This window comes from Companilactobacillus keshanensis, assembly GCF_003946205.1.
Lineage (GTDB): Bacteria > Bacillota > Bacilli > Lactobacillales > Lactobacillaceae > Companilactobacillus > Companilactobacillus keshanensis.
Map to the genome: position 1 here is coordinate 1 of NZ_RHOS01000014.1, position 57,671 is coordinate 57,671.

The following is a 57,671-nucleotide window of genomic DNA, read 5'->3' on the forward strand; positions in this document are numbered from 1 at the left end:
ACGCAGATTCAGTAAGTGGTAAGACAATCAAACCTATCTTGGTAATTGATAAAGATTACAAACCAGGTGAATAATTTTATCTGGATCAAAAGACTGTGATGTAAATATACAGTTAAATACAACTTTTTCCTTTTAAATACAAAGATCCTCGCATTTACATAGTAAATGCGAGGATCTTTTATTTTATATTCATGATTTAAACATGTTTCTTCACGTTTTCTATTTAATCCTGCTTTGTAAATACAGAATCAATCTCAGAGACCCACTCGGAATTAGAAATTTGATGATAAGTTATACCTTTCAATTCACGATGGTTAGTTGAAATCCAATTTGTACCACTAGCAGCGTTACGTGAAGCTTTTTCAATATGGCCATAATAATCTAATTTATACAATGTTACATTTCCCATACCAGTTAATTGAACATTACCCTTATAGGAAGTTTCTGGAACTATTTTAGTAACATCTGAAGATTTAACATAATTACTTGTTCCGACACGATACCAAGTATTACCGTCATTATCGACAGCTACACGATCAACTAACCAAGCTGTTTGATAACTAATATTGATATCGGTATTTTTGTTCTCATCGACGGTACTAAATACCGCCGTATTGTTTGGATCATTGGCATAAACTTCATCAGCAATAGGTTTAAATGCCCACATATCCTCTGCCTTGACCCATTCACTAGTCGAAACTTGATAGAAAGTTCCTTCACTATTCTGAACAGCCAATCCAACCATCCAATCACTATCGTGAACCAATTGACGATTTGCCACTGGATCAGAAGTAGATGGCGAACTATAAATTTGTGTATAATTATCAGCTTTTACTAGATATGGTGCATTTATTAGCCATTCTTTATCAGTTGAAGGGGTTCCTGGATCAGTTGTTGAATTTGCTAAAACTACTATTGTAGCATCTTTAGATAAATCATTTACCGTATAAGTTGCTTTATAAATACCTGCTTTGGTTGTATCAACATTATCCGTTTCGGTTACCTTATCTAAACCAACTGAATTACCATCTGAATCTGTAGCATTATCGAAATTATCCGCAGGGCTCCATTTATCACCAACATGAATTGTTGAATCATGGACATTAAGAACGGTCGAAGCAGTTACCGTAACTTGTGTTGTTCTAGTAATATCACCATAAGTAAATGTAACATCATAAGTTCCAGGTGTATCAAGTTTTAATGCTGAAGAATTGACAGTTATATCAGGCAATGCCACATCTTTACCGTTTTCATCAGTTGCACTAACAAAACTATCAGCCGGATCCCATGTTAACCCAACATGTACTGAAGAAGGTTGAACAACTAATGTCGGTGCCTGAGTTACAGTTACTTTAGCAGCTTCGACTGTATCTTTGTATTTGAAAATTACGTTATAGACGCCTGCCTTATCAGCCTGGATATTCGAAGAATCAACGGTTATTTTAGATAAATCTAAGTTATCGCCATATTCATCAGTTGCACTAACAAAATTGTCATCAGCTTTCCAATCATTACCTGGAGATAGGGTTGAGTCCTTTACATTAATTACAGGTGCAACAATAGCTCTATTGACGTTAACTGTGACTGTTTTAGTAACATCAGTTGTTCTAGTCGTTACACCATCAGCTTCATATCCTGACAAGTAACTATATTTATAAGTAATATCGTGTGTTCCTGCAGTAGCTGTATCTAATACTGAATCCTTATCTACAACTGTGCCATCAACAGAGACTGTTAAATCGACATTATCGTAATTTAAAATATTTCCATATTCATCTGTACTTGTTGATCCATAAAGGTCAGAAATATTGACGGCATCACCTACTGTATATTCAGTATTTCCCTGTGAATTAATAACCGGATCTTGATATCCAATAATTGAAATTTCTGAGGAAGTTTCCATTGGTGATCCATTTATATAGTAAGTATATTTAACACTAGCATTATTGTTGCCTAACTTTAAAACAGTGTAGATGCCATCATACTGATAGTCAATTCCATCAACTATGTATGTTAAATTAGTATTACTTGCGGAAAAAGGAACATTATTTTCATCAAGTGCTACATTATTATTAATGAAACTAAATAAATTAACTTTACTGCCTAATTTGAATAGATTACCTGATACAGCTAATGTTGGAGCTTGTTTTACATGAAGAATTGTTGAAGAATCAACAGTCTGATTATCGCCATATGCATATGAATACACAACTGGATGGATTCCAACTACGGATGGTTTGAAGTCATTAGTAATGACTCCATCAACTGATACTGTTACTTTATTAAATGTCAAAGGATTACCATTCTCATCAGTTCCACCATTAAATGCTTCACTTGCATCCCATGGTTTGGTAGAAGTTGAATTCATAACATCATATGATGGAACAGAATTTATAGTTGGAGTCTGAGTTACGGTTACCTTAGCAGTTTCGACTGTATCTTTGTATTTGAAGATTACGTTATAGACGCCCGCCTTATCAGCTTGGATATTCGAAGAATCAACGGTTATTTTAGATAAATATAAGTTATCGCCATATTCATCAGTTGCACTGATAAAGTTGTCATCCGTTTTCCAATCATTACCTAAAACCAGAGTTGAGTCCTTTACATTAATTACAGGTTCAACAATAGCTCTATTAACGTTAACTATGACTGTTTTAGTAACATCAGTTGTTACGGGCGTTACACCATCAGCTTCATATCCTGACATGTAACTATATTTATAAGTAACATCATGTGTTCCTGCAGTAGTTGTATCTAATTCTGAATCTTTCGCAATATCTTTACCATCAACAGAGACCGTTAAATTGACATTATCGTAATTTAAAATATTTCCATATTCATCTGTACTTGTACCTAACCATTTAGAGACAGCGGCTTGATCATTGACAGTGACATCATCAGTATCTTTAGTAACAGTTAGAGTTGGCGTCTGTCTGACATTAACAGCTGTTGTAGATGAATATTCACCATATGCATAAGTAATTGTATATTGACCTGGCTTGGACTGATCAATTGTTGTCCCAGTTTCTGGAATTGCACTATCAACTTTTTGAATTGTAACTGTCAGATTAGCATATGGAATGGGAGCATTATTTTCGTCTGTACTATTAGTTGCATCGTAAGCAGATTCAGGATCCCATACCGTTCCATCGGCCACACTTAAGTTTACCGTCTTATCAGAAATAACTACTGGAGCCTTTACAACTTCTAAATCATGAATAGAAGGATCAATATCCGTTATTCCAAGCGTTGAATAATATGCCAAATACATTGGGCTGGCCGCACCAATAGTAATATTTTTAGTTGTAGTCCCATCACTAAATGTATATCCCGTTGGGGCGGTTACTTCAGCTGTGTCACCTAATTTAGTTGAATCAGTTTTATATGTACTTAAAGTATCGTTTCCCAATTTAAAGTTAACGGTATTAGTCATTAATGTTTTATTATCTTTGAATACTTCTATTGAAGTGGTGTTACTATGCATACCAGAATAATGAAAGCTATTTGTCAAAATGGTAGGATTCTTCGTTAAAAAACCTATCGGTGTGAACGCAATTGCCGAAGTACTAGTTAGATTCTGCTCTATATATTCCAAATATAAAGCTGGGAACGAAGTATTTCCATAAACAAAGCTGTAGACTGCTGGTAAAATGTCATCAGTGCTTCCTTCTGCTCTAACAATGTTAATTGTTTTAGTAATACTGTTTATATAAGTCTTAGCATCTGTTCCATCATACCCTGCACCTATTACTTGATCCTTATCTGAAGCATTTACAAAAGTATATCCCTGTGGAAGCGAGCTTGTTAAATCAACAGTATCATCAGTATTACCTACTATGAATGCCTGACCTTTTTGATCTTGAAAATCTCCAACTTCACTACTATCTGGAGTTTCAACCTTGTAATTAATAATAATTCCACTATTAGCACTAGGATCATAATTAGATGTATTATTCCAGTCAATCGTGCCTTTCTGTGAATTAGCGACTGGAACTTGTGCAGTAGCAGTGGCTACTGGAGTTGCAATATATGCATTAATATTACTTGATAAACTATTACCTGAAGTTATCCCTGAACCTGTAGTTTTAGATCCTGTATCGTCTGAACCAGTAACCCCTGTGCTACTGTTGGATCCGGATGCCGCATTCCCTGTGCCAGCATTCTGATCATTTTGTCCAGTATTTGAACCAGTTCCTGACCCTGTATCAGGTGCTGATTCTTCTTCTTTTGTCCCTGAGCTTGTGGTTCCGTTATTTATCTGATCATTGTTTTGCCCGACTACTTGATCGGTAGCTGGTTGTTCTGTTGCAGCACTTACGTTAGTGGTACTTAACCCACCTAAAATTAGTGCTGAAAAAAGTGTTACCCCTGCAATTGTCACTTTTTGTGACTTAGATAGCTTGATATTAGCCATGTCATTTCTCCCTGAAAAAAACATTTATAACTACTTAAGTATAATTCAATAAATCACAATGTTAGATTCACTTATCATAAAAAGTATTTACCGATTTTGGGAATAAATATTTTTGGCATAAAAAAATTCTGAGCGAGGATCTTACCCTCTACTCAGAACTTTTTCTGTCTAAATTGCCTGTTCTATTTTATCTTTAGTTTCCAAAACTAATTTGATGATTCGCTTTTCACGATCCTCATCCATCCTATAATAAGGGGTACTTACGCTGAAAGCACCATATACTTGATCATGCTTCATCAACACGGTTCCGATACAGAATACTTCTAACTCATTTTCACGATCGTCTACTGAATAACCGTTAGATCTAACAATATCAATTTGTTTGTTCAATGCTTTACGGTTCACAACAGTAAATTTAGTCAATGGATTTAATGGATTCCTGTCAAAATAGTCTTCCAATTCTTCAGAAGTCTTAGTGGCCAAAATGGCCTTCCCCATAGCTGAACAATAGAGATTCAAACGACCACCAATTTTTGATTTCAAATTGACACTTCTAGGACTTTCCAACTTCTCCAAAAACTCAACATGCTCTGCGATCTCCACTCCTAAGTGAACTGTTTCTTCAGTCGCATTACGTAATTCTTTCAAATATGGTAAAGCAATTTGATGAATATTAAAATCGGCCAGTGCTTTTTGGCCTAGTCCAATTAATTCGGCACCTAAATGATATTTTTTGTCTTCTTCATTTCTCCATAGAAGATCTAATTCACACATTGTCGTTAAAATCTTTAAAGTAGTAGACTTAGACATTTCCATGCCTTCATGAATTTCTTTTAGGGTTAATCCCGAATCATGTTCCATTAAATAATCTAAAATAGCTTTAGCCTTAATTAAAACTGTTCCGTAACTTTTTGATTCTACCAATTATATATCCTCCGCTTGATAGATTTAAAGAAAGCGCTATAATGATTATATAGTTTCTGTAAGGAAAAGTAAATTTATTATAAGGAAATGGTGAACTTTTATGCAAAAAGTTGAAACTTTGAAGAAAATGGAAAAAACTGGTGTTGTTGCAGTTGTTCGTGGAGCTTCTAGAGAAGAAGCTTACAAAGCTGCTAAAGCCTGTATCGACGGTGGAGTTAAAGGTATCGAATTAACTTTCACGGCCCCAGAAGCTGATAAGATCATTGCTGATCTAAAGGCTGATTACAAGGATGATCCTGATGCATGTATCGGTGCGGGTACTGTTCTTGATCCCACTACTGCACGTATTGCTATCATGGCCGGTGCTGACTTTATCGTTAGTCCCTCATTTAACAAAGAAGTTGCCAAATTATGTAATCTTTACGAGATTCCATATACACCTGGTTGCATGTCAATCACTGAAATTCAAACTGCTATGACATACGGATCAGATATCGTTAAGGTCTTCCCTGGTAGCGTTGTTGGACAAGGGTTCATTTCAGCTGTTAAAGCTCCATTCCCACAGGTAAGCATCATGCCTACTGGTGGCGTAAGTCTCGACAACATGGAAGAATGGTTTGATAAAGGTGTTACTCTTGTTGGTGCCGGTGGCAATTTAGTTGGCCCTGCTACTAAAGGCGACTTCGAACAAGTTAAGAAAAATGCTCAAGCTTATCACGCTAAATTAGAAGAAATCAGAAATAAATAATTAAAAACTCCCTATTATGGGAGTTTTTTTGTAATCTTGAGGTTTGTTTGTTGACCCTTTTAAAATAGTATGCTAAATTAGCACTGTACTATTAAGAGTGCTAATTAAAACTAGGAGGCATTTTATGTTAGTTCCTACAGTTATTGAACAAAACTCACGTGGCGAACGTGCCTATGACATTTATTCAAGATTATTAAAAGACAGAATCATCATGTTGTCAGGTGAGGTTAACGATCAATTAGCTAATACAGTAATTGCTGAATTACTTTTCCTTGATGCTCAAGACTCTGACAAGGATATTTCTATCTACATTAACTCACCCGGTGGTTCTGTTACGGCCGGATTAGCTATTATGGATACAATGAACTTTGTAAAATCTGATATTCAAACTATTGCAACAGGTTTAGCTGCTTCAATGGCCAGTGTTCTATTATCAGCCGGAACAAAGGGAAAACGTTTTGCACTTCCAAACTCAACTGTTCTTATTCACCAACCATCTGGTGGTGCCCAAGGACAACAAACTGAGATTGAAATTGTCGCTAAGGAAATCGGTAAAACAAGAGAGAGATTAAATCGTATCTTGGCCGAAAATTCTGGACAAGCATTTGAAAAACTTCAAAAGGATACAGAACGTGATAACTACATGACTTCTCAAGAAGCTAAGGATTATGGCTTGATCGATGAAGTTATGATAAATAAAGATAAAGCTAAGAAATAGCTTATCTTCGGCGCAGAATATTTGTATTCTGCGCTTTTTTGTTGCCATTAGACAGTTTCAGTTAATTAGGCTATCCTTAATTTATAATTAGGAGAACAAAAGGAGGATTAATATGGAGACTACTATAAAGGATTCTTTAAGTCGTAAATTATTTATCATTACACTATTGTCTGGTACATTTACAATGTCTATCAGCCAGTCATCCCTATCCACGGCTTATCCAACTCTCATGAAATTCTTCGGTGTCACTGCACCAACGATCCAGTGGTTAACAACTGGATTTATGTTAATAATGTGTATCATGATGCCGATCAGTCCCTGGTTCTTGAATAATATTTCATTCAAGAAAATATTTTTAGGAGTTGTTGCAATTTTTGCAATCGGCACTTTGATCATCATAACTGCCACTAATTTCCCTATGGCGATGCTTGGTAGAGCTCTGGAAGCGATTGGTGTGGGACTTTTATTTCCATCATTTCAATCAGTTCTATTAGCCATAACACCACAGGACAACCGTGGAACCACTATGGGCTTTGCGGGATTAGTCATGGGGTCAGCTTTAGCATCCGGACCTATTATTTCTGGTATTGTTTTAAACTTTTTAAAATGGCAAGGATTATTCGTGATCTTCTTGATTATCATGATCGTCATTTTTATTATAGGATCGTTTTATATTAAAGATGTCATGCCGCGTCACAAAGTAAAACTTGATGCTATTTCTATCTTCTACTTGCTTGGATTGATTGGATTATTATATGTTGTCAATCAAGCCGGCAGCACACACAGTTTAAACACTGATCTCATAATTCTTTTAACTGCCAGTATAGTTATGACCGGATTATTTATCCACCGTCAACTGACTCAAAAAGAACCACTGTTAGATTTAAAAGTCATGAGTAATTTCAACTTCGATCTGGCAGTATTACTGACAGGTTTTTCTTATATATCATTGATCGTTGTAACAATTATTTATCCATTATATTATCAAAATATTTTGCATACTTCCGTTTTAATTTCAGGGCTGGCACTTGTACCACCAGCTATTTTGTTGAGTATCTTAAATCCACTGACCGGAAAATTGGCTGATAAGATCGGATTCAAATCAACTTTGATATCTGGAATGTCTATGATTGTCATCGGCTGGTTTTTACTATTCATCCTCAACCAAAAATTGGGCTTAGTATCAATGATCCTGATCGCCATGCTTATTGAAGGTGGGAACGCTTTTGTCATGATGCCAGCAACAACGCTTGGTGGTAATTCCCTATCAGAGGAACTTATTCCACATGGTACGGCTATCATTACCACTGTTCGTCAATTATTGGGTTCTCTGGGCGTTAGTCTAGCTACACTGATACTTGTAACCTCCAATCAGAACCATGGTCTGGCCTCTAATACAGGTCTAATAGGCTATCACTATGTCTTCACTTTCTTCTGTATTATGGCGATCATAGGCTTTGTTTTCGCCATTATGGTTAAAGATAAGAAGAAAACTAATTAATTGGAACTAATGGAGAACAATAATGTATGGAATTCACAGAAAAACTACTGGTGCCAAAATATTTATATTAGTAACTCAAATAATTTACTTACTAGTAATTTTATTATTTATCTTTCCACATTTTGATGATTTTATGATGGAAAATATCAATCTCATGATCTGGATCACTTTTTTAAGATTAAACGCAATGATGTTTTTCTGGCTTCCTCGCGGAATTGGCTGGAAAGAGTCCATTGGCAATAGTTTGGCATTTGGATTGTATTATATTGGATTTCCACTTTTAGCAATTTTTGGAAATATCGCTCCTGGCATGATTATTGGTGGTTGGACCTTGTTCATTGCGGGATCATTGATCAATACTACTTCCGAATTATTACGCAAACCATTTAAAGATAATCCGCGAAATAAAAATAAATTATACACTGGCGGACTATTCAAATACGCCATTCATATTAACTATTTTGGAGATATCTTGTGGGTTCTTGGACTTGCACTAACAACTTGTAACTGGTGGGGATTGATCATTCCTTTGCTCCTACTCTGCATGTTTGTTTTCATTTATATACCTAATGCCGATAAATATTTACAAAAACACTACGGTCAAGCATTTGTTAATTATCATAGAAATACTAAAGAATTGATTCCATTTATCTGGTAAACAAAAATCGTACTTGCAAATTTTGCAGGTACGATTTTTTATTCAAATAATTTATCACTATCTTCATTAACATTTCCACCAACAACCAACACTTGAAAGGTTATCAACACCATTTGTAACGCTGGAATATAAATCAAAATCAATACCCAGATGATTATTTCAGCTCCCACAAACTGCCAACTGGTCAATGCACGATAGATCTTCATATGACGAATACTTATGGCAATTTCTTTATGTCCAGCATTCTCATTGGCTTTGGCAATAGCATATGTCAAAATTACATATGCAAATGACCAGAAGAAATAAACAATAGCATAAAAGATTTCCGGACCTTGAGCATTCAAATCACGGCCTACCCAGGCAGTCGCTACGGGAATAAAAGATGTCGTAAACATCCAAATATTGTTGATCCAAAATATCTTTCTCGTAACTAATTTTGTTTTTGTAAACATGTAGTGGTGATTGTACCAAGCAATTCCAATAAATAACCAGCCCACAGCATACGATATCATGTAAGGTACTTGCGATAAGATTGCCGATAACTTGGCTGATTCCGGAGTCTTAAACTCCAAAATCATAATGGTTAAAATAATTGCTATAACGGCATCTGTAAAAGCCTCAACTCTTGATTTATTCAAAAAAATCCCTCCCTGAAAAGTCAACTTATTATAGCAATATTGATTAAAACAAAAAAAGAAATTGTTTAAGATAAACAATTTCTTTAAACACTAGTACTTTCAGCTATTTGATTGATCTTTCTCAATCGATGATTAATACCAGATTTAGAAATAGAACCACTAGGCACCATTTCACCTAATTCTTTTAATGATACTTCTGGATTATCCAGTCTCAAAACTGCAATTTCCTGCAATTTTTGTGGAAGTGAATCTAATCCGATGGTCGTTTGCAGATATTTAATATTGTTTATCTGTCTCTCTGCTGCCTCAACCGTTTTATTAATATTAGCATTCTCACAGTTAACTAAACGATTTACTGAGTTACGCATATCGCGAACAATTCTAATATCCTCAAACTTCAGCATCGCATTTGTTGCACCAATAACTTGTAAGAAGTCAGCAATTTTTTCTGCTTCCTTTAAGTAAACAATATAACCATTGCGGCGTTTAGTTATTCTTGCATTCAAGCCAAAATGATTCATCATCTTGGCAACACTCTCATTATGGGATTCATATAATGAATAAATTTCCAAATGATAACGTGATGTTTCTGGATTATTAACACTGCCTGTTGCTAAAAAAGCTCCACGTAAATAAGATCTCATTCTCTGATCTTCGTTTAAGATATCCTTTGGTACATCGGTATTGATCGATAATCCACTTTCATCTAAGATTCCTAAATCAGTCAACACTTTATTCGTATCATATTTGAGACGAACTAAGTATTGATTGTTTTTTTTCAATTTCATTTTTTTACGGACCAAAAGTTCTGATTCCATCCCGTATTTTTGCTTGATCAAAGAAAAGATTCTTCTAGCAATTGCCGGATTTTCTGTTTGTGCAGTCAAAACAAAATGATGATTCTGTATACTAAGCGAACCATTCATTCTCAAAAGTGCTGATAATTCAACACGGGCATGTTCGGGATGAACTTCCAAACTAGTGAGTTCCTTCTTTACTTCACTTGCGTAAGAAGCCACTAGTGTCTCACCTCATTTTTTCTGTTTCCTGATTGAAAGGCTAGATTTAAAATTTCACGAGCAATTCTAGCACCATCATGAAAAGCACCTTTATCGTGAAGAGATAGAAAGTCATCTTGAATAACCCGACATCCCATATCACGCAAGCCCTTAAAATCAGGTGTAACTTGTTTAACGTACTCATCATATTTCTTGTGATCCATATAATTTTCTGGAATCTCACGAGTATTGACCAATACGGTATCAATATAATTTCCACCCAAATGTTCATTCAAAACATTCACATGGTCTGCATCTGTAAAGCCTTCTGTTTCACCGATCTGAGTCATAATATTACAAATATAAACGACTTCGGCCGGAGTTTGTCGCACTGCCTCACCTAAATCACTGATCATCAGGTTAGGCAAAATACTAGTAAATAAACTTCCTGGTCCTAAAACAACCACATCAGCCTGCATGATCGATGCAACGACGGGCAATAACGATTTAGGTACTTGATCTGGTTCATCTGAATCAGTGACCCAAACACGCTTAACATGCTTACCGGAATGAGTTATCTCATGCTCCCCAGCAAGAGTGGTTCCATCGGTAAATTCAGCATTCAATGTCAACTTGGTATTGCTGGCCGGATACACATGACCATCAATTTTCATCATTTTGGATAGTTCTTGTACAGCATCAAAAATGTTAGGTGACATCTCGGAAAGTGCCGCAATTATCAAATTACCGATCGCATGACCAGAGAAGAAGTCATCATTAGTATTGAAACGATATTGAAATACATCGAGATCAACTTTTGGCAAATCTGATAAAGCGGCTAAAACATTTCGAATGTCCCCTGGTGGCACAACGTTAATATAGTTTCTGATAATCCCAGAAGATCCTCCATCATCCGCTACAGTAACGATTGCAGTAATATCTGCATCTTTATTTCTCAAACTATTTAAAACAACTGGTAATCCAGTTCCCCCACCTATAACAACAACTTTTGGACGACGCCCCTTAACAACACGAACTATCCTATTTGTTGGCATCTTCAATTACCTTCTTTTGAGATTTATCCATATCACGGTGTGTAATATCGACATAGTAGTTTTCTTTCAGATCGGTTCCTAAACGCTGTGCAATGGCCACTGACCGATGTTGTCCACCAGTACAACCAATAGCAATCGTTAGACTAGTTTTACCTTCCTTTTTATAACCAGGCACAATATATTTAAATAAATCATATAGTTTTTTATAAAATGTTTCAGTCTGTTCATCGTTCATTACATAGTCATAAACCGGCTTGTCCAGTCCGGTTTTTGTTTTCAATTCATCAATATAATATGGATTCTTCAAAAATCTAACATCCATAACTATATCTGCATCGATTGGTAATCCATATTTAAACCCAAATGACATTACTTCAATATGGAACGTTGGTACAGCTGAACTTTCATGGAAGTTATCAAAAATTTCTTCACGAAGTTGGCGTGGAGTCAGATCAGATGTATCAATTTCAACTTGAGCACGACTCTTGATCTCAGACAATAACTCACGTTCTTTTTGAATACCGTCTAATAGACGACCTTCCATTGCTAACGGATGACTACGTCTGGTTTCTTTATATCTGGAAACAAGTTCTTCATCAGAGGCATTCAAGAATAGAATTTTCATATTAACTTTTTGCTGTTTTTCTTGTTCGTCCTCATCCATTTGTGAAACCATTGAAAAAATTTCATCATAGAAAGCACGAGAACGAATATCAACCACCAAGGCTACCTTGTTGATCGTTCCAGATTCATGAACTAACTCCCAGAACTTGGGCAAAAGATTTGGTGGCATATTATCAATACAGAAATACCCCAGATCTTCAAAAGACTGCATAGCAACAGTTTTACCTGCGCCACTCATACCAGTCACAATAACTAAATTAAGCACGTCTTTTGACATAAGTACACCTCACATTCGGATATAATCATACCACAGCAGCCCTGGTGTGTCATTTTAAAGATCATTAAACAATCCTACATGAACAATTTTTTTAATTATATTCTCTAATAGACTTTCTTCATTACCTAAAAATTTGATAATATATCGAAAAAAAACAACCCATTTAGGTTGTTTTTTTGTACTTCAAATTAATCCTGATATTTTCTTGATGTAGAGTTAAATACTATTTCTTGGCTATTTTCTCTTCCGCATCAATTGTACGTTTAGTATCACGTTCCAAGATAGGTTTCAAATACTGGCCAGTGTAACTTTCTTTGACGTCACAAATTTCTTCAGGTGTTCCGATAGCAACGACTTGTCCACCGTCTTCTCCACCTTCTGGTCCAAGGTCAATTACCCAATCAGATGACTTGATGACATCCAAATTATGTTCGATAACCAAAACAGTATTACCTTCATCAACTAACCGTTGCAAGACCCCAAGTAATCGCTTGATATCGTCAGTATGCAATCCAGTTGTTGGCTCATCAAGAATGTAGAAATTTTGACCACTAGACTTCTTGTATAATTCAGAAGCTAACTTCATTCGTTGAGCTTCACCACCAGATAATTGTGTAGCTGATTGCCCCATTGAAACATAGCCTAAGCCTACATCAACGATCGTCTGCAGTTTTCTTCTGATCTTAGGAATATTACTAAAGAAGTCTAAAGCATCTTCAACCTTCATATCCAATACTTCAGCAATATTTTTCCCCTTATATGTAACTTCAAGAGTTTCTGAATTATAACGTGTTCCATGACAAACCTCACATGGCACATAAACATCAGGTAAGAAGTTCATTTCAATTTTAATAATTCCATCACCGTGACAATTCTCACAGCGTCCGCCTTTGACATTAAATGAAAATCTACCTTTTTTGTATCCACGTAATTTCGCCTCATTTGTTTGAGCAAACAAATCACGGATATCGTCAAATACTCCAGTATACGTAGCTGGATTACTTCTTGGTGTGCGTCCAATTGGACTTTGATCAATTGCAATCATCTTTTCCAATTTGTCGTAACCGGTAATTTTCTTATACTTACCCGGTTTATTAGAGTTACGATTCATCTTTTGCGCCAGAGCACGTTTCAAAATTGTATTAACTAACGTAGATTTACCTGAACCGGAGACGCCAGTAACAGAAATGAATTTACCTAGTGGAAAACTAACGTCAATATTCTTAAGATTGTTTTCTGCTGCACCAAACACTTCAACAAAGTCGCCACTGCCAGATTTTCTCTCTAAAGGAACGGGAATAAATTTTTTACCTGAAAGATACTTACCAGTTAATGATTTAGTACTACGCATAACTTGTTTAGGTGTTCCAGCAGCCACGATTTGACCACCTTTTTCACCCGCGCCAGGTCCAACGTCAATCAAATAATCAGCAGCCATCATAGTATCCTCATCGTGCTCAACGACAATCAAAGTATTACCAAGATCACGCATCTTCTTTAAAGAACTGATCAAACGGTTATTATCACGTTGATGCAATCCAATTGATGGTTCATCTAAAATATACATAACACCTGATAAGTTTGAACCAATTTGAGTAGCCAAACGAATTCGTTGTGCTTCACCACCAGACAGAGTTCCAGCTGAACGAGATAATGTTAAATAATCCAAACCAACATTGATCAAGAAAGTAAGTCTATCTTTTACCTCTTTGAGGATCGGCTTAGCAATAACTGTACTCTGCTCACCTAAGGTGATCTCTTTGAAGAATGGTAGCTCATCTTTAATCGACATGTTGGACACATCGGCAATATCTTGCCCTGAAACTTTAACAGCTAAAGCTTTTTCATTCAATCTCTTACCATGACAAACTGGACAAGTAAGTTCAGTCATATACTTACGCATAACTTCACGAGTGAAATCACTGTTTGTTTCATGATAACGACGATTAATATTATTGATTACACCCTCAAAAGGAACATCAACATCACGAACATTCCCAAAATCATTTTCGTAGTGGAAGTGGAATGTTTTACCATTAGAACCATACAAAATAGTGTTCTTCGCATCTTCTGGCAATTTTTCAAATGGTACATCCATATCAATCTTGAACTCTTTACAGGCTTGAGCCAACATCTGTGGATAGTACTGTGAACTGATCGGATTCCAAGGAATAATAGCACCTTGAGCTAGAGTAACACTTTGGTCAGGCACTACTAAGTCGATATCTACTTCTAGCTTAATTCCCAACCCATCACAATTCTCACAGGCCCCGAAAGGTGCATTGAACGAGAATAATCTAGGTTCAAGTTCACCGACCGTAAAACCACAGATAGGACAGGCGTTATTTTCGGAGAAAACCATCATATCTTGACCGATCACATCAACGTTCATGTATCCATCAGATAAGCGTAAGGCTGCTTCAACTGAATCAAATAAACGTGACTTGATATGGTCATTGATCACAATTCTATCGACAATAACATCAATATCATGTTTTTTATTCTTGTCCAAATCTAGTTCTTCGCCTACATCATGAGTTTCACCATCAACTCTGATTCTGACATAACCTTGCTTCTGAATTTGTGCCAAAGCCTTTTTATGTTGACCACGTTTAGATCTAATAACCGGTGATAATACTTGTAGTTTCGTACCATCATCCAATTTCAAAATAGCATCAACCATCTGTTGAGCTGATTGGCTCGTGATAACTGTCCCATCATTAGGACAAATGGGTGTACCTACACGTGCCCACAATAAACGTAAATAATCATTAATTTCCGTAACAGTACCAACAGTTGAACGAGGATTTTTAGAAGTCGTCTTCTGGTCGATCGAAATAGCTGGACTTAGCCCATCAATAGAATCAACATCTGGTTTATCCATCTGTCCTAAAAATTGTCTAGCATAAGACGACAAACTTTCAACGTAACGACGCTGTCCTTCAGCATACAAAGTATCAAATGCCAGAGAACTCTTACCAGAACCTGATAACCCCGTCATTACAACTAATTTATCTCTAGGGATAGTAACATCAATGTTCTTTAGATTATGAGCTCTTGCCCCATGGATCACAATTTTGTCATTTAACATATTTACTTCATTTCCGCCTTTAATTCTAGAATCGTGTCACGTAAATTAGCTGCTGCCTCAAAATCAAGTTTCTTAGCTGCTGCCTCCATTTGTTCTTGTAAGTTAGATAATAGTTCTTTTTGTTCCTTTTTAGACATATCCTTAAAGTCCAGATCGTCATTAATTTTTTCGGTTTCAGATGCCTTATTATCAACCTTTTGGAACATTGAAATAGCATCCCTGATTGGCTTAACAATCGTAGTGGGTGTAACGCCATGTTCCTTATTGAAGGCCATCTGCAATTCGCGACGATGTGCCGTTTTATCAATGGCTCCCTTCATTGAATCAGTCTTTGAATCAGCGTACATAATAACGCGTCCATTTTCATTACGCGAGGCACGTCCAATGATCTGTACAAGTGATCTTTCAGAGCGCAAAAATCCTTCCTTATCCGCATCTAAAATGGCTATCAAAGAGACTTCTGGTACATCAATACCTTCACGTAATAAGTTAATACCGATCAAAACATCAAATTTACCTAATCGCAGATCACGAATGATCTTAGTACGTTCCAAGGTTTTGATATCACTGTGTAAATATCTAACTTTAATACCGAGATCTTTAAAATAATCCGTCAGATCCTCGGCCATTTTCTTAGTCAGAGTCGTCACAAATACACGTTCATGTTTAGCTACACGGTCGTTTATTTCACCAACTAAATCATCAATTTGTCCCATGATCGGACGTACTTCAATTACTGGATCTAGTAACCCAGTTGGACGAATGATCTGTTGTGCGACATGATCTGTTCGATCCATTTCGTAAGGCCCCGGAGTAGCTGAAACATATAATATCCTATTAACATGTGTTTCAAACTCTTCAAGTTTTAGTGGTCTATTATCCAAAGCACTAGGCAAACGGAAACCATAATTTACTAGCATTTGTTTTCTGGCACGATCCCCGTTATACATACCTCGAATCTGTGGCATGGTAACATGTGACTCATCAATCATAATATTGAAATCTTTAGGGAAGAAATCGATCAATGTAAATGGAGGCTCACCTTCAGCCCGACCTTCCATGTGACGTGAATAATTCTCGATACCAGATGTATAACCCATCTCACGCATCATTTCAATATCATATTCAGTCCGTTGCTTGATTCTTTGAGCTTCAAGTAATTTACCTTCTTTTGTAAATTGAGCAACTTGAATGTCCATTTCTTTTTGGATTCTATCCAGAGCCTCTTCCATCTTAGAATCAGAGATCATAAAGTGAGTAGCTGGGAAAATTCCGATATGATCCATTTGACCCTTTACTTCACCAGTTAAGGCATCCATTTCAATAATTCGATCAATTTCATCACCAAAAAACTCAACTCGAATAGCATTGTCATCACGAGAAGCTGGGAAAATATCGACGACATCACCACGCACACGAAAGCGTCCACGTTGGAAATCAATGTCATTTCTCTCAAATTGGTTATCGACCAATTCTTCCAATAGTTTATTACGAGCTAATCCCTGACCAACGCGTAAAGAAATAATACTATCAGAGTATTCTTTAGGATCACCTAAACCAAAGATACAAGAAACAGAAGCCACGACAATAACATCGTTTCGTTCTAAAAGTGAACTAGTCGCGGAGTGTCGTAACTTATCGATTTCATCATTGATACTAGAATCCTTTTCGATATAAGTATCACTTGAAGGCACATAGGCCTCTGGCTGATAGTAATCATAGTAACTAACAAAGTATTCCACGGCATTATTAGGGAAAAATTCCTTAAACTCTCCGTATAATTGACCGGCTAAAGTCTTGTTATGTGAAATTATCAATGTTGGCTTGTTAAGATTTTTGATGACATTAGCCATGGTAAATGTTTTACCCGTACCAGTAGCACCCTCAAGAATAACTTCCTTATCACCATCTTTAAAATCCTTAGTAATTTTGTCAATTGCTTGAGCCTGATCTCCAGCAGGTGCATACTTGGAAACCAAATCAAATTTATTATCGTCTACTCGATCTATCACAGACATACCCTCCCAAAAAGGCTAAAAAAGACACCTAACTCAAATATGAATTAGATGTCATTTGCGTTAGGCACAATTATATTGGTTCTATATTACCATAGCGAACATATTTTCGCCACTATCTTACTCGTGGGCTGTTAACCTTGGTAAATAGGCAAATATTACCAGACCAATCAAGAATAAAATACTCAATGATGCCGCACCAATTGTTGATTTACCAGTAATTTGGGTAACGATTCCGACCAATACAGGTCCCATGACCGCTGAAAATTTACCTAAAATATTATAGAATCCAAAAAACTCACTACCAGATTTTTTAGGAATTAAACGTCCAAAATATGAACGACTAAGTGCTTGAATACCGCCTTGACTTGTTCCTACTAAGACAGCCAATATCCAAAAATCAATTGTTGTCTTTAATCTCAAGGCATACAAACAAATACAGAAATATAAAATAATACCAATAAAAATCCCTGTTCTAGTTGATGTTTTATTAGCTAACCAACCATATAGGATTGAAAACGGAAAAGCTATTAACTGAACAACTAATAGCACGATCATCAGAGTAGTCGTGGTAATCCCCATATCCATGCCAATCGATGTTGCCATCGTAAAAATAGTATCTACACCGTCAATATAAAAGAAATAAGCAACCAAGAACCATGCGGCGGCCTTATATTTTTTGATATGTTTTAAAGTCTCATAAACACGTTTAAAACTCGATGAAATAGGCTTAGTACTAGCTTTCAATGAATATACCTGATGAACATTTTTAATCAATGGAATATAAAAAATTATCCACCAGGCGGCGGCCAATACAAAACTCCAGCGAGCCACTCCATAACTGCCTAGCATACCAAATCCACTAGTTAACTGCAGTATCAAGAAGAGGATAAAAGCTAAAACACCGCCTAAATATCCAAATCCATAACCGTACGAAGATAAAATATCCATATCTTTATCATCCGATACATCAGTCAAAAAACTGTCGTAGAATAAATTACCACCAGAATAACCAATAATCGATAGAATATAAACTCCCAGTAACCAAGCCCACTGTGTTGATGGAACAACACTCAAGCCAAAAGTCATGACAACCCCCAAGATGGCAAAGATATTCAACATTTTTTTCTTAGCTTTAGGATAATCTGCTAAAGCTCCTAATACTGGTGCCAATATGGAGACAAGTAAAGTCCCAAAGCTATTAGCATATCCCCAATAAGCCGTCGCATTAGCTGGAGTGACACCACCATTTTGAGCAACAGATTTGAAATAAACTGGTAAGACCGCAGTTGTAACAATAATTCCATACCCCGAGTTGGCCCAGTCATAGAAGATCCAGCTCCACTGTTGTTTGTTAAATCGCATAAAATCCCCCTAATTTTTCAAAACTTCATTAATACAATGGCCGGCTATCTTTTCTTTAAATTCTAAACCTAATAATTTTGCAAAAGTTGGCGCTTCGTCTACTAGGTTTGCTTTCTCAACTGTCTTACCTTCGTTTACAGCTGGACCATTAAAGACAATCGTTGTCTGATATCCAGCTTTATCAGGATCGTAGCCATGAACACCATTATAACGATCAGGCTGACCTAACGTATCGGGATCTACTTCTTCAACAATTGTTGGGCGATCACTTTCATCAGTAAAGTAATATCCGGCCTTTGCCTCAACCATAAAAGTACACTCCGGATCAGCGCCTCTCTTGACTGCTTCCTCTTGAGAATAAATATGTTCAATGCCTTCAACTCTTGAAATTCGTTCTTTTAATTCATCCAAATATTTAAAATTACGTGTATAAATATAAGTTGCCCCATCACAACTTTTTGCCAAAACTGACCAGTTATATTCAATAGTCTGATTATTTTTGGATGATGACCATCCCTTTCTAGCAAACAAGGTATTCAAATGAATCATTTTGTTAACATTTATTTGATAATGATCACCCAAAATAACAAAGTTAGTATCTTCAAATATTTCTGCCTTTTTAGTTGCCTCAATAAGTTGTGCAACATGCTTATCCAACCGATGCAAAGCTTCCATAGCTTCTTTAGAACGAACGCCATAACGATGACGCATGCTATCCATATCAACCAAATGGATCATAGTTAAGTTGGGTTTTCTATTTTCAATAGTATCAACTGCGCAAGCCGTAATGAAGTCATCCAGTTGTGGCTGTTTGATACCGTTACGCAATTTCCCATACTTATGATTCATTTCCAATAAGAACAGTGGTGAACTAGCCTTTAATGATACCCAGACCTGATTAGTCCAAATTCGATTAGGAAAAATCTCAGCCAAATTGTAATTTATCTTGCTACCCGCAGTAACAGGCCACAAAAAAGCCGCCGTGGTTAATTTCTTTTGACGTGCTAAATCATATAAAGTAGTCGATTTCACATCACTTTGATACCAATACCAATCAGGCGAACGACGTTCTGGCTGAATTTTGGTATTATTGACGATTCCGTGTGTACTAGGATATTGACCTGTAATGATTGTCGTATGTGATGGATACGTTAAAGTGGGATAAATTCCCGTGACAGATTTTACCCAAGTTCCCCCATTAACAAGTTTATTTAAAGTTGGCAATTCTTTTTGATGTTCATTAATATCTCTAAATCCCATTGAATCTAAAGAAATTATTACCATATGTTGATTCGTCGACAAAATAAAAATCTCCCTCAAAATTAATATATAGTTTATTGTAACTCACGTAAATGACCACTCACCACAAAAAAATAAATTGTTTTATCTTTGGAAGGAGCATGCCAGATAAGTATTAAACTTATTATGCGTAATTTAAAATTGAAAATTCATAATATAATAATTTCTTCAACAAAAAAGTCTTCCGATCCCAAGGGAATACGGAAGATTTTTAAAGTACATATATCATATTTATTTATTGGAATATAAACGAACTTTTGAAGTAATTATACCTTTAAACGGTTAATTGCGATTAAATTTAATTCCAACGCCAACCAAAATAGCAACAAGAACAAAATCAATTAAATTGAATAACAAGGCAAAGGTTGCCTTTGGTGCTCCAAAATTGATCAAAGCCCATGAAATAAGAATTACCAATGCTATTGATAAAATAAATACCACATCTGCTGATTTATGTTCTAATACTTGTTCCATAGTAGTACCTCCCCTTAATAATATTTCTTATATCGCATTATAAACCATTAATGAAGAAAAGTGTATAAGAAAAAGCATCATCTGTTTATTCAGACGATACTTTTTTTAATTTCTACGATAATCTGTGAATATTTCCAAGGCAACTAGCAAAAGTAGTAAAAAGCCGGTTACAGTTGCAAACGTTGTCCTAATTGAACTTGTTTGTGGTAATTTTGCCTGATTAATATTATCAGAATTGTTTTTAACATTTGAATTTGTTGCAGGTTGTTTCAATACTGGTGCGCCTGGATTCAATGTGTTGCCTGTTCCTGGCTTAGTTGTTAAATCAGGTGTTCCAGGGATTTCAGGATTAGTTGGAGTCTCTGGGTTCACTGGATCCGTCGGATCAGGGTTATCAGTTGGATTATTAGGATCACTCGGATCAACTGGAATCGTTACATCGTCTTCTTTATTATTGACTGCTGAAACATTTGTCACATCATTGGCTTTTACAACAAAATTAATCGGATCTTTATTCAAAACGTAATTTTTAGGAGCAGTTGTCTCTACGAATTGATATTTACCAGTTTTGAGATTATCAACAGTGATTTTACCATTGGAATCTGTTGTTAAACCAGACTTCTTAACATCTCCATTAGCATCTACCAAATCAAATATTGCACCTTGAAGACTACCATTAGTTTTAGCATCAGTTTTTGTCAAAACTACTGTTCCAGTATCAGTTTTGTCTGGAACGCTTGTACTAGTGGTCTTATTATCGATCATTGATACATTTTCGTTAGTCTTAGTTTCTGAAATAGTAAATCCTAACTTAGTTTTATTTACATCATATCCAGCAGGAGCTGATGTTTCTACAAATTGATAATCTCCGGCTGGTAAGTCATTGTAATTTATTTGTCCATCATCATTAGTTGTTAATCCTTGAGCAATTTCAGTACCATCAGATTTCTGCAAATCAAACACTGCACCTGTTAAGGATTTACCTGTATCAGAAGCCGTTTTATTCAAAGTTACATTTCCCTTTATTGTTGAGGGATCTCTAACATTGGAGAAATTGAATTCTACTGGTAATTGCTGATTATCAGTAATATTGAATTCTTTTTCGTTCTTTGTCTCATCTGAATTTAATAAATAATTATCCGGAGCACGCGTTTCTATAAACTTATACTTACCAGATGGTAAATTAGATATATCAATTTGACCATTACTGTCAGTAGTTAAATTTTGATACATAGGATTGCCATCAGGATCTTCGATAGTTGAGTCATTCCCATCATCATTAACTAAGTTAAATATTGCTCCAGACAAATCATTACCAGTAACAGAATCTACTTTAGTCAAAACTACGGACCCATTGTGACCGGACTCACTACCGCTGGCACCCCAAGATTTGGCACCGTTTGCTGGACTTATGACAGGATCACCTGTAGGAACCGCAACACCTCCGGGTTCTGTACTGATTCCCGTATAACTACTTTCCGAATGATTAGTCCACGTATATATATCTTGTTCATCAGGATTAATAGTTGTAGTTATTGTTGATGTATAAACAATATTTACTTTCTGATTGAAGGTTTGGGGGAAGTTTATTACAAAGCCATTATCAGTATAGTCCACAGTTGTACCCTCAATAGCGTTACCAGAATCATCCTTAAGACTTAAACTGTCCTGATCCATTTTTTGCCCAGCACCAAGCACATCAGTAACTTTTAAATCAGTAACCGTTTTTTTATCCTGATTAAGCACTATATTCCAGGCCATTTGATCAGGCTCACTGCCCTCTCCAGATGCAAACCCTGAAAACCAACCAGTTTTAACGATAAACTCTTTATCACCACCTGGATCTGGATCAGTTCCTGGATCACCTCCTGATGATGGGTTTAAACCAACACCAGAGAAAGATAAATTAATTGTTCTATTGGTATTATGCGATGGCAAAGTAAAGTAATCACTCAATGTAAAAGTACCCGTTCTAGTTCCATAAGGAATAACGGCTGTACCTGAACCTATTTTAACTACTTTATCTTCCCCTTCTTTATCAAAATTAATTTGTACGTTATCAGGAATTGTGAAGGTTAACTTTTCACCATCCGTAACTGTTGCCTCATCAGGTATTCTCCACTGATAATTAGCCGTTAGTGACGTATAATTTGCTAAATTTGAAATATTCGTTATATCAGATCCATCACCGGCAATTAGCTTCATAGTTGGTTTCTCCCAGCTATCACTAACAGCATCCGCACGTGTGTTATTAGCATTAAAAAAATTACCTATCAACGAAATTCCAAATATAAACAGCATAAATATAGCTGTCACCCTGTTTTTTGTAATTCGATTCATAATGCTCCCTCATTTCATATTGAACATTATATAACAATATTTATCAAAATATCATTAAATAACAGCATAAAAAGAGAGTATCATCCAAAAATGACACTCTCTTTTCGTTTATTCCCAGCTATCAATCACTTTAGCAAATTTCTCAAGTTTTTGTGCAGCGTGATCATCACTATCACTATTAATACCTACATAAAACTTCATCTTAGGTTCTGTACCAGAAGGACGAATGGCAATCCATGTGTTATCCTCCAAGATGAATTTCATAGCATCAGCTTTAGGTAATCCCGTTTTTTGAGTTCCTTGATCAGTTGTATCAGTGTCCTTAAAGTAATCGATTGATTCAACTACTTTGACGCCGTTAACTTCTTTAATGCCTTCTTCATGGAATTTTTCCATAATTTGCTTCATTTGTTCTTTACCGGAAATTCCAGCAAAAGTCTTAGAAATTGTTTTTTCACGATAATATCCGAATTCTTTGTATAGATCTTCCAAAGCATCATAAATCGTCTTACCTTTTGATTCATAGTAGGCAGCGGCTTCGGCTAATAGAATAGTTGATTGCATAGCATCTTTGTCACGAACAAACGATTTAACTAAATAACCATAACTCTCCTCAAAGCCAAACAAGAATTCATGACTACCAGTTTCTTCAAATTCTTCAATTTTCTCGGCAATGTATTTGAAACCAGTTAGAACATCAAACATCTTTACATTGTATTTTTCAGCAATCTTAGTTGCCAATTCAGATGAGACAATTGACTTAGCAACCGCACCATTTGTTGGCAAGGTTCCAAGTTCCTTTTTGGCACTCAACAGATAGTTAAGTAAAACGGAAGCAATTTGATTACCAGTCATCAATTTATACGATCCATCAGGTTGACGAACAGCGGCACCTAAACGATCAGCATCTGGATCAGTTGCAATCAGAATATTAGCACCGATTTTTTTACCCTTTTCAATTGCCAAATCAAATGTTTGGGCAAATTCAGGATTAGGGGCTGGTGTTGTTGGAAATTCAGGATCAAGAATGGCCTGCTCAGTCACCATAGTGAAGTTCTTGAAACCTAATTTTTGGAAAATTCTTGGAGCAATCATCTTACCTGTTCCATGAAGTGGTGTATAGACAAATTTCATCTTATTACCGACATCTTCAATCAGCTTGTGATTAACAACGACCGTATCCAATTTATCCAAGTAGTCTAAATCGACATCTTCACCAATCAAACTCATCAGTTTTTCATCGCGCAATTCAAAAATTGTCTTTGTTTCGATAGCAAATAAGTCACTAGCCTTACGAACAAATTTAGTAATGTTATCTGATTCAACTGGAGGCATTTGACCACCATCTGGACCGTAAATTTTGAATCCATTATATTCCTTAGGATTATGACTAGCAGTGATCATGATACCTGCATAAGTATGCAAAGTTCTAACTGCAAATGACAATTCAGGTGTAGGACGCAATGAGTCAAAAACGTAACTGTGAATTCCATGTGCTCCTAGGACCTTAGCTGATTCAAAAGCAAATTCTTGTGAATAATAGCGTGAATCATAGCTGATAGCAACTCCACGATTCTTAGTTTTCTCATCTAAAGTATCCATGAAAGCAGCTAAACCTTCAGCCGCCTGTCTAACTGTATAAATATTCATGCGATTGATCCCTGGTCCGATCAATCCACGCATTCCGGCAGTACCAAATTCCATAGGTGCATAAAATGCTTCCTGTGCAGAATCTGTATTTTCTTTTAATTTCAATAATTGTTGTTTTAGTTCAGGATCAAGCTCTTTATAATCAAGCCAATTTTGCATTGTTTCTTGCCAAGACATTAATTCGTCCTCCTAATTTGTAAGACCTTACATTTTCCTATTATAGCAATCTCATAGGACTATTAAAAACTGATTTACTAAAGTTTAACAATAAAAAATTAAATATTACTTAAAATAAGAGCATGTCAATAAGCGCTCTTTTCTTGAGCATTACCTAGATTATGGACTGGATCAACGAAGATGATACATTCCTTAATCGTAGTAAGCGCAGAGATTTGCTTATTTGTAAGTGCATTTCAATAAAGCACGTCAATAAGTGTTCTTTCCTTGAGCATTACCTAGATTATGGATTGGATCAACGAAGATGATACATTCCTTAATCGTAGTAAGCGCAGAGATTTGCTTATTGTAAGTGCATTTCAATAAAACACGTCAATAAGCGCTCTTTTCCTGAGCATTGCCTAGACAAAAAAATCGCATTGCAATTAAGCAAAGCGACTTTAATTTATTAGCTATTTAGCAGAAACTTTGTCACCTAATGTTTGGATGTAGTTGAAAGCTTCTTGTCCAGCAATCCCACCTTCACCAACAGCAATGGCTACTTGACGAAGGCTCTTTTTGCGAACATCGCCAACTGCATATACACCGGCAATATTTGTTTCCATATTTTCATTTGTATCGATCCAACCTTCACTATCCAAAACGCCTAAGCTTTCGAATGGCTCTGTCATTGGTTGAATTCCAACATAGATAAAGGCACCTTTAGCTGGAACAATATGTTCTTCACCAGTCTCTTTATCCACATACTTAACACCTGAAACTTTATCGTTTTCGCTGGTAATTTCTTTAACATCAGCATTCCAAACGAACTTGATTTTATCATTCTTGAAGGCACGATCTTGAAGAACTTTTTGAGCACGCAATTGATCACGACGGTGAATAATTGTTACTGATTTAGCCATTTGAGTTAGGTAAACGCCCTCCTCAACGGCCGAATCTCCACCACCGATAACTGCTACATCTTGATCCTTGAAGAAAGCACCATCACATACGGCACAGTAAGAAACTCCACGTCCTGATAATTCATTTTCACCAGGAACACCAATTTTCTTATATTGTGAACCAGTTGCAATAATAACAACTTTAGTTTCGTAATCACCATCATCAGTATGGATAACTTTAACATTACCCTTATCTTCAACCGATTCAACTGTTCCATAGCCAAAATCGGCCCCAAAACGAGTTGACGAGTTATACATCTTTTCACTCAAATCTGGTCCCAAGATTGAATCAAAACCAGGATAGTTTTCGATCTCCGCAGTATTATTCATCTGTCCGCCATAAATACCACGATCTAAAATCATTACTGACAAGTTTGCACGTGAAGCATAAAGTGCGGCAGTTAATCCACCAGGACCTGCTCCAATTACAACAACATCATATGTTTTCATCAGTTTACCTCCTCATAAATACTTATCAAATATTACCATTTTAATTTTAAATAGCTATTATCTTGCTCAAATATCTTGATACCAAGGTTCTTGATACTTCTTACGTCGATAAATGATTAAGATAACCGCAACAGCTAATAAAATCAAAGATAATGCTTGCGAAACTCTGATTCCTGGCAAAATATACAAACTATCTGTTCTCATACCCTCAACAAAGAATCTAACTAGAGGGTACCAAACTAGATAAGCTAAAAATACCTCACCACGTTTAAAGAATTGTTTACGATGACGTAATACCAAGATAATAATCAATCCAATCAAATTAAAACTGGATTCATACAAAAATGTAGGTTGACGATAAGCGCCATTAATATACATTTGTTGAATGATAAAGTCTGGTAAATGTAATGATTGTAGGAAACTTAAAGTAGTTTTACCACCAAAAGCTTCTTGATTCATAAAATTACCCCAACGACCGACGATCTGTCCTAGCAAAACTGAAGGCGCAGCAATATCTAACATCGTCCAAATTGAAATATTACGTTTTTTACATAATACTATCAAAACAATGAATGCAGCTATCAATCCACCATAAATGGCGATACCACCATGCCAAATTTTAATAATTTCACCTGGATTAGCCATATAAAACGGTAATTCAAAGATAACATAGTAAATTCTAGCACCAATCAAACCAATCGGTACGCCGTACAAAACCAAATCTAAAATATTTTCTGGATCAACATCACGTTTTTTAGCTTCAGATATTGCCATAATGACACCTATCAAAGCTCCCATAGCAATTATCAATCCATACCAGTGAATCTGTAATCCGCCGAGATTAAAAGCAATCGGATTCAAAGCTAGAAAATTAAGCATTATTTTTCTTCCTTATTTGTATTATCTTGAATCAAAGCTCCTAAATTCTCTTCAAACTTTTTAGTTGCATCGTATCCCATCTTTTTAGCACGATAATTCATAGCCGCAACTTCAATAATAATTGAAATATTACGACCAACCTTTACAGGTACTGTGATCTGTGGAACTTTAACATCAAAAATCTCACGTTTATCTTCCATCGAACCGATTCGATCATAGTTCTTATCAGGTGACCAATTTTCCAAATTAATTATCAGTTGAATATCACTAGATGAACGAACTGCCCCGGCACCAAAGAGATTCATAACATCAATAATACCAATTCCACGAATTTCTAGTAAATGATTCAAAATCTTAGGTGCTTCACCAACAATAGTTTTCTCATCTTGTTGATAAACATCAACACGATCATCAGCAATCAAACGGTGTCCACGCTTAACTAATTCCAAAGCAGTTTCACTTTTACCAATGCCAGAATGTCCAGTTAGCAAAATACCAATTCCGTATACATCGACGAAAACACCGTGAATTGATTCTCTAGGTGCCAAACGGCGATCCAAATATTCAGTGATCATACTTGAAAGTCTAGTTGTTGGTAATTCTGATCCAATGACTGGCACTTTGTGCTCTTCGGCAGCTTTCAATAATTCATCACTTGGTTGTATGGCACGTGATATCAATAAAACCGGTGTATCTTCACGACAAATTTCCAACATTACCTTATAACGATTATTGGCCGTCATTGAAACTGAATATGCTGACTCGGTTTGTCCAATCAGTTGAATTCTCTCACTTGGGTAATAATCAAAATAACCCGTTAACTCGATCCCGGGACGAGAAATATCACTAGTTGTGATCTTCTTTTTATCTAAAAGTTCCTCACCACTATAAACTTTTAACTCATTATCCTTAACTAAATCAGCTACTGTAACAAAATTTGACATAATCAACCCTCACAAATCGTCTTTTTTTCATTCTATCATTTTATTGATATTAAAAAAACGCGTCTTAGACGCGTCTTTTAAAATTGTTCATGGTATAGCTATTTATAATTGAATTACAAATGGCCAAAATTACGGCTACCAACAAGGCAGCTCCGAAACTACTAAAGTAAAAGCTATTCGAACCCAAGATAGCTGAAGTCAACTCCAAAGTGATCGCACTGATCACGAAAGAGAATAACCCAAACGTTATAAACGTTATTGGGAATGAAATAACATGTAGGATTGGCTTAACAGTCCAGTTTAACAAAACTAAAACAAAACTAGCCAAAATTGCCGTTGCTAAACTGTCAACTCTGAACATGTTTGGTAATAGACGCGCTATTGCTAGAAATAACAGCGTATGAATGGCCACTTTAATTAATAATTTCATTTTTTGCTTTTGTTCAACTCCTTAGTCGAATCTCTTCTATGGTGACGTTTATGGTAGCTTGTTTCTTGCACATTGCGTTTCTCAGGCATCAAGAAGACACAGGTTATGTAAACAAGTATTGATAAGAAATAACTGAATGGTGTTATAAAAATAAATCCCAATCTAATCCAAGTGGAATCAATTCCAAAATGCTCACCAATACCACCGCATACACCAGCAAGAAAACGATCATCACTTGATCTAGTAATTCTTTCCTTCAATAAATTTCACCTCAACTTGTTTCCAAAATATACAACATAGTTGTGTAAAATTCAAACTACATCTTTTTATTGGATCTCTTATTATTAAGTTCCACTACGTGACCACTATTTAAGTAAACGACCCACTCACAGATATTAGTTGCATAATCACCGACACGTTCAAGATAACTGGCAACTAACATGTAAGACGTACCGCTCAATACATTGTCGGACTTCTTTTGCATATCTTCAATACACAATTTACTGATTGCATGGCTCTTTTGGTCAATTTTAATATCACGATGTGAAACTTCACGAGCCAGATCTTCATCCTTTTTTAGGTAGGCCTCTAGTGAGTCTTCGACGATACTTGTACTTAATTCACCCATTTCAGCAATCAATTTTTCAATTTCTGGAATTCTGTGCTCACCTTTAACACGGATAGTCTCTTGCGCAATACTTACCGCATGATCGCCAATTCTTTCCAAATCTGAACTGGCCTTTAAAACAGTCACGATCATTCTTAAGTCAGATGTAACTGGTTGTTGTAGAGCAATCATTTCAAAAGAATCTTTTTCAAGATCCATCTCTCTGACATTGATGAAATGATCTTTTAAAAGTACATCCTTTGCCAATTCTTTATCGTGATCAATGTATCCTTTAACGGATTTCATAATAGCCTCACTGGCCATCATTCCCATCTCTGAGAATCTTAAATGTAAATTACTGAGTTCTTCCTCGAACGTACTACGCATGAATTCTGCCCCCTATCCGAATTTTCCGGAAATATAATCTTCTGTTTGTTTTTGTTGTGGATTCAAGAAAATGTTTTTTGTTTTATCAAATTCAATTAATTCTCCATTCAAGAAGAATGCCGTTTGATCAGAAATTCTTGAAGCCTGTTGCATGTTATGAGTTACGGTAATAATTGTATAATCATCACGTAATTCAAGTAAAGTATTTTCGACTTTTGCGGAAGAAATTGGATCTAGGGCTGAAGTTGGCTCATCTAACAAAATAATATCAGGCTTAACTGCTAAAACTCTAGCAATACAAACTCTCTGTTGTTGTCCACCTGATAATGACAAGGCACTCTGATGTAACTTATCTTTTACATCATCCCAGACAGCTGCTTTTTGTAAGCTTGTTTCTACGGCTTCATCAAGAACTGACTTGTCCTTGACTCCGGCCAATCTCAAACCATAAATCACATTATCATATACGGAAAATGGAAATGGATTAGGTTGTTGAAAAACCATTCCCACCTGTTTCCTTAATTCTACCGTATCAACGTTTGGTGCGTAAATATTTTTGCCATTTAAACAAATTGTTCCTGTGATAGTTACACTTGGGATCAGATCGTTCATTCGGTTTAAGCAACGTAAATATGTTGACTTACCACAACCTGATGGTCCAATTAAGGCCGTGATCTCATGTTCATTGAAATCAAGGTTGATCCCTTTTAGGGCTTCTTTTTTTCCATAAAATAAATGAACATCTGATGATGTCAAAATTTTTTTCTTTTCAGCCAAAGTTTTTCTCCTATCCAAAATGTCCAGAAACATAATCTTCAGTGGTCTTAATTTTTGGACGTGTAAAGATTTTTCTTGTTTCATTAAATTCTACCGCATGTCCCATGTGGAAGAAGGCTGTATAATCACTAATTCTGGCAGCTTGCTGCATATTATGAGTAACAATAATAATAGTAAAACTGTCTTTTAAACTTAGCATAGTTTCCTCCACGTTAGAAGTAGAAATAGGGTCCAGTGCACTAGCCGGTTCGTCCATTAACAAAATATCCGGTTTCATTGCGATAGCACGAGCGATACAGAGACGTTGTTGTTGACCACCCGATAATGCCAAAGCACTTTTATGCAAATCATCCTTGACTTGTTCCCACAATGATGCTTGTTTGAGTGTCGTTTCAACAATTTCATCTAATTTATCTTTGTCGTGCAGGCCATGACGTTTCAGTGCAAAAGTTATGTTGTCATAGATCGACTTTGAGAACGGGTTAGGACGTTGGAAAACCATTCCAATATGCTTTCTAGTTTCATAAATATCAACATCATTCTTGTTGATATCCAATCCACGATACATAATTTTACCTTTAACACTGGCCCCAGGAACATTGTCGTTCATTCGATTTAGTGAACGCAAGAAAGTTGACTTGCCAGATCCAGATGCGCCGATGAGAGAAGTAATTTTGTAGCGTTCAAACTGTAATGAGGCTTTATGCATAGCTTCTTTTTCGCCATAGAAAACTTGTAGATCTTTAGTTTCCATAGCAATTTCATGTTCTTTTTCATCTAAATGATAGATGTATTGATCTTGTTCATCAGCCATAAATTACTATTCTCCTGTCATTTTCTTATAAACTAAATTACCAATGTATCTTGATAGTAAATTAAAAATCAAAACAGCAATGATCAAAACAGCTGACGCTCCAGCAGAAACTTGAACTGCATCGGGGATCAAACCTTCTGAGTTAACTTTCCAAATATGTACTGCCAATGTTTCAGCAGGACGCATCAGATTCAATGGACTTGTAATACTAAAGATATTCCAATTTGTAAAATCTAGTGGTGGAGCACTTTGACCGGCCGTATATATCAAAGCAGCGGCTTCACCGAAGACTCTACCAGCACCAATGATCATCCCGGTAATAATACCAGGCAAACCATCTGGAATAATAACGTGGATAACTGTTTCCCATTTCGACAATCCTAAAGCCAATCCGGCCTCACGTTGTGATTGAGATACAGATTTCAAAGAGTCCTCAACATTTCTAGTTAAAATTGGCAAATTAAAGACAGTCAATGTCAAAGCACCGGAAATAATTGAAAATCCAAATTTGAAACTAATAACGAAGATCAAGAATCCAAACAAACCAACAACGATTGATGGCAATGAACTTAAAACTTCGATTGAAATTCTAATAAGTTCAACTAATTTATTTTTGCCAGCATATTCTGACAAGAAAATACCTGCTGATATAGCGATAGGAATCGAAATAATCATTGAAAGGATCAATAAGAAAAACGAATTGAAAAGTTGGATACCAATTCCACTTCCAGCTTGAAATGCCTTCGACCCTGATGTTAGAAAGTGCCAGTTAACGTAACGAAGACCGCTTCCCAAAATATAAATTAATAGTCCAGCTAGGATCAAAACAATTATCCCAGACATTATATAAATAACACCTGTAGCAATTTTATCTTTAACTTTTTCATTAAACACTAGAACTCACCTCGCTTAGCAATCAATCTTATTACGAAGTTGAATAACAGTGACATGAGCAACAATAGTAATGCCAATGACCAAAGTGCATCGTTTGGCGTTGAACCCATGATCGTATTACCCATATTCATCGTCAATACAGAAGTTAAAGTCGACGATGGTGATACTAAGTTTTGTGGTAAGAGCATCGCGTTACCAATAACCATTTGTACGGCCAAGGCTTCACCAAAAGCACGTGACATCCCAAAAACAACTGCTGTTAATAATCCTGGTGAAGCAGCTCTTAAAATAACCTTATGAATCGTTTGCCAACGTGTTGCCCCTAAAGCTAATGAAGCCTCACGATAGTATTCTGGGACGGCTTTTAATGCGTCAACTGACATAGAAGTGATTGTTGGCAAGATCATAACAAATAGAACAAATGATCCAGCTAAAATACCAAAACCACTACCACCAGCAATACTTCTGACAAATGGCACGACAATTGTTAACCCGATAAATCCATAAACAACTGAAGGAATACCAACTAATAATTCAATTACCGGTTGCAAGATCTTACGACCTAATTTAGGTGATATTTCAGTCATAAAGATTGCTGCGGCAATTGCAAATGGTGTTCCGATCAACGCCGCAATCAAAGTAACTGCAAATGATCCGACAATCATAGGAGCTGCACCAACAATAGGATGACCAGCACTATCTAATTTATCAGGTGCCCAAACTGAATGTGTCAAGAAGTCGATTGGATTGACACCATCCTTAAAGAAGATAACTAGACCTCTCGATGCCACGAAGCCAATAATTGTAACCACCAAAATAACGATTACGGCTGTAAAACTAAATGAAATAATTTTACCTTTAGTTTCACGTTTTGCAGAGACAGACTTTTTGGTTAAACTTTCTCTAATTGGATCTTTCAATTTAATCTCCCTCCTTTGAAATTGGGGTTACGTCACCCTTATAATCTTTTTGATACTGCATGTTCCTAATTGGTACATATCCCAAAGCCTTAACGACTTTATTTTGTACATGGTCGGTCATAATGTAGTCCAAGAAACGTTTTGTCATACCTTTAGGTTGTCCTTTGGTATAAAGATGTTCATATGACCAAATTTTCCAAGTATTATTTTCAATATTTTTCATAGTTGGTTTAACTCCACCAACTTCTAGTGATTTAACTGTGTCATTTAAATAGGGCATAGCCAAATAACTAATAGAACCTTGAGTATTGTATACGATTTGACGAACCATACCGCTGGAATCCTGCTCTTGAGAACTTGCTGAAGGTGTTCCGTTCATAACATCATCTTCAAATGCTGAGCGAGTACCACTACCATTGGCACGATTAATGATTGTTATGGGCATGTCTTGTCCACCAACTTGTTTCCAGTTAGTAACTTCACCAGAGAAAATTTGTCTTAACTGTTTGATTGTTAAAGAATTTATTTTTACTCCCTTGTTGACAATGGGAACCATCCCTACCGCTGCTATACGATGGTCTACTAAATTCTTAGCATCAATATTCTTCTTTTGTTCAGCATATAAGTCAGAGTTCCCAATATCTACTGCACCTTGCTGAATTTGACTTAATCCAGTACCGGTACCTCCACCTTGTACGTTGATATATTCGTTAGGATTATTTTTCGTAAATTCTTCTCCCGCTAACTCCACTAACGGTTGTGCAGCAGAAGAACCTACGGCCGTAATTGTTTGTTGGCCATTACTCCCCTTGCAACCCGTCAATACTAGAATTGCCGAAAAAAATAATGTAAAAATAGCCACCAGTCTTTTTTTCAATATACTCACCTCTGTCTTTTACAATATTAATATAGGAATGTATATTTTTTGTATAAAAAGCATAATGAAGAATATAAAAAAAGCCATTCAATTAAATGAATGACTTAATTTTTATAATGGAATATTGACGATAAATTTAGTCCCTAATCCCTTATGAGATTCAACTCTGATATCACCGTCAAGTGTATTCAATGTCTCTTTGACAATTGCTAATCCTAAACCAGTTCCACCAGTTTCAAGGCTGCGTGAACGGTCGATTCGATAAAATCTTTCAAAGATCCTATCCTGTTCAGATTCAGCAATTCCAATACCAGAATCTTCAACACTAAATTGAATACGATTCTCAATTTCATCATGACTGAAGCTTATTTTAATATCACCATTCTCTTTATTATAGGAAACAGCATTTTTAACCAGGTTGCCAACTATCAAATTGAATTTATCTTTATTGATAGTTATCTCGGAATTGCCAGCAAATTCAGTTTTAACATTTAGATGATGTCTAGAAATTCTTTGTGACAGATGTTCAATGATTTTTTCGATATCATTTTTGGCATCAATCGCCTCAGCTTGATCATCATCTTTTTGAACTTTAGATAACGAAAGAATATCTTGGATCAATTCAGTTAAACGTGTACTTTCTTCATTGATAATATTTAAAAAGTGATCTAGTTTTTCTGGATCATCTTTAGCGCCATTTAATAGTGTCTCTGAGAAACCGGAAATAGAAGTAATAGGCGTCTTCAATTCATGACTGACATTATTAACAAAGTCCACTTGCATACGATCCATCTTGCGACTTTCGGTCAGGTCATATAATAACACTAAGATCTGTTGGTCAAAGTCTTCTCGTGAATGAACTAAACGAATTACATTAGCTTCGACGTACTTTTGCGAGTTACCGATCAACTCTAATTCCTTATGATGATTTTTATTCTTACGCAAAGTGTGTTCGATCATTCGACTCAATCCGTAAGTTTTAACATCTTCAATAAAGGGATGAATATCATTTGAAATATTCACGTCCAATAAAGCGGACATAGCCTGGTTATGCATCAAAACTTCTCCTTGAGAATTCAATAACATAACACCAATTGGCAAATGTCCAACCAAACTCTTGAAGCGGCGTTCACGTAAACGCGCATTATCACGTAATTCGTTGATATCCATACTGATTTCATTGGTCTGTTCAACCAAATCATATAATTCATCATCTGGTGAAAGAATAATTGATGCCATATCTTTATTCTTTCTTACACGACGAAGATTCTCAGTAACATTTTTGATATCTGTACTTAGCTTTTGCTTACGTTTGTAGTAGAACAAAACAATTGAATTAATAAAAATAAAGTAAACTAAGGCAACTAAGATATAAGTCGATGTATTTTGACTCCATAAACGGTTATATTCTTTTACTACAACGTTTTTATTGGAGTCGCTGATATAATACATCGTTCTGGTACCAAAGGTCTTATCCGTTAAATAATTTTGACTAGGAGAAAGACCACCTTTATGGATCAAATCATAAACTCTTTTCTCCATTGCCGTATTTCTCTTATCCGCATCAACATGAGTTAAACCAGATACCTTGGCCGCCTGTGCAGCAGTATGGTTCTTCTTTAATTCCTTATATGAAACAGTTTCATCATAAAAGGTATTATGTTGTGAACTCCCCAGAGTGCTGTCCGCAAATGCAGACAAGATAATAAATATCACTATGGAAACAATTACCGCAATGATAGGCCCTAATTTTTTCCTCATACATCACACCTCTAAAATATAACCGAAACCGTGCACGGTTTTTATTATTTGTGGATCTTTCGTATCTTTTTCAATTTTATCACGAAGATGACTGATTTGGATATCCACCATTCGCAATTGCGAATCAGAGTTGACACCCCAGACATTATCAAAAATCTGTTCTCGAGATACGACTATCCCGGTATTCTTTAATAAGAAGTCCATTAATTCATACTCTTTACGGGTCAATGAAATTTCCGTATCGTCAATAATAATACTTTTCATTGCACGATTAAGATGAAAATTTATTTTCTTATCACCGTCCACCTTAGATGTTCGTCTGATAACAACTTCAACTCGAGCCAATAATTCTTTAATACTAAATGGTTTTGTAATGTAGTCATCGGCTCCACTGATCAAACCATCGACCTTACTATCCTCGTTATCAACAGCCGTTAGAAAGATAACCGGTGTCAAATTACCGGTCGCACGCATTTTTTTTAAAACTCGAATACCGCTTAATTTAGGTAACATTTGATCCAGTAAAATAAGGTCAAAATATTCAGAATTGGCCATTTCTAGCGCCATCTTTCCATTTATGGCTCTTTTAACTTCATATCCTTGACCCTGCAAATTGTATTCTATCAACTCTAAAATAGACGGTTCATCATCAACAATTAAAATTCTCTTTGTCATTTTAATCTGAGCCTTCCCCTTGTAACTTCCACTGAAGATAGGCAAAAATAAATTGGTCTAAATCTCCATCCATTACTGCTTGCCCGTTACCAGTTTCATAATTGGAACGATGATCTTTAACCATTGTATACGGATGGAACACATAAGAGCGAATCTGTGAACCCCATCCAATATCCATCTGTTCACCTTTAATTTTGGCATTACGTTCAGCTTGCTCTTCTTGTTCTTTTTGGAATAATTTAGCCTTCAACATATTCATAGCTGTTTGACGATTTTGCAACTGCGATCTCTGAGCCTGAGAACTAACCACGATACCAGTTGGTATATGCGTGATTCTAACTGCGGAGGACGTTTTATTAATATGTTGACCACCAGCTCCAGATGACCTAAAAACGTCTACTCTTAAATCATCGTCATTTATTTCTAAATTAATACTTTCATCCAATTCCGGCATAACATCAACTGATGCAAATGATGTATGCCTCCTACCGGCTGAATCAAATGGAGAAATTCTAACTAAACGATGTACGCCACGTTCAGAACGCAATAATCCATAAACGTTTCGACCCTTGATCATCATCGAAACACTTTTGATTCCTGCGTCATCACCTGGCTGATAATCTTCTATTTCAACTGAAAAATCATGTTGTTCGGCCCATCTTTGATACATTCTTAAGAGCATTGTGCCCCAATCTTGGGACTCCTTGCCACCAGCACCTGGATGGATCTCCAAAATAGCGTTATGGGAATCATAAGGTTCAGATAACAGCATAGTCAATTCATATGATTGCAACTGTTTCTCTAAAGAATCAGTATCTTCTTCCAACTGATTCAAAAGTTCATTTTCAGTATCCACCTGATAAAGTTGTTCCAAAATTTTAATATCTTCTAAATTTTCAGACATAGACTTGAAACTATCAAATTTATCCTTTAAATCATTAGTTTCATCAATTAACAATTGTGCTTTATCATGATCATCCCAAAAACCAGGTGCTGTCATTCTGGATTCATTTTCAGCAATACTTTCTTCAAGATTATCTAGGTCAAAGAGACCCCCTGAACTGGGATACTTTCTCTTCAATATCGTTTATTTTGGATTTTATTTCTCCAAATTCCATCTTGTCACCTTTACAAAAAATGCAGGCACTAGGCCTGCATTTTATCTTTCCATATTTTGTCTAATTTCGGCCTTCATAAATAGTCTAGTTACATCGTATTCAATATCTGAAACCATTTCTTCAAACATACGGTAACCTTCTTCTTGGTACTCAACTAAAGGATTCAACTGACCATAACCACGTAGACCTATCGATTGACGTAATTGATCCATTGCGTCGATATGATCTGTCCAGTGTTCATCAACAACTCTTAAAATAACAACCTTTTCAAATTCTAGCATTTGAGCAGGATCGCCAAGTTGCTCCTTTTTATCCTCATAATTCTTGTTAACAAAATCCATCAAGAATTTACTAATCTCTTCAGGGGTCTTCAATTGAAGGTCAACGACACTCATTTGTTCATCACTAACTAATGTTGATTTAGCGAAATCAGCAATAGCATCTAATTCCCAATTTTCTTCTTTGCCTTGAGTATGAACATCAACCTGAGCCTTGATAGTACGTTCGATCATTGGTAGTAATACCTTATCGAGGTCCTTATCTTCTGTGATAACGTCCATTCTTTCTTTATAGATAACTTCACGTTGTTCACGCATAACATCATCATATTGCAAAGTATTCTTACGTGTATCGTAGTTGTTACCTTCAACACGTTTTTGAGCTGATTCAACCTGCTTCGTCATCATACGACTTTTGATAACAACATCGTCATCCTCCATCCTCAATGCTTTAAGGACACGCTTGATTCTTTCAGAACCAAAACGTTTCATCAAATCATCTTCAAGTGACATGTAAAACTGTGTAACACCAGGATCACCTTGACGACCGGATCTACCACGAAGTTGATTATCAATACGACGAGACTCATGACGTTCTGTACCAAGAACAGCCAATCCGCCGACTTCTTTAACACCAGGTCCTAATTTAATATCGGTACCACGACCAGCCATATTAGTAGCAATTGTTACGGCACCACGTTGACCGGCATTCATAACGATTTCAGCTTCTTTAGCATGGTTCTTAGCATTTAAGACAGCATGGGGAATACCCTCTTTGTTAAGCAACTCTGAAAGGTATTCTGAAGATTCAACCGCAACAGTACCAACTAGCATTGGTTGACCCTTTTCGTGACGTGCCTTGATATCTTTAACAACGGCTGCAAACTTACTCTTCAATGTTGGGTAAAGAACATCATCTTTATCATCACGAATAACTGGTTTGTTTGTTGGAATTGAAATAACTTCCATGTTATAGATTTCTCTAAATTCTTCAGCTTCTGTCTTAGCGGTACCTGTCATACCTGATAATTTATCATACATACGGAAAAAGTTTTGATAAGTGATGTTAGCCATTGTCTTAGTTTCATCTTGAATTTCAACACCCTCTTTGGCTTCAATAGCCTGGTGCAATCCATCTGAATAACGACGACCATCCATAACACGACCAGTAAATTGGTCAACGATCTTAACTTCACCTTCTTGATCCACATAATCAATATCCAAACTCATAATAAAGTTGGCACGTAAAGCTTGATCTAAATGGTGATTCAAGACGGTATTCTCAATATCGTAAAGGTTATCAAGGCCAAAATAATCTTCGGCTTTTCTAATACCAGTTTCAGTTAAACTAATTGACTTTGTAGGCCAGTCGATCTTGTAATCGTCCTCGGCCAAAGTTTTAGCAAAACGGTCTGCCCGAACATACATAGCAGTTGACTTTTCAGCAGCTCCAGAAATGATCAAAGGTGTTCTAGCCTCATCGATCAAAATGGAGTCAACTTCATCGACAATTGCATAATGGAGTGGACGTTGAACCATTTGTTCTTTGTAAACAACCATGTTGTCACGCAAATAATCGAATCCTAATTCACTGTTAGTTGAATAAGTAATATCACAATTATAAGCTTCACGTTTTTCTTCAGAATCCATACTGTTAAGGTTCAAACCAACAGTTAGACCCATCCATTTATATAATTCACCCATCTCTTTAGCATCACGAGATGAAAGGTATTCATTAACTGTAACGACGTGAACACCTTGGCCCTCTAGGGCATTTAAGTATACTGGCAATGTAGCTGTTAAGGTTTTACCTTCACCAGTTTTCATTTCAGCAATATTACCTTGATGTAAAGTAATACCACCAATAATTTGTACTCTAAATGGGTAAAGGCCTAATACTCTCTTAGCACCTTCACGAACGGCGGCAAAGGCTTCTGGCAAAATGTCATCCAATGTTTCGCCCTTTGTCAGTCTTTCTTTCAATTCAGGAGTCTTAGCTTGAAGTTGTTCGTCAGTAAGTTCACTAAATGCATCAGCAAAACTTTCGACTTTATCGGCAATCTTGCCCATTTTTTTAACTTCTCTTTTATCGCTTTCGACCCATTTTCTTAATGGATTTGCCATACTTATATATCTCTCCTAAAAGTTATAAACATATTCTTTATAGTAGCATTTTTTTTTATAGTTTTAAACTTAATCTTAATTCAAATGATAACACAGCTTTCCAGATTAATAATGATACACCATTTAGAAAACATTTGCTAAATTTTACTTTGACATCAGTACACAAAAAAAGTCCCTCAATCATGAGGGACTAATTAAAAATTATTCGTTTGTTTCAATCAAACCATATTTACCGTCATTACGTTTATAAACGATACTTGCGCCATTTGTTTCTGCATCTTCAAAGATGAAGAATTCATGTCCAAGCATTTCCATTTGTAGAACAGCTTCTTCGGCATCCATTGGCTTCAATGATAGACGCTTTGTTCTAACAATTTCTGATTCGTCTTCTTTTGTGTCCTCAGGTGAAACATCATCTAAAGGAATATCCTTGATGCTACCTGATTCACGTCCCTTACGATTTACACGTGTCTTGAACTTCTTGATTTGTCTCTCAAGTTTGTCAGTTACCAAATCAATACCAGCATACATATCATCATTGATTTCCTCGGCTCTCAATGTGATATATGGTAGCGGAATTGTTACCTCAACCTTTGTTCCCTTTGAAGGGTATGTCTTCAAGTTAACATGAGCAATAGGTGTGCTCCCATCACTGAAATACTTTTCCATCTTGGATAATCTTTTTTCAACATATTCACGCATTGCTGAAGTTACTTCAATATTTTCGCCACGTACATTAATTGTTAACATAAAAATCTCTCCTTCCGATGAGTAGGAAATATTAGAGTCTTGATCAACTCTTCTATTCAATTATATAATTCTATCGGCAAAGTGACAACGTTTTCACTATCTAGATAATGAAAAAGTATAAATATCATCCAAACCGATTGTCTTTAAAGCCGTTTTAGCATGTAAAATCGTCCGTCCGGTCGTATAAATATCATCAACGATCAAAACCTTGGTCTGACTTGGATAAACCTGATCATTAATACAACTGAAAGTTTGCGGAGTTTTCAGCCGCTCGTCTCGATTTTTTTGAGCCTGTGGTTTGTCTGCATCGATTTTCAATAACAAAGGTGTAAGATCAAAAACTTTATGATACATTTCCCAAACTGGATCAAATCCACGTGCATTTTGATGACCTTTACTTGCAGGAATATATGTAATTAAATCGAATTTATGACTTTGACTCCAAATTAGTAAGTCTTTTAAAAACAGATCTGCTAATAAAATATCACCATACCGTTTATACTGTTTAAAATAATTGTGTATGAACTGATTATACCCAAACAATGCCTGATGACAATTAATAATGTTATATTTCTCCTCCCAAAAACGACAATCCACACAAATTGTCCTAATTTCAGGCTTAAAGCATCGTGAACATCCCTTATCCGCACTCAGATTTAGCAACTGACCACGACAAAATGAACAGATATTATCTTGCTGTATTGGCGCTAAACTGAATATTTCTTTAATGGTCAAATTATACGAAAAATAATTTCCGCAATATAAACAGCAATTAGACATTTTTTGCGCACCAATTTAAATATTTTATTTCGGCACAGGCCATTTTAATTTGAATATTATAGTTTTGATAATAAAAATGTACTTCATCATCATACGTATCGGCAGCCCTACCTGCTCGTCCAGCAATTTGAATCAAAGATGTTTTAGAAAATTCTTGTGAATCGGCATCAATGACAATGACTGTTACATTTTTGAAGGTAACCCCACGCTCCAAAATAGTCGTAGTCAAAATGGCCTGCACTTGATTTTTACGAAATAATTGGACTTTTTTCAAACGATCGGGATCTTTTGAACTAACACTGATAAGCTTCAATTTTGGAAATCGTTGTTGGAGCTTCTTTTCAAAATCTTTCATTTGTGGAATATTGGGAAAAAATAACATAAACCGTTGATTATCGTTCAACAATTTTTTTATTGTGAATTTAACCCTTGGATTTATTTTCAAAAAATTCGTTGCCTTATATAATAGATGACACTTTGGCTCTGGTAGAGGGTGTCCATGAAATCTTTGATATAATTTAGATATACCTAATTGTCCAGCAGTGACTTTTTCAAGTAATTCTTTTGGTGGCGTCGCTGAAAGATAGTATGTATTGCCAATTTCTTTGACTGATTTGTCGATAGCACGTTCTAACATTATGTTACCAGCCAAAGGATATGAATCTACTTCGTCAACAATCAAAACATCGAAAGCTTTTTCAAAGCGGACCAACTGATGTGTGGTAGCTATCACTATTTGAGTTGCCATGTAGGGTTGTTCACTTTTACCATGAAACAATCCGATAGTTGTTTTAGGAAAGGCATCACTAATTCTGGGAAATAGTTCGATACAAACATCCACTCTAGGTGAACAAAAGGCGACTCTTTTACCTGAACTAATTATTTCTGACAGTAAGGGAAAAGTCATTTCAGTTTTTCCAGCTCCGGTAACTGCCCAAATTAAATGATCTATTTGATTATAAAATGCCTCAATAAGCTCCTTAGAGACCTTTTGCTGTGATTGAGTTAATGTACCATTCCATGTCATTGGCCTTTTCTGAAAGCCAAAATTCAACCTTGTAGAGCTTATTAACAGCTGATCAGTGGTATTGATCTTGCCCATATTTAGACAACTGCGACAATATGACCCATTATTATTATTGATCCTCATCAAACAACGGCTACAAAATAACTGTTGTTGCTTTTCAAAAGTAGCCGGAACAATCGTCGATCCTAACTCTAACAATTGCCCAACAATTTCTGGGTTCAAAGTTTTCAAATCTAAAATACGTCCGCCTAAAAATTCATTTAAATTATTCATAAATAAAATTACGTAAAGGAAATGATGGTTTTGCAAAATTATCGTACGATCGCCACAAGTGGCAGTTTTGAAAAAGATATCAAAAAATCACGTTTTATAGCTCACTTAGCTCAAACAAATTCCGAAGACGAAGCAAAAGAATTTATTCATAAAATACGTGAACAAGAAAATAGTGCAACTCATAACTGTACGGCCTTTATAGTTTTAGAAAACGTGCAAATCGAACGCATGTCAGATGACGGTGAACCTAGTGGGACAGCTGGATCACCAATTCTAAATGTCCTCCAGCAAAATGATCTGCAAAATGTTACTGCCGTGGTAACTAGATACTTCGGCGGAATCAAATTGGGTGCTGGCGGACTGATAAGAGCTTACTCGTCAACGACCGCTGACGCTATCAAAGAAATCGGACTAGTGGAAAATAGGATTCAACAAGGTTATCTGCTCTCCATTCCCTATAATCTCTACGACAAATTTGAAAATTATTCAAAAAATGAAAAAATCACGTTGGAAGATAAGAACTTTTCTACCGACGTGAAATGTAATGTTTTCTTAGATTTAACTGAACAAGATACTTTGATTCAAGATATAAAGGATCAATTTCAAAATCAAATTACATTTGAAAAGACAGATACTGAATTCAAACAGGTACCAATAAAGGACTAAGCCTAGGCTTAGTCCTTTTTTTCTAATCGTTTAACAAACTTTTGAATGGCATGTAACAGAGGTTGTCGATTATCTCCAATAAGTCCGATCGATTCAACAAATAGTTCCAATCCTATCAGAACACCTATCGTCAGCAAAACACTTCCCCATAAGGTTGATAGAGGATATAGCAATGAAATAAAGGCAAATACCAATGCTAAACCATAGATAACTAGAACTGTCTGACGATGCGACAAACCTAATTGCATCAATCTATGATGCAAATGATGTTTATCAGCCTGTGTGATCGGCTTCTTATTCAAGAATCTTCTCAACATTGCGTAAACTGTATCTGTAATCGGAACCCCTAGGATAACAACTGGAATAAGCATTGTAATGAAAGTTACATTCTTCAGACCTTTGAGTGAGAAAACTGCGATCATAAATCCAATAAACAGCGCTCCGGTATCTCCTAAAAAGATACTTGCCGGATGGAAATTATGCGGCAGAAATCCTAATAGTGATGCTACCATGGCAAAAACCCAAATTGAAACATAGACATTAGTCATGTTCAAGAAGAAATAGCCCACGATTCCCATCGTAAACAAAGCAATTATTGAAACTCCGGTTGCCAAACCGTCAAGCCCATCAATCAAATTAACAGCATTAGTAATGGCTAAAATCCAAATGATGGTAATCGGGAAACTCCACCAACCTAATTTAAAGGCTCCAAAAATTGGTAGAACGACCTCATTCATCTTGATTCCTGCTAAGAAATAGATAACTAATGAAGCTACAAAGATCCCACCCATTTTAGCCTTGGGAGAAAGCTCTCTAATATCGTCAATGATCCCTGTCAAAATAATAATACATTCAGCCAAAAAAACACTGAATAGCTCATGACTAGGAAACTGATTTCGTAACAATACAAACGTGGAGAACGTAAAGGCTATAAAAATAGCCAACCCGCCCATCGTTGGCATTGGCTTTTTGTTTACTCGACGTGCATTAGGGTTGTCAACAGCCCCTAAAATATAAGCAAGTTTAACAACAAAGGGTGTTATTGCAGCAGACAATATCATCGTCAAAAATAATTTTACTATTACACTAAACATACTTGGTATACCCTGAAACTCACTTTCTAATTAATATTTCAATTATACAATACCCATTTATGGTATTTAAATACCCAACTGCCATTGTAACAAAAAAAGGACTGTAACAAACGTTACAGACCCCCTAATTATTTCGCTAACTCAACTTTTCTAACCTCTCGAACAACCGTGACCTTAATATGGCCAGGATATTCAAGGTTATCCTCAATTTCATTTTTTATATCTCGAGATAAAATTGCCGCTTGATCATCTGAAATTTCTTCAGGTTTAACCATGATTCTAATTTCATGACCGGCTTGAATAGCATAACTGTGATCAACACCATCATGCTTGTCGGCAATATTCTCAAGTTTTTCAAGACGATGGATATAGTTTTCCATAGATTCTGATCTTGCCCCTGGACGTGCAGCCGAAATAGCATCAGCTGCAGCCACAATCGTTGCAATAAGAGAAGTTGGCTCTACATCCCCGTGATGAGAAGCAATCGTATTAATGACTACTTCTGGTTCTTTATATTTAGTTGCGATATCAACACCTATTTCTACGTGTGATCCATCAACTTCACGATCAATAGCTTTACCTATATCGTGTAATAAACCTGCTCGTTTTGCTAACATAACATCTTCACCCAATTCGGCAGCCATTACGGCGGATAATTTTGCTACCTCAATTGAATGACTCAAAACATTTTGACCATAACTCGTTCTGTACTTCATACGTCCGATTATCTTGATTAAATCAGGATTGATCGAATTGATACCCAAACTATAAATAGTTTGCTCACCAACTTCTCGAATATGATCGTCCATCTCACGACGAGATTTATCAACGATTTCTTCAATTCGAGCTGGATGAATACGACCATCTTCGATTAATTTTTCAAGTGCCATACGTGCAATTTCACGTCTAATTGGATCAAATCCACTCAAAGCCACAGCCTCAGGTGTATCATCAATAATCAAATCTACCCCGGTAAGAGCTTCGATCGTTCTGATATTTCTACCTTCACGACCAATAATTCTTCCCTTCATATCCTCATTAGGCAGAGTTACAGTCGTAACGGTCGACTCTGAAACTGTATCTGCAGCACTTCTTTGGATGGCGGCAACGATCAACGCTTTGGCATCCTTGTCAGCGTGTTGTCGTGCCTGAACGTCACTTTCTTTGATCTTTTCAGCACGTTCATGTGATAATTCTTGATTCAAATTATCTAAGATAATCTTTCGAGCTTGTTCACGAGTTAAATTACTTACTCTTGTTAATTCCGCCTTTTGTTCATCAAGAGTATCAGTCAATTGTTTATTCTTTTCATCAAGTTTGTGTTGTCGAGCTGTAATATTGTTTTCGTTACTTTCAATATTCTCTTCTCTTTTTTCAAGAGATTGATCTTTACGATCTAAAATATCTTGTCTTTCAAGAGCACGATTTTCTTGTTTTTGAATGTCTTGACGACGTTCTTTCAACTCGTCTTCTTGTTGTTCTCGATACTTATGAATATCGTCTTTTGCTTCAAGTAAAGTCTCTTTTTTCAAAGATTTAGCGGCTTTATGAGCATCGGAAACAATATCTTCAGCAGTTTTTCTAGCTTGTGAAAGTTTTTTTTCATAGGAGTCCTTACAAAAAGCATATCCGAAGAATACCCCTACAATTAATGTTATCAATGCGAAAGAGAAGGTTATGATAGCACCATGCATGCCATCACCTCCAATTTTAATAGTACATAATTGTTTGTAAACAAAGAACTGTTACATTATTTTTACATACAACACTATATTATAGAATAAATAATTCCTGTCAATCAAATAAAATTAAAAAAGAGACCTATTTGGTCTCTTTTTCTTCTGGTTTAGTTACTTTATCGCTATCAACATCCAATTTTAAATCTGTTGTATCGGCCTTCTTATCAGCTGTTTTGACAGTTGACTTATCGTCAGATTTTTCGTCTTTTTTATCAGATTTTTTATCTTCATCAGACTTTCCATCCATATTGTAGGCGTCACGAACTCTTTTACGGATCTCTGCCATCTTCTCAGGATTATCAGCAAGAAACTTCTTAGCATTCTCACGTCCTTGACCAATTCGTTCGTCTTTATATGAGTACCAAGAGCCACTCTTATTAACGATATCCTTTTCAACGGCCATATCAACTAATTCACCTGTTTGTGAAATACCATGTCCGTACATAATATCAACAAGCGCAACCTTGAATGGAGGTGCAACCTTATTCTTTACGACCTTAATTTTGGTACGGTTACCAATTACATCGGAACCGTCTTTAATTTGCTCAGAGCGTCTTACTTCGAGTCTGACAGTCGAATAGAACTTCAATGCACGACCACCAGGAGTTGTTTCAGGATTACCAAACATAACTCCGACTTTTTCACGGATCTGATTAATAAATAATGCGATAGTTTTAGTCTTATTAATTGTTCCAGATAACTTACGCAAAGCTTGTGACATCAAACGGGCTTGCAAACCAACGTGAGCATCACCCATATCACCATCAATTTCAGCACGAGGTACTAAAGCAGCAACGGAGTCGACTACAACGATATCAACTGCACCACTGGATACCAAGGCATCAGCAATTTCCAAGCCTTGTTCACCAGTATCTGGTTGTGACAATAGTAAATCATCAATATTAACACCCAAAGCAGTGGCATATGTTGGGTCCATCGCATTTTCAGCATCAATATAAGCAGCAGTCCCACCTTGCTTTTGTACTTCAGCAACAGCGTGTAACGCTACAGTAGTTTTACCAGAACTTTCAGGTCCATATATTTCTACGATTCTACCACGTGGAAATCCACCAACACCTAGAGCGTTGTCTAGGGCTAGAGAACCTGAGGAAATGGTTTGGATCTGCATATCCAAATCATCACCCATGCGCATGATTGCACCCTTACCAAAATCCTTTTCGATTTTCTTTAGGGCTTTATCAAGCGCCTTTTGTCTTTCATCATTAGCCAAATTGTTTTCCTCCTAATGCATTCATCACTAGATATATTATTAGTAATTTAAATAAAAAGCAAGAAAAAAGCGAACAAATGTTTGTTCGGTTAAATAATTTCTTCGACGAGGGCAAAAGCAGCGAGTGTTGACTTCAAGCGGATCGAATTACGATCTCCACTGAAGTGAAATTCTTTAACTTCTAATTTATTATTTGATTGATTAAAAGCTCCGATAAAGACTGTACCAACGGGATTTCCTTCCAAAGCATCTGGGCCAGCGACACCAGTCAAACCAACACCAATATCAGCTCTAACAACTTTAGCAGATAATTGCGCCATAGCTTGAGCGACTGGTTCACTAACGACAGTATATTTCTCAATCAATTTAGGATCGATCCCCAAAAACTGTGACTTAACATCATCAGAGTACGTTACAAAACCACCACTGAATACTTGAGAAGCACCTGAAATTTGTGCCAAGGTTGACTGGAACATCCCAGAAGTTAAACTTTCGGCAGCTGTAATAGATAAGTGCTTTTCTTTTAACTTTGTAACGACGTTATGAGGCAAGTAATTCAATTTTTCTGGAACATAATCTTTAAATTCTACTTTATCAATTTCTTCTAATAATTCTTCAGTATTATCCATTGTCCTCACTTTTAAATTACGTTTTATTTTTTAAAAACATCCCTACTCTGAATAAAGTAATCAGCGCCAGAGTAAACAGTAAAGAATAAACAAATATATAGGAAAATCAATCCCATAGGGAATCCGAATGTTCCAAAGAATACATTGTGCAATAGTAAAAGAATGATGGCAATCATCTGTGTAGTTGTCTTGATCTTCCCAGGCATTTGAGCAGCCATAACTTTGCCACCCTCTTCAAGAACGATCATTCTTAAACCAGTAACCGCTAATTCTCGACAAACGATAATGGCAATTACCCAAGCTGGAGCCATTTTCATTTCTACCAAGAAAATAAATGCGGTCATAACTAGCATTTTATCTGCCAGTGTATCAGCAAACTTACCAAAATTGCTGACCAAGTGATACTTACGAGCAATTTTACCATCGGCCAAATCAGTTAATGATGCCAAAATAAATACCAAAGTAGCAATGAAATGATTCATTGGTATCAGTGTTCCAAATATGAACACGTCACCCCAATTAGCAAAATTGAACGCTAATAAGATAATAAAAACCGGTATCAAAATAATCCGTAACATTGTAAGTTTATTCGGTACATTCCAAACCATAAGATATTCCTCCATAAATTATACTGTGAAAAATTTAATTTCTATTTGACACTAGAAAAATCTCGCCATTTACAAATAAACAACGAGATTTTTGATGAAACTAACTATTACTTTTCAATATTGAAAGTCAAAGTCTTAACGATCGACTCATTACTGCCAACAGTTCCCAAGTTAACGCTCTTCCCGTCAATTGTGATCTTAGTATGGTTTATATTACCAGTTTGAATGGTAAACGAACCTGTGTCCGCTGAAATCTTAGTTGATTTCTTTTCATTTGCACTAAGTGCTTGTTGCCATGTCGTATTTGAACCTTCTTTAAATTCGATCCAAGCTTGGCCGCTCTTACCAGAAACAAAAACAGTAGTACCGTCTGAAGGTACATTTTTAATGTTATAAGTACCATCAGTACTTGATTCTTTAACACTAAGTGCTGTTGTTTTTTTAGCAGTTGTTTTCTTTGAAGAAGCCTTCTTCTTAGTAGATGTCTTCTTAGCTGATTTCTTAGTCGTAGATTTCTTTGAACTTTGCTCAGTATTGTCCTGTGGAATATTTACTTTAGATTCATTTTGACTCTTACTGATCATTCCATAGGCAATTACACCGATGATAACCAGAATAACAATTCCTACAACGATTTGTGGAATGTAGTTATTTAGTCTAGAGAAGATCGAACCCTTGTCTTCTTTTATGGCACGAGTACTGCCCTTTTCAGAACTTTGAACGGGTTCTTTAGGTTGTGAATCAGGAATTTCCGATTTGTATTCTTCAAGCAAATCATCACTTGAGATATCCACTGCATCTGAATATTGTTTAATAAAAGCTCGTACATAAAAATCTCCGGGCAAATGATCAAATTGTCCTTCTTCAATTGCAATTAAATATCTTTTTTGGATTTTTGTGACTTGTTGTAAGTCATCAATCGTATATCCTTTTTTAATTCTTGCGTTTCTTAATTTTTGGCCAATTTCGTCCATTATTTACCACCGATTAACTATTTTTATTATCTATAATATATCTTATTAGAGAAGTACTAGCAACGTTATAGCAGCCAGCCTCCTGCAAAATAAATTGTCTGTCCCGTTAAATAATTTGATTTCATATTGATCAAATAACCAACAAGATCAGCAATTTCATCCGGCTTAGCCAATCTATTGGCTGGGATCTCTTCACGAATACTTTCTAAATCTTCAACAGAGAATTCTTGATTCATTTTCGTGTCCACTGCGCCGGGCGCCACAACATTTACTGAAATGCCCAACGAAGCGACTTCTTTCGCATACGCATCAGCAAATGATGACATAGCACCCTTCACTGTGCTGTAAACAACTTCCATAGCAGAACCAACTTTTCCATAAATCGAACCAATGAAGACCACTCGTCCCGATTTAGACTCAGCTAATTTATCTTGAAGTTCTTTCAAGATCAAAATCGGTAATTTGATATGTATCTTCCACAAATTATCAATTTCTTCTTCCTCAAGATCTACAAGTAATTTGTAGTAGGTATTGCCTTGAGCAAAGACAATTGCATCAAGTGTAAAGACCTGCCTAGTTAAAACTGACACATGATCGTTAATCATATCGAATTTAACGGGAATAAATTCCTGTTTAGGATATTCTTCATTTAATTCTGCCAGCAACTTGCCGATCCGTTCTCGATTATTATTGTAATGCAGATAAAGCGACCAGCCCTTTTCTGCTAATTGTTTTGCGATACCTGTTCCAATATCGCCAGAACTTCCTAAAATCAATGCATGCATAATTATGTCCTATCAGGTAACAGATTGTAGTAGGTGTAATTATCTTTCTTTAATGAATCTTCAGCAATTTTTAGAACATCTTCACGCTTGATAGAATCGATCAAATGGATCAGCTCCAAATAATTGACATCATAGAAGTGAAGTTCGGCCATTTGGTTAGCTATGGCATCAGGTGAATTCTGAGCAAATAAATATGCCCCAATGGCATCACGCTTAATACGTTCAAACTTTTGGTCGTCAAGAACTTTATATAGTTGTTCATATGAAAGGTGTTTTTGTAAATATTGTTGAAATTTTTCGGGATAATTAGTTGACCCACTAATTATGATAAAGCAATAGTCATTTTCTGCAACCACATTATAAGAAAAACTATCATCAATTATTTCTTGATTTGTCAATTCTTGATAATTTATTGAAGATTCACCGACTAAGGTTTCCATGATCATATTCAATTCAAATTGTAATTTTACCAAATCATCATTACGTAATGGAGTATCAACTCTGATCCCAAAAGAAGAACGACCTTGACTGAGCTCCATCTTTTCAGAACCGCCTTCGCCGATTGGTACCATGGTCTTGGCTTCAGTTGCGGGTACACCCTCAAAAGTTTCAAATTTTGATTCAGAAACGATCGATTCAACTTTATCTGGATCAACATCCCCAACAATTACTATGTCCATATTACTTGGTCGATAGTTATTCTGATATGTTTCCAAAAGATTTCTATAATTTATTTTTTGTAGAGACTCACTGCTACCAGCAATATCCTCTGCAATTGGATCTCCAGGATAAAGTTGATTTAATATTCTCTGTTCCAAAACCCACTCAGGCATATCAAGATACATTTGAATCTCTTGATCAATGATGCCACGTTCGGAGGCTACATTCTCTTCAGTAAAATTGGGATGCTGAATCAAATCAAGTAATACCTTCAAATTATCATATGGATTGATCAATGTTTGAAATAGATAGGCCGTTTTAGTGTAACTAGTATAGGCATTAGAGTTAGCGCCATATTCAGCAAACTTTTCCGAAACATCATAACCCGGTTTTGCAAACAATTTATGTTCAATAAAGTGGGCAATTCCGGCTGGTAATTTCTTTTGATCAGGCAATAAAATGTCAACGGATCCAAAGTTTGCCATTGCCACACCATAAGTTTGATTATAACCAGGTAGATTGACTACTTCGATCTGATAGCCATTCTTAAGCTTTTTAGAAAATTTTTGTAATTTTTCTGCCATTCTAATCTCCAATCAATCTGTACTGGGCAATATCATGAATTCCTTGAGCAACCTTAATAATATGATCCTTATTTAATTTGTCCAATTCTTCCTGATAACGGTCGTCATTTAATAATGATTTAGGATAAATATTTTCCCAAATATTATGCATTATATAATACTGAATTGAGTCTGAACTTATCTTACGACGTGTTGAAAGAACCTTTTTAGCATGCTCGATCTGTGATTCACTAAATTGTCCCTTTTGAATAAAGTCGATTTGTTTTCCGATCAGTTCCATAGCCTGATCAACTGTTTTAGCATCGAGACCCGCTTGAATCGTCAATAAATGACTTAGTGGATGATATGAACTGGAAACTGAATAGGCCAAACTGTTCTTCTCACGCACTTGTAAGAATAATTGTGATTGATCATCTCCACCTAAAATTAGATTCATAGCTTGTGGTGCTAGATGACTGGAATCTGGATCAGTCTTCTCAGTCACATAGGCTAATGCCAAACGACTTTGATTAAGATGCTTGTGTTCTTCTTCGTTAAGCGGATGACCGACTAATTTATCAAAACTATCAAAAGTGATTTTACTATCATGACGTGCTTCTTTTAAAAACGCTGCCATAACACTATTATCCAAGGCCTTGGCAAATTCGTCCTCATCTATATCACCAACGACATTTATGATCACAGTATCTTCCTTGATAACTTTTTGATAATGATCATAAAGGTCCTGATTAGTTAATTTATTAAGATGAACCATATCTCCAAAAATGGGAACCTGCTTATTAGGATTATCACGGTGAATCAAACTCGATAGTTTCAACATACTAACGAGATCCTGATTGTCGTCGACTGATGCCAAATTGGACATTAAATTACGTTTCTCAGTTTCAAAAGAATCGTCTGAAAATTCATGATCATTCTTCAAATTTGGATCAAAGATAATTTTACTCAGCAGATCAATGTTTTCTTTTAATAGATCATCACTACTCAATAGAAACTTAGGATCAGCGAATTCAATACTAAAAGCCAAGTCATTGAGATTCATCAAACTTCTGGTATAAACGTTTATCTCTGAGCCGAATAGATCCATTTCACGATCATTTAACGTTCGAAAGCTTGGATAACTCCTAGTAGAATTTGACAAGACATTTGCCAGTAAACGTCTTTTTGTTGTCTCCTCCTTGTCCAGTGGACGTAAAAAATCGATTTGAACTTTAATTGTTCGGAATTTTTTAATAGGATCAATATTTAAAACTACATTTTTTGCAATTTCTTGTTTCACTTTTTCACCTGATTCTTCCTAATTACGTCTAGTTGTTCTGGTGTTAATAAAACTTTTCTAGGCTTACTGCCCTCTGATGATCCAACAATACCCTTTTCCTCCATCTGGTCAACCATACGTGCAGCACGATTATATCCAATTTGGAATCTACGTTGAAGCATTGAGACACTGGCCGATTGTTGCTTAACGATCAAGTCAACTGCATCATCCCAATGTTCATCATTTGGAGTATCACTGTCTTCACCTTTTTCTTCAATATCTGTTGGAATCATATCCTCGTCATACTCAGCCGATTGTTGTTCACTAACAAATTTAACAACATTTTCGACTTCTGACTCTGAAATATAAGCTCCTTGAATACGAACAGGTTTACTCTTACCAATCGGTTGAAACAGCATATCTCCTCGTCCTAACAACTTTTCAGCACCCACGGAATCTAAGATGGTTCTTGAATCAACTCCACTAGAAACGGCAAATGCCATTCTAGACGGAATATTGGCTTTAATCAAACCAGTAATAACATCAACAGATGGACGCTGTGTAGCAATAATAATATGCAAGCCCGCAGCACGAGCCATTTGGGCTAAACGAACGATTGCGGCTTCAACTTCATGTCCAGCTACCATCATTAAATCTGATAACTCGTCAACAATAACAACTATGAATGGAAGTTTTTCCATTTGTTTATCTTTATCAGCGGTTTTATTAAATTTATCTACATCATCGTTGTATTCACCGATATTACGATGGTTCGTATCAGCAAATAGTTTATAACGTCGTTCCATTTCTTTAACAGCCTTTTGTAGAGCCCCTGCTGCTCTTCTGGCATCAGTTACAACGGGTATCAATAGATGCGGTATACCGTTATATATATTCAATTCAACCATCTTGGGATCAATCAAAATAAGCTTAACTTCATTAGGCTTAGCCTTCATCAAAATACCAGTAATAATGGTATTTATGGCAACAGATTTACCACTACCGGTAGACCCAGCTATCAACAAATGGGGCATTTTTGTAATATTGGCTTCAATAATGTTACCAGAAACGTCTTTCCCCAATGGTACGATCAAGGGATGTGTCTTATCTTTTTGATTCTCAGTAATATCTCTAAAGGAGACTGTTGAAATTGCTTGATTAGGCACTTCAATACCAACAAATGACTTACCTGGAATTGGTGCCTCAATCCTGATATCTTTAGCAGCTAAAGCTAAGGCCAAATCATCGGCCAAATTGACGATTTTACTTACTTTAACACCGACGGCTGGCTGAATTTCATATTTAGTGATTGTGGGACCCAAGCTGGCCTTTTTCACTTCAACATTAACACCGAAACTCTTGAAAGTTTGTTTTAATTTGTCTTTATTCTCATCGATCAAACGAACTTCGCCACTCTGATCAACTTGAGGGATCTGTTTCAATAAATCAGAATTTGGCAATTTGTAATCATCATTTTCAGATGTTTTAACACTGACTGGGGTTGGCAAATCTTTTTCATCCCCCACTGTATGTGGAGCGGTAACCACTTGTGCCTGGTCATTTGAAGATTTCTGTACATGATTTTGTGTCGCAGTTTGACTTGGAACATCAATTTGAAATTCCGGTTCTGGATCTGCTTTTTTAGCTTTAGCAAAGCTATTTACATCTTGGAACTTGTCATCATCTCGTTCTACTGGACGGTCCTTTTTAGGTTCGGACTTAGGCTTATTATTACGTTTATCAACATAATTATCATATCCGCCTGACAAAGCTTTTTTAGCACCAACAATTCCATGTTTGAAATATAACAAAATATTTGTAAAGACGATTCCGACCTGTTTCATTGTGACATTCAACAGCATTAAGATACCGATAAAAATCATTAAGAAGATAATGAAATATGTTCCAAATGTTGAAAACAGTGGCATACATAGACTAAATAGATATGATCCAATCATGCCTCCACCAGCTGATTCAGAAACAGAGAACTTCGCCATATCTGCTGATAAAATATTCCAAGTTATCATATTATAATTGTGATACAAAGCTAGTTTTGAAAATAGAATCGCATGCAAAATTAACAGCACTCCTAAGTAGGTGAAAAACAGGCCAAAATTTCTCTTAGGTGTCATCACTGGAATCCTGCCAGTTGCAATAATGAATACTGCTATGAAAATACTAATGATCAATAGAACCGGATAACTATCCCCGACAAAAATTCGATAGACATTATCGAAAAATTTACCGACCATCCCAAATTTAAATAGTCCTAAAAAGGACAACACGATCCAAAACAAACTAAGGATCGACTTTATCAAGCGACCATTATTATTTTTTTTAGCTTTGGTAGTTCTAGTTGATTTTGTTTTTGTTGTTTTTCTAGGCGTTGTTTTTGCCTTTCTTCTTGCCATAAAAACCTCACTAATTCTCGATTACTCACTAAAAATTATACATTATTTCCAATACAAAAATCTCTTTTGTGTAAAAAAATAAGTTTGGGTTTATTCATCCCAAACTCAAGCAACATTATTTATCTTTATTTTGTCTTTCTTCTGTCTCTTTATCGGGTTTCACTCCAGAATTGGCCGTAAAATTCAATGAAATACCTTGATTCAAGGTTACTGCTGTAACTTGATATGTCAATGTTTCAATATATTCTACGACGGGACGTGAAACTTGCTCGACTTCTTTTGGTTTAAGATCTTCAGGTTCATCATGGAAGTCCGTTAATTGAACCACTTGTCCTATCAAACCGGATACTTTAAAAGGTGCTCCCTCTGGATGAACTTCAAAAGGAATGATAATTTGAAAAATTTTCCCCTTGCTTTCGTCCATTGGCTTTCCCTGCTCATCTTTTAAATCAGGATGTTCAATTGAGATATGTAAATCCTGTTTAGCGTCAGCCGATGGTGACTCAACGTCATAGTGGAATGCGTTTACTGTTACAGGACCCTTTAATGTTTTCATGTTCAATACCCCTTTAATCTAATTTATCATGTTCATAATGATGAGATAATTCTAAACCAGCAAAGTTTTGTTGGCGCACTGCCTCATAAATTACTAAAGCACAGCTATTCGACAAATTCAATGCTCTAATGTTGTCACTCATTGGGATCCTTAAACATTTTTCAGGATTTCTACGCATAAAGTCTTCAGGCAAACCTGTTGTTTCTTTACCAAATAGGAAATAATGATCAACTGAAGTATCACTGAAATCTTTGTCTGAATAAATTGTATCAGAGAATTTAGTAATCAAATATAAATACTGGTCATCCGGGATCGATTTGATAAAATCATCCAGGGTATCATGATAAGTAATGTCGACTTTGTCCCAGTAATCCAACCCAGCACGCTTCATGTGGGCATCATCAGTACTGAAACCTAGCGGACGAATCAAATGTAATTTTGTGTTTGTCCCAGCACAAGTTCTAGCAATATTTCCAGTATTAGCTGGCATAAGTGGTTGATACAATACGATATGATTAGTCATTTCCTACTCCTTTTGAATTAAAAAAAACGCATACCCTCGGTGACACTCACGGCAAGGACATGCGTTAGTTAAACCCGTCAAATTTACTTGCTTTTGTCAAAACGATTTCTGAGAAAAACAAATAACCACAAAGTTTATAAACAGTATAGACGATAAATTTGGACTATACAATATAAATTTGAATAAACCATGATTATTTTTTGATTATTTCATCATTTTTCGGTTCATCGAGCTCTTTTATATCTTGCTCATCGTACCAAGTCGAATTACGTTTGAACCAATTGAAGATCCTTGTACAGATTATTTTTAAAATTGCAAAGATCGGAATACCAGCAATCATTCCAATCAAACCAAACATACCTGCAGCAACTAATAATACTAAAATAGTGGTTACTGGATGCATCTGCATTTTATTTCCCACAATGATCGGCGAAATAACACGTGTTTCAATTGTCTGCTCAACGATAAAGACAATCAATACCTTAATTACCATTGAAGGTGAAACAAAGGCAGCAATAACAAGTGAAGGTATCAAGGCCAAAGTTGAACCTACGTACGGGATCAGATTTAAAATACCAGCAGCAATACCTAAAACTAAAGCATAGCGTTGACCGATAATTAGATAACCAACAAAGAACATTACGGCTACCCAGAATGCGACCGTCAACTGGCCCGTTATATATGAACTAAGTGACTGGCTCATTTCTGTCAACATATCAGTAGCTGAACGACGTAATCTTGTTGGTACAAATTTAACAACTGAATCCTTGAACTTCTTATCATCCTTTAACATGAAGAAAAGAATGAACGGTGCCGTAAGTAAGATTACAATAACATTAGTCACAACGCTCAAGGCTGAGCCAATATTATTGAACGTTTGCGGTAAAATATGGTCGATCGACTTTTCAAAATTAGAACTAAATTTGGCATTAGCATCAGCTAGTCGATCTTTGAAGACGTGTAACTTAGGATCTTTAAAGAGATCCTGTAATGATTTATTCAAAGAATCCCAATACTGTGGCCAGTTTTTAGCCAAAGAATCGATCTGATTTTGAACAAATGGAATCAGCGACATAACTCCCCAGACTAATAAAGCCGCTATGATAATAAAGACAAAGATTATTGATATTACTCTTTTAACATGAAACTTAGTCTCTAAAACATTTATCAGTGGATTAATTAAATAATACAGTATCAAGGCCAGAATAACTGGTGGCATTGTGATACCTAAAATTTGATTTATCGGTGTGAAAACAAATTTTATCTTTGAAAATAAGA

At 36.0% G+C, this 57,671-nt stretch carries 49 protein-coding genes (1 of these 49 running past the window's edge); 5 read left to right on the plus strand and 44 right to left on the minus strand.

Going from position 1 to position 57,671, the window contains the following annotated elements; translation table 11 throughout:
* Positions 1 to 223: 223 nt before the first annotated feature.
* Both EKM64_RS08075 and EKM64_RS08080 read right to left on the minus strand, forming a co-directional pair.
* Positions 224 to 4,417, minus strand: coding sequence for a bacterial Ig-like domain-containing protein (locus tag EKM64_RS08075; protein ID WP_164505338.1), 4,194 nt, complete (start codon positions 4,415 to 4,417; stop codon positions 224 to 226).
* Positions 4,418 to 4,585: 168 nt separating this feature from the next.
* On the minus strand, positions 4,586 to 5,341 hold the full coding sequence (locus EKM64_RS08080) for an IclR family transcriptional regulator (protein ID WP_125677439.1): 756 nt from the start codon (positions 5,339 to 5,341) through the stop codon (positions 4,586 to 4,588).
* A 100-nt stretch (positions 5,342 to 5,441) separates the two neighbouring features.
* Between EKM64_RS08080 and EKM64_RS08085 the strand changes: the two genes are divergently transcribed.
* From EKM64_RS08085 to EKM64_RS08100, 4 genes are all read left to right on the plus strand, one after another.
* Entirely contained in the window at positions 5,442 to 6,089 is a 648-nt protein-coding gene (locus EKM64_RS08085) for a bifunctional 4-hydroxy-2-oxoglutarate aldolase/2-dehydro-3-deoxy-phosphogluconate aldolase (protein ID WP_125677441.1), read from the plus strand.
* 124 nt (positions 6,090 to 6,213) lie between these two features.
* Complete coding sequence (locus EKM64_RS08090) at positions 6,214 to 6,807, plus strand: ATP-dependent Clp protease proteolytic subunit (RefSeq protein WP_125677444.1); 594 nt, start codon at positions 6,214 to 6,216, stop codon at positions 6,805 to 6,807.
* Positions 6,808 to 6,919: 112 nt separating this feature from the next.
* Positions 6,920 to 8,308 (plus strand): MFS transporter, encoded by a 1,389-nt coding sequence (locus EKM64_RS08095; RefSeq protein WP_125677446.1) that lies wholly within the window; start codon positions 6,920 to 6,922, stop codon positions 8,306 to 8,308.
* Positions 8,309 to 8,330: 22 nt separating this feature from the next.
* Positions 8,331 to 8,966, plus strand: a complete 636-nt coding sequence (locus EKM64_RS08100; protein WP_125677448.1) for a methyltransferase family protein — start codon at positions 8,331 to 8,333, stop codon at positions 8,964 to 8,966.
* Positions 8,967 to 9,004: 38 nt separating this feature from the next.
* On the opposite strand, the gene EKM64_RS08105 is transcribed toward EKM64_RS08100, so the two are convergent.
* The 29 genes from EKM64_RS08105 to EKM64_RS08245 form a co-directional block, all read right to left on the minus strand.
* Positions 9,005 to 9,604, minus strand: a complete 600-nt coding sequence (locus EKM64_RS08105) for a TMEM175 family protein (RefSeq protein WP_125677450.1) — start codon at positions 9,602 to 9,604, stop codon at positions 9,005 to 9,007.
* An 83-nt stretch (positions 9,605 to 9,687) separates the two neighbouring features.
* Positions 9,688 to 10,623, minus strand: coding sequence for a DNA-binding protein WhiA (gene whiA / locus EKM64_RS08110; protein WP_125677452.1), 936 nt, complete (start codon positions 10,621 to 10,623; stop codon positions 9,688 to 9,690).
* On the minus strand, positions 10,623 to 11,657 hold the full coding sequence (locus EKM64_RS08115; protein ID WP_125677454.1) for a gluconeogenesis factor YvcK family protein: 1,035 nt from the start codon (positions 11,655 to 11,657) through the stop codon (positions 10,623 to 10,625). The genes whiA and EKM64_RS08115 overlap by 1 nt, the downstream gene beginning before the upstream one ends.
* Positions 11,644 to 12,558 carry an RNase adapter RapZ gene (gene rapZ, locus EKM64_RS08120; protein ID WP_125677456.1) on the minus strand — a complete coding sequence of 305 codons (915 nt, stop codon included), beginning with the start codon at positions 12,556 to 12,558 and terminating at the stop codon, positions 11,644 to 11,646. Before rapZ ends, EKM64_RS08115 begins: the two co-directional genes overlap by 14 nt.
* A gap of 223 nt (positions 12,559 to 12,781) precedes the next feature.
* On the minus strand, positions 12,782 to 15,649 hold the full coding sequence (uvrA, locus tag EKM64_RS08125; protein WP_125677458.1) for an excinuclease ABC subunit UvrA: 2,868 nt from the start codon (positions 15,647 to 15,649) through the stop codon (positions 12,782 to 12,784).
* 2 nt (positions 15,650 to 15,651) lie between these two features.
* Entirely contained in the window at positions 15,652 to 17,661 is a 2,010-nt protein-coding gene (gene uvrB, locus EKM64_RS08130) for an excinuclease ABC subunit UvrB (protein ID WP_125677460.1), read from the minus strand.
* A gap of 123 nt (positions 17,662 to 17,784) precedes the next feature.
* The gene (locus tag EKM64_RS08135; protein ID WP_125677462.1) at positions 17,785 to 19,029 is read right to left on the minus strand and encodes an MFS transporter; all 1,245 of its coding nucleotides are present in this window, start codon (positions 19,027 to 19,029) and stop codon (positions 17,785 to 17,787) included.
* Between the two features lie 9 nt (positions 19,030 to 19,038).
* Positions 19,039 to 20,331, minus strand: coding sequence for an alkaline phosphatase family protein (locus EKM64_RS08140; RefSeq protein ID WP_125677464.1), 1,293 nt, complete (start codon positions 20,329 to 20,331; stop codon positions 19,039 to 19,041).
* A gap of 279 nt (positions 20,332 to 20,610) precedes the next feature.
* Positions 20,611 to 20,802: a hypothetical protein gene (locus EKM64_RS08145; protein WP_125677466.1), complete on the minus strand. Its 192-nt coding sequence runs from the start codon at positions 20,800 to 20,802 to the stop codon at positions 20,611 to 20,613.
* 105 nt (positions 20,803 to 20,907) lie between these two features.
* The gene (locus tag EKM64_RS08150; RefSeq protein ID WP_125677469.1) at positions 20,908 to 23,142 is read right to left on the minus strand and encodes an MSCRAMM family protein; all 2,235 of its coding nucleotides are present in this window, start codon (positions 23,140 to 23,142) and stop codon (positions 20,908 to 20,910) included.
* A 108-nt stretch (positions 23,143 to 23,250) separates the two neighbouring features.
* The gene (locus EKM64_RS08155) at positions 23,251 to 24,969 is read right to left on the minus strand and encodes a phospho-sugar mutase (protein WP_125677471.1); all 1,719 of its coding nucleotides are present in this window, start codon (positions 24,967 to 24,969) and stop codon (positions 23,251 to 23,253) included.
* 452 nt (positions 24,970 to 25,421) lie between these two features.
* Positions 25,422 to 26,363, minus strand: a complete 942-nt coding sequence (trxB, locus tag EKM64_RS08160) for a thioredoxin-disulfide reductase (RefSeq protein ID WP_164505340.1) — start codon at positions 26,361 to 26,363, stop codon at positions 25,422 to 25,424.
* 63 nt (positions 26,364 to 26,426) lie between these two features.
* Positions 26,427 to 27,239: a prolipoprotein diacylglyceryl transferase gene (gene lgt, locus EKM64_RS08165; protein WP_125677474.1), complete on the minus strand. Its 813-nt coding sequence runs from the start codon at positions 27,237 to 27,239 to the stop codon at positions 26,427 to 26,429.
* Positions 27,239 to 28,183: an HPr(Ser) kinase/phosphatase gene (gene hprK / locus EKM64_RS08170; RefSeq protein WP_125677476.1), complete on the minus strand. Its 945-nt coding sequence runs from the start codon at positions 28,181 to 28,183 to the stop codon at positions 27,239 to 27,241. Before hprK ends, lgt begins: the two co-directional genes overlap by 1 nt.
* Positions 28,184 to 28,247: 64 nt before the next feature.
* Positions 28,248 to 28,613 (minus strand): phage holin family protein, encoded by a 366-nt coding sequence (locus EKM64_RS08175; RefSeq protein WP_125677478.1) that lies wholly within the window; start codon positions 28,611 to 28,613, stop codon positions 28,248 to 28,250.
* Entirely contained in the window at positions 28,610 to 28,873 is a 264-nt protein-coding gene (locus EKM64_RS08180) for a PspC domain-containing protein (RefSeq protein ID WP_125677480.1), read from the minus strand. Before EKM64_RS08180 ends, EKM64_RS08175 begins: the two co-directional genes overlap by 4 nt.
* A 56-nt stretch (positions 28,874 to 28,929) precedes the next feature.
* Positions 28,930 to 29,607, minus strand: a complete 678-nt coding sequence (phoU, locus tag EKM64_RS08185; RefSeq protein WP_125677482.1) for a phosphate signaling complex protein PhoU — start codon at positions 29,605 to 29,607, stop codon at positions 28,930 to 28,932.
* A 12-nt stretch (positions 29,608 to 29,619) separates the two neighbouring features.
* Positions 29,620 to 30,384, minus strand: a complete 765-nt coding sequence (pstB, locus tag EKM64_RS08190) for a phosphate ABC transporter ATP-binding protein PstB (RefSeq protein WP_125677484.1) — start codon at positions 30,382 to 30,384, stop codon at positions 29,620 to 29,622.
* Positions 30,385 to 30,394: 10 nt separating this feature from the next.
* A complete protein-coding gene (gene pstB / locus EKM64_RS08195) occupies positions 30,395 to 31,198 on the minus strand; it encodes a phosphate ABC transporter ATP-binding protein PstB (RefSeq protein ID WP_125677486.1) in 804 nt (267 codons plus the stop codon).
* A 6-nt stretch (positions 31,199 to 31,204) separates the two neighbouring features.
* Complete coding sequence (gene pstA, locus EKM64_RS08200) at positions 31,205 to 32,092, minus strand: phosphate ABC transporter permease PstA (protein ID WP_125677488.1); 888 nt, start codon at positions 32,090 to 32,092, stop codon at positions 31,205 to 31,207.
* Positions 32,092 to 33,012, minus strand: a complete 921-nt coding sequence (gene pstC, locus EKM64_RS08205; RefSeq protein WP_125677489.1) for a phosphate ABC transporter permease subunit PstC — start codon at positions 33,010 to 33,012, stop codon at positions 32,092 to 32,094. The genes pstA and pstC overlap by 1 nt, the downstream gene beginning before the upstream one ends.
* 1 nt (position 33,013) lies before the next feature.
* The gene (locus EKM64_RS08210) at positions 33,014 to 33,889 is read right to left on the minus strand and encodes a phosphate ABC transporter substrate-binding protein PstS family protein (RefSeq protein ID WP_125677491.1); all 876 of its coding nucleotides are present in this window, start codon (positions 33,887 to 33,889) and stop codon (positions 33,014 to 33,016) included.
* Positions 33,890 to 34,000: 111 nt separating this feature from the next.
* Entirely contained in the window at positions 34,001 to 35,650 is a 1,650-nt protein-coding gene (locus tag EKM64_RS08215; RefSeq protein ID WP_125677493.1) for a sensor histidine kinase, read from the minus strand.
* Between the two features lie 3 nt (positions 35,651 to 35,653).
* Entirely contained in the window at positions 35,654 to 36,325 is a 672-nt protein-coding gene (locus EKM64_RS08220) for a response regulator transcription factor (protein ID WP_125677494.1), read from the minus strand.
* Between the two features lies 1 nt (position 36,326).
* Positions 36,327 to 37,443 (minus strand): peptide chain release factor 2 gene (gene prfB / locus EKM64_RS08225; protein WP_125677496.1). Its coding sequence is split into 2 segments (ribosomal slippage): positions 36,327 to 37,370 and positions 37,372 to 37,443, totalling 1,116 coding nucleotides; the frame shifts between segments, so codons are not numbered across the junction.
* A gap of 41 nt (positions 37,444 to 37,484) precedes the next feature.
* The gene (gene secA / locus EKM64_RS08230; RefSeq protein ID WP_125677498.1) at positions 37,485 to 39,845 is read right to left on the minus strand and encodes a preprotein translocase subunit SecA; all 2,361 of its coding nucleotides are present in this window, start codon (positions 39,843 to 39,845) and stop codon (positions 37,485 to 37,487) included.
* Positions 39,846 to 40,046: 201 nt separating this feature from the next.
* On the minus strand, positions 40,047 to 40,595 hold the full coding sequence (gene hpf / locus EKM64_RS08235; RefSeq protein WP_125677500.1) for a ribosome hibernation-promoting factor, HPF/YfiA family: 549 nt from the start codon (positions 40,593 to 40,595) through the stop codon (positions 40,047 to 40,049).
* A gap of 96 nt (positions 40,596 to 40,691) precedes the next feature.
* Positions 40,692 to 41,138, minus strand: a complete 447-nt coding sequence (locus EKM64_RS08240; protein ID WP_225420985.1) for a ComF family protein — start codon at positions 41,136 to 41,138, stop codon at positions 40,692 to 40,694.
* Positions 41,139 to 41,367: 229 nt separating this feature from the next.
* Entirely contained in the window at positions 41,368 to 42,675 is a 1,308-nt protein-coding gene (locus EKM64_RS08245) for a DEAD/DEAH box helicase (RefSeq protein ID WP_125677504.1), read from the minus strand.
* Between the two features lie 30 nt (positions 42,676 to 42,705).
* Here EKM64_RS08245 and EKM64_RS08250 point away from each other — a divergent pair, with 30 nt between their 5' ends.
* Positions 42,706 to 43,341: a YigZ family protein gene (locus EKM64_RS08250; protein WP_125677506.1), complete on the plus strand. Its 636-nt coding sequence runs from the start codon at positions 42,706 to 42,708 to the stop codon at positions 43,339 to 43,341.
* 8 nt (positions 43,342 to 43,349) lie between these two features.
* Here the strand turns inward: EKM64_RS08250 and EKM64_RS08255 are convergent, their stop codons facing one another.
* The 13 genes from EKM64_RS08255 to EKM64_RS08315 all read right to left on the minus strand — a co-directional run.
* Entirely contained in the window at positions 43,350 to 44,435 is a 1,086-nt protein-coding gene (locus EKM64_RS08255; protein ID WP_125677508.1) for a glycosyltransferase family 4 protein, read from the minus strand.
* A 128-nt stretch (positions 44,436 to 44,563) separates the two neighbouring features.
* On the minus strand, positions 44,564 to 46,129 hold the full coding sequence (rny, locus tag EKM64_RS08260) for a ribonuclease Y (RefSeq protein ID WP_125677510.1): 1,566 nt from the start codon (positions 46,127 to 46,129) through the stop codon (positions 44,564 to 44,566).
* Positions 46,130 to 46,256: 127 nt separating this feature from the next.
* The gene (gene recA / locus EKM64_RS08265; protein ID WP_125677512.1) at positions 46,257 to 47,405 is read right to left on the minus strand and encodes a recombinase RecA; all 1,149 of its coding nucleotides are present in this window, start codon (positions 47,403 to 47,405) and stop codon (positions 46,257 to 46,259) included.
* An 89-nt stretch (positions 47,406 to 47,494) separates the two neighbouring features.
* Positions 47,495 to 48,034 (minus strand): CinA family protein, encoded by a 540-nt coding sequence (locus tag EKM64_RS08270; RefSeq protein WP_125677514.1) that lies wholly within the window; start codon positions 48,032 to 48,034, stop codon positions 47,495 to 47,497.
* A 23-nt stretch (positions 48,035 to 48,057) separates the two neighbouring features.
* Positions 48,058 to 48,642, minus strand: coding sequence for a CDP-diacylglycerol--glycerol-3-phosphate 3-phosphatidyltransferase (gene pgsA, locus EKM64_RS08275; RefSeq protein ID WP_125677516.1), 585 nt, complete (start codon positions 48,640 to 48,642; stop codon positions 48,058 to 48,060).
* A gap of 107 nt (positions 48,643 to 48,749) precedes the next feature.
* Positions 48,750 to 49,616 carry a helix-turn-helix domain-containing protein gene (locus EKM64_RS08280; protein WP_125677518.1) on the minus strand — a complete coding sequence of 289 codons (867 nt, stop codon included), beginning with the start codon at positions 49,614 to 49,616 and terminating at the stop codon, positions 48,750 to 48,752.
* A 65-nt stretch (positions 49,617 to 49,681) separates the two neighbouring features.
* Positions 49,682 to 50,401, minus strand: a complete 720-nt coding sequence (gene ymfI / locus EKM64_RS08285) for an elongation factor P 5-aminopentanone reductase (protein WP_125677520.1) — start codon at positions 50,399 to 50,401, stop codon at positions 49,682 to 49,684.
* Between the two features lie 2 nt (positions 50,402 to 50,403).
* A complete protein-coding gene (yfmH, locus tag EKM64_RS08290) occupies positions 50,404 to 51,645 on the minus strand; it encodes an EF-P 5-aminopentanol modification-associated protein YfmH (RefSeq protein WP_125677522.1) in 1,242 nt (413 codons plus the stop codon).
* A 1-nt stretch (position 51,646) separates the two neighbouring features.
* Complete coding sequence (yfmF, locus tag EKM64_RS08295; RefSeq protein ID WP_125677524.1) at positions 51,647 to 52,924, minus strand: EF-P 5-aminopentanol modification-associated protein YfmF; 1,278 nt, start codon at positions 52,922 to 52,924, stop codon at positions 51,647 to 51,649.
* Positions 52,921 to 55,314: a DNA translocase FtsK gene (locus tag EKM64_RS08300; protein WP_125677526.1), complete on the minus strand. Its 2,394-nt coding sequence runs from the start codon at positions 55,312 to 55,314 to the stop codon at positions 52,921 to 52,923. The genes yfmF and EKM64_RS08300 overlap by 4 nt, the downstream gene beginning before the upstream one ends.
* A 115-nt stretch (positions 55,315 to 55,429) precedes the next feature.
* Entirely contained in the window at positions 55,430 to 55,870 is a 441-nt protein-coding gene (locus EKM64_RS08305) for a DUF1149 family protein (protein WP_125677528.1), read from the minus strand.
* A gap of 13 nt (positions 55,871 to 55,883) precedes the next feature.
* Positions 55,884 to 56,393: a tRNA (uridine(34)/cytosine(34)/5-carboxymethylaminomethyluridine(34)-2'-O)-methyltransferase TrmL gene (gene trmL / locus EKM64_RS08310; protein WP_125677530.1), complete on the minus strand. Its 510-nt coding sequence runs from the start codon at positions 56,391 to 56,393 to the stop codon at positions 55,884 to 55,886.
* Positions 56,394 to 56,586: 193 nt separating this feature from the next.
* On the minus strand, positions 56,587 to 57,671 hold the 3' portion of the coding sequence (locus EKM64_RS08315) for an AI-2E family transporter (RefSeq protein WP_125677531.1). The gene runs 106 nt beyond the window's last position; the window shows 1,085 of its 1,191 coding nt (coding positions 107-1,191); its start codon lies beyond the right edge, outside the window; it ends in the stop codon at positions 56,587 to 56,589.

Excerpts from the sequence above, each read along its gene's own strand:
- pgsA (WP_125677516.1), bottom strand. The coding sequence starts at position 48,642 with ATGGTTTGGAATGTACCGAATAAACTTACAATGTTACGGATTATTTTG.
- EKM64_RS08075 (WP_164505338.1), bottom strand. The coding sequence starts at position 4,417 with ATGGCTAATATCAAGCTATCTAAGTCACAAAAAGTGACAATTGCAGGG.
- ymfI (WP_125677520.1), bottom strand. The coding sequence starts at position 50,401 with ATGCATGCATTGATTTTAGGAAGTTCTGGCGATATTGGAACAGGTATC.
- lgt (WP_125677474.1), bottom strand. The coding sequence starts at position 27,239 with ATGCTTAATTTTCTAGCTTTGAATCCGATTGCTTTTAATCTCGGCGGA.
- hprK (WP_125677476.1), bottom strand. The coding sequence starts at position 28,183 with ATGTCAAATTTTGTTACAGTAGCTGATTTAGTTAAGGATAATGAGTTA.
- EKM64_RS08090 (WP_125677444.1), top strand. The coding sequence starts at position 6,214 with ATGTTAGTTCCTACAGTTATTGAACAAAACTCACGTGGCGAACGTGCC.
- rny (WP_125677510.1), bottom strand. The coding sequence starts at position 46,129 with ATGCATGGTGCTATCATAACCTTCTCTTTCGCATTGATAACATTAATT.
- EKM64_RS08305 (WP_125677528.1), bottom strand. The coding sequence starts at position 55,870 with ATGAAAACATTAAAGGGTCCTGTAACAGTAAACGCATTCCACTATGAC.
- EKM64_RS08145 (WP_125677466.1), bottom strand. The coding sequence starts at position 20,802 with ATGGAACAAGTATTAGAACATAAATCAGCAGATGTGGTATTTATTTTA.
- EKM64_RS08270 (WP_125677514.1), bottom strand. The coding sequence starts at position 48,034 with ATGGATAATACTGAAGAATTATTAGAAGAAATTGATAAAGTAGAATTT.
- EKM64_RS08095 (WP_125677446.1), top strand. The coding sequence starts at position 6,920 with ATGGAGACTACTATAAAGGATTCTTTAAGTCGTAAATTATTTATCATT.
- EKM64_RS08100 (WP_125677448.1), top strand. The coding sequence starts at position 8,331 with ATGTATGGAATTCACAGAAAAACTACTGGTGCCAAAATATTTATATTA.
- uvrA (WP_125677458.1), bottom strand. The coding sequence starts at position 15,649 with ATGTTAAATGACAAAATTGTGATCCATGGGGCAAGAGCTCATAATCTA.
- phoU (WP_125677482.1), bottom strand. The coding sequence starts at position 29,607 with ATGCGTAGTACGTTCGAGGAAGAACTCAGTAATTTACATTTAAGATTC.
- EKM64_RS08175 (WP_125677478.1), bottom strand. The coding sequence starts at position 28,613 with ATGAAATTATTAATTAAAGTGGCCATTCATACGCTGTTATTTCTAGCA.
- EKM64_RS08220 (WP_125677494.1), bottom strand. The coding sequence starts at position 36,325 with ATGACAAAGAGAATTTTAATTGTTGATGATGAACCGTCTATTTTAGAG.
- secA (WP_125677498.1), bottom strand. The coding sequence starts at position 39,845 with ATGGCAAATCCATTAAGAAAATGGGTCGAAAGCGATAAAAGAGAAGTT.
- EKM64_RS08150 (WP_125677469.1), bottom strand. The coding sequence starts at position 23,142 with ATGAATCGAATTACAAAAAACAGGGTGACAGCTATATTTATGCTGTTT.
- EKM64_RS08215 (WP_125677493.1), bottom strand. The coding sequence starts at position 35,650 with ATGAGGAAAAAATTAGGGCCTATCATTGCGGTAATTGTTTCCATAGTG.
- trmL (WP_125677530.1), bottom strand. The coding sequence starts at position 56,393 with ATGACTAATCATATCGTATTGTATCAACCACTTATGCCAGCTAATACT.
- yfmH (WP_125677522.1), bottom strand. The coding sequence starts at position 51,645 with ATGGCAGAAAAATTACAAAAATTTTCTAAAAAGCTTAAGAATGGCTAT.
- EKM64_RS08115 (WP_125677454.1), bottom strand. The coding sequence starts at position 11,657 with ATGCCAACAAATAGGATAGTTCGTGTTGTTAAGGGGCGTCGTCCAAAA.
- EKM64_RS08255 (WP_125677508.1), bottom strand. The coding sequence starts at position 44,435 with ATGTTTAGTGTAATAGTAAAATTATTTTTGACGATGATATTGTCTGCT.
- rapZ (WP_125677456.1), bottom strand. The coding sequence starts at position 12,558 with ATGTCAAAAGACGTGCTTAATTTAGTTATTGTGACTGGTATGAGTGGC.
- EKM64_RS08245 (WP_125677504.1), bottom strand. The coding sequence starts at position 42,675 with ATGAATAATTTAAATGAATTTTTAGGCGGACGTATTTTAGATTTGAAA.
- pstB (WP_125677486.1), bottom strand. The coding sequence starts at position 31,198 with ATGGCTGATGAACAAGATCAATACATCTATCATTTAGATGAAAAAGAA.
- EKM64_RS08155 (WP_125677471.1), bottom strand. The coding sequence starts at position 24,969 with ATGTCTTGGCAAGAAACAATGCAAAATTGGCTTGATTATAAAGAGCTT.
- EKM64_RS08300 (WP_125677526.1), bottom strand. The coding sequence starts at position 55,314 with ATGGCAAGAAGAAAGGCAAAAACAACGCCTAGAAAAACAACAAAAACA.
- EKM64_RS08085 (WP_125677441.1), top strand. The coding sequence starts at position 5,442 with ATGCAAAAAGTTGAAACTTTGAAGAAAATGGAAAAAACTGGTGTTGTT.
- EKM64_RS08280 (WP_125677518.1), bottom strand. The coding sequence starts at position 49,616 with ATGGACGAAATTGGCCAAAAATTAAGAAACGCAAGAATTAAAAAAGGA.
- hpf (WP_125677500.1), bottom strand. The coding sequence starts at position 40,595 with ATGTTAACAATTAATGTACGTGGCGAAAATATTGAAGTAACTTCAGCA.
- EKM64_RS08135 (WP_125677462.1), bottom strand. The coding sequence starts at position 19,029 with ATGCGATTTAACAAACAACAGTGGAGCTGGATCTTCTATGACTGGGCC.